The sequence below is a fragment of the Rossellomorea sp. GQ25 genome, from assembly GCF_059758515.1.
In genome coordinates this window covers 288358-346028 of sequence record NZ_JCAXEQ010000003.1, presented here as the reverse complement: position 1 = coordinate 346028, position 57671 = coordinate 288358, and the positions used below count along the sequence as shown (strand labels likewise).

General features: G+C 40.9%; 53 protein-coding genes, 1 other RNA gene, 2 pseudogenes and 1 riboswitch. Of the genes and pseudogenes, 19 read left to right on the top strand and 37 right to left on the bottom strand.

The genetic code is table 11. The features are described from left to right. The first annotated feature begins 440 nt into the window (after positions 1-440). The 3 genes from AC6CIB_RS12500 (at position 441) to ymaG (ending at position 2597) form a co-directional block, all read left to right on the top strand. Positions 441-1529 (top strand): MBL fold metallo-hydrolase, encoded by a 1089-nt coding sequence (locus tag AC6CIB_RS12500; RefSeq protein WP_498281100.1) that lies wholly within the window; start codon positions 441-443, stop codon positions 1527-1529. A 68-nt stretch (positions 1530-1597) separates the two neighbouring features. After that, on the top strand, positions 1598-2140 hold the full coding sequence (locus AC6CIB_RS12495) for a DUF6944 family repetitive protein (protein WP_498281098.1): 543 nt from the start codon (positions 1598-1600) through the stop codon (positions 2138-2140). A gap of 184 nt (positions 2141-2324) precedes the next feature. Then, a complete protein-coding gene (gene ymaG / locus AC6CIB_RS12490; RefSeq protein WP_498281097.1) occupies positions 2325-2597 on the top strand; it encodes an inner spore coat protein YmaG in 273 nt (90 codons plus the stop codon). A gap of 161 nt (positions 2598-2758) precedes the next feature. Here ymaG and AC6CIB_RS12485 read toward each other — a convergent pair whose 3' ends face one another. Together AC6CIB_RS12485 and AC6CIB_RS12480 are read right to left on the bottom strand one after the other, a co-directional pair. Beyond that, positions 2759-3607, bottom strand: coding sequence for a VOC family protein (locus tag AC6CIB_RS12485; protein WP_498281095.1), 849 nt, complete (start codon positions 3605-3607; stop codon positions 2759-2761). A 15-nt stretch (positions 3608-3622) separates the two neighbouring features. Next, positions 3623-4024: a DoxX family protein gene (locus tag AC6CIB_RS12480; RefSeq protein WP_498281093.1), complete on the bottom strand. Its 402-nt coding sequence runs from the start codon at positions 4022-4024 to the stop codon at positions 3623-3625. A gap of 151 nt (positions 4025-4175) precedes the next feature. Here AC6CIB_RS12480 and AC6CIB_RS12475 point away from each other — a divergent pair, with 151 nt between their 5' ends. Together AC6CIB_RS12475 and AC6CIB_RS12470 are read left to right on the top strand one after the other, a co-directional pair. Next, on the top strand, positions 4176-4490 hold the full coding sequence (locus AC6CIB_RS12475; protein WP_498281091.1) for a winged helix-turn-helix transcriptional regulator: 315 nt from the start codon (positions 4176-4178) through the stop codon (positions 4488-4490). Positions 4491-5798: 1308 nt separating this feature from the next. After that, positions 5799-7001, top strand: coding sequence for an MFS transporter (locus AC6CIB_RS12470; RefSeq protein WP_498281089.1), 1203 nt, complete (start codon positions 5799-5801; stop codon positions 6999-7001). Positions 7002-7100: 99 nt separating this feature from the next. Here the strand turns inward: AC6CIB_RS12470 and AC6CIB_RS12465 are convergent, their stop codons facing one another. Then, on the bottom strand, positions 7101-7256 hold the full coding sequence (locus AC6CIB_RS12465) for a DUF1540 domain-containing protein (protein ID WP_498281087.1): 156 nt from the start codon (positions 7254-7256) through the stop codon (positions 7101-7103). 143 nt (positions 7257-7399) lie between these two features. Here AC6CIB_RS12465 and AC6CIB_RS12460 point away from each other — a divergent pair, with 143 nt between their 5' ends. Beyond that, entirely contained in the window at positions 7400-7675 is a 276-nt protein-coding gene (locus tag AC6CIB_RS12460; RefSeq protein WP_498281085.1) for a hypothetical protein, read from the top strand. A 438-nt stretch (positions 7676-8113) separates the two neighbouring features. Here the strand turns inward: AC6CIB_RS12460 and AC6CIB_RS12455 are convergent, their stop codons facing one another. Further along, the gene (locus tag AC6CIB_RS12455; RefSeq protein ID WP_498281083.1) at positions 8114-9319 is read right to left on the bottom strand and encodes an MFS transporter; all 1206 of its coding nucleotides are present in this window, start codon (positions 9317-9319) and stop codon (positions 8114-8116) included. A gap of 171 nt (positions 9320-9490) precedes the next feature. Between AC6CIB_RS12455 and AC6CIB_RS12450 the strand changes: the two genes are divergently transcribed. Together AC6CIB_RS12450 and AC6CIB_RS12445 are read left to right on the top strand one after the other, a co-directional pair. Beyond that, positions 9491-9925 carry a MarR family winged helix-turn-helix transcriptional regulator gene (locus AC6CIB_RS12450; protein WP_498281081.1) on the top strand — a complete coding sequence of 145 codons (435 nt, stop codon included), beginning with the start codon at positions 9491-9493 and terminating at the stop codon, positions 9923-9925. Between the two features lie 12 nt (positions 9926-9937). Then, positions 9938-10693 carry a sugar phosphate isomerase/epimerase family protein gene (locus AC6CIB_RS12445; RefSeq protein WP_498281079.1) on the top strand — a complete coding sequence of 252 codons (756 nt, stop codon included), beginning with the start codon at positions 9938-9940 and terminating at the stop codon, positions 10691-10693. Between the two features lie 39 nt (positions 10694-10732). Here the strand turns inward: AC6CIB_RS12445 and AC6CIB_RS12440 are convergent, their stop codons facing one another. The 9 genes from AC6CIB_RS12440 to AC6CIB_RS12400 all read right to left on the bottom strand — a co-directional run bounded on the left by AC6CIB_RS12440 (position 10733) and on the right by AC6CIB_RS12400 (position 22947). Further along, positions 10733-11623, bottom strand: coding sequence for a TIGR01777 family oxidoreductase (locus AC6CIB_RS12440; RefSeq protein WP_498281077.1), 891 nt, complete (start codon positions 11621-11623; stop codon positions 10733-10735). 278 nt (positions 11624-11901) lie between these two features. Then, positions 11902-13131: an aspartate kinase gene (locus tag AC6CIB_RS12435; RefSeq protein WP_498281075.1), complete on the bottom strand. Its 1230-nt coding sequence runs from the start codon at positions 13129-13131 to the stop codon at positions 11902-11904. Between the two features lie 47 nt (positions 13132-13178). Continuing rightward, positions 13179-14999: an IucA/IucC family protein gene (locus AC6CIB_RS12430; RefSeq protein ID WP_498281073.1), complete on the bottom strand. Its 1821-nt coding sequence runs from the start codon at positions 14997-14999 to the stop codon at positions 13179-13181. A gap of 38 nt (positions 15000-15037) precedes the next feature. After that, on the bottom strand, positions 15038-16387 hold the full coding sequence (locus tag AC6CIB_RS12425; protein WP_498281071.1) for a lysine N(6)-hydroxylase/L-ornithine N(5)-oxygenase family protein: 1350 nt from the start codon (positions 16385-16387) through the stop codon (positions 15038-15040). Beyond that, entirely contained in the window at positions 16359-16913 is a 555-nt protein-coding gene (locus AC6CIB_RS12420) for a GNAT family N-acetyltransferase (RefSeq protein WP_498281410.1), read from the bottom strand. The genes AC6CIB_RS12425 and AC6CIB_RS12420 overlap by 29 nt, the downstream gene beginning before the upstream one ends. Positions 16914-16935: 22 nt before the next feature. Then, positions 16936-18729, bottom strand: coding sequence for an IucA/IucC family protein (locus AC6CIB_RS12415; RefSeq protein WP_498281069.1), 1794 nt, complete (start codon positions 18727-18729; stop codon positions 16936-16938). Then, positions 18726-20255: a pyridoxal phosphate-dependent decarboxylase family protein gene (locus AC6CIB_RS12410; RefSeq protein WP_498281067.1), complete on the bottom strand. Its 1530-nt coding sequence runs from the start codon at positions 20253-20255 to the stop codon at positions 18726-18728. Before AC6CIB_RS12410 ends, AC6CIB_RS12415 begins: the two co-directional genes overlap by 4 nt. A 4-nt stretch (positions 20256-20259) precedes the next feature. Further along, a complete protein-coding gene (locus AC6CIB_RS12405) occupies positions 20260-21609 on the bottom strand; it encodes an aspartate aminotransferase family protein (RefSeq protein ID WP_498281065.1) in 1350 nt (449 codons plus the stop codon). Between the two features lie 393 nt (positions 21610-22002). Next, positions 22003-22947 carry an arginine deiminase family protein gene (locus tag AC6CIB_RS12400; protein WP_498281063.1) on the bottom strand — a complete coding sequence of 315 codons (945 nt, stop codon included), beginning with the start codon at positions 22945-22947 and terminating at the stop codon, positions 22003-22005. Between the two features lie 127 nt (positions 22948-23074). On the opposite strand from AC6CIB_RS12400, the gene AC6CIB_RS12395 reads away from it, so the two are divergent. Then, positions 23075-24394, top strand: a complete 1320-nt coding sequence (locus tag AC6CIB_RS12395) for an amino acid permease (protein ID WP_498281061.1) — start codon at positions 23075-23077, stop codon at positions 24392-24394. Here AC6CIB_RS12395 and AC6CIB_RS12390 read toward each other — a convergent pair. Together AC6CIB_RS12390 and AC6CIB_RS12385 are read right to left on the bottom strand one after the other, a co-directional pair. Continuing rightward, entirely contained in the window at positions 24391-25146 is a 756-nt protein-coding gene (locus AC6CIB_RS12390; RefSeq protein WP_498281408.1) for a YqcI/YcgG family protein, read from the bottom strand. The genes AC6CIB_RS12395 and AC6CIB_RS12390 overlap by 4 nt on opposite strands. 55 nt (positions 25147-25201) lie before the next feature. Next, positions 25202-25831, bottom strand: a complete 630-nt coding sequence (locus tag AC6CIB_RS12385; RefSeq protein ID WP_498281059.1) for a LysE family transporter — start codon at positions 25829-25831, stop codon at positions 25202-25204. 132 nt (positions 25832-25963) lie between these two features. Here AC6CIB_RS12385 and AC6CIB_RS12380 point away from each other — a divergent pair, with 132 nt between their 5' ends. Together AC6CIB_RS12380 and AC6CIB_RS12375 are read left to right on the top strand one after the other, a co-directional pair. Then, positions 25964-26602 (top strand): spore coat protein, encoded by a 639-nt coding sequence (locus AC6CIB_RS12380; RefSeq protein ID WP_498281057.1) that lies wholly within the window; start codon positions 25964-25966, stop codon positions 26600-26602. A 127-nt stretch (positions 26603-26729) separates the two neighbouring features. Next, positions 26730-27224, top strand: a complete 495-nt coding sequence (locus AC6CIB_RS12375) for a L,D-transpeptidase family protein (RefSeq protein ID WP_498281406.1) — start codon at positions 26730-26732, stop codon at positions 27222-27224. Between the two features lie 84 nt (positions 27225-27308). On the opposite strand, the gene AC6CIB_RS12370 is transcribed toward AC6CIB_RS12375, so the two are convergent. Together AC6CIB_RS12370 and AC6CIB_RS12365 are read right to left on the bottom strand one after the other, a co-directional pair. After that, positions 27309-28505 carry an aspartate kinase gene (locus AC6CIB_RS12370; protein ID WP_498281056.1) on the bottom strand — a complete coding sequence of 399 codons (1197 nt, stop codon included), beginning with the start codon at positions 28503-28505 and terminating at the stop codon, positions 27309-27311. 280 nt (positions 28506-28785) lie between these two features. Beyond that, on the bottom strand, positions 28786-30033 hold the full coding sequence (locus AC6CIB_RS12365; protein ID WP_498281054.1) for a homoserine dehydrogenase: 1248 nt from the start codon (positions 30031-30033) through the stop codon (positions 28786-28788). Positions 30034-30183: 150 nt separating this feature from the next. After that, a riboswitch (SAM riboswitch) is annotated at positions 30184-30294 on the bottom strand. Between the two features lie 260 nt (positions 30295-30554). Between AC6CIB_RS12365 and AC6CIB_RS12360 the strand changes: the two genes are divergently transcribed. Beyond that, complete coding sequence (locus tag AC6CIB_RS12360; RefSeq protein ID WP_498281052.1) at positions 30555-31940, top strand: DUF2254 domain-containing protein; 1386 nt, start codon at positions 30555-30557, stop codon at positions 31938-31940. Positions 31941-31985: 45 nt separating this feature from the next. Here the strand turns inward: AC6CIB_RS12360 and AC6CIB_RS12355 are convergent, their stop codons facing one another. The 4 genes from AC6CIB_RS12355 to AC6CIB_RS12340 all read right to left on the bottom strand — a co-directional run bounded on the left by AC6CIB_RS12355 (position 31986) and on the right by AC6CIB_RS12340 (position 35132). Next, entirely contained in the window at positions 31986-32246 is a 261-nt protein-coding gene (locus AC6CIB_RS12355) for a hypothetical protein (protein ID WP_498281050.1), read from the bottom strand. A gap of 45 nt (positions 32247-32291) precedes the next feature. Next, positions 32292-33521 carry a helix-turn-helix domain-containing protein gene (locus tag AC6CIB_RS12350; protein ID WP_498281048.1) on the bottom strand — a complete coding sequence of 410 codons (1230 nt, stop codon included), beginning with the start codon at positions 33519-33521 and terminating at the stop codon, positions 32292-32294. A 437-nt stretch (positions 33522-33958) separates the two neighbouring features. Further along, positions 33959-34459, bottom strand: coding sequence for a protease inhibitor I9 family protein (locus tag AC6CIB_RS12345; protein ID WP_498281046.1), 501 nt, complete (start codon positions 34457-34459; stop codon positions 33959-33961). A gap of 112 nt (positions 34460-34571) precedes the next feature. Continuing rightward, positions 34572-35132, bottom strand: a complete 561-nt coding sequence (locus tag AC6CIB_RS12340; protein ID WP_498281044.1) for a hypothetical protein — start codon at positions 35130-35132, stop codon at positions 34572-34574. A 961-nt stretch (positions 35133-36093) separates the two neighbouring features. Between AC6CIB_RS12340 and AC6CIB_RS12335 the strand changes: the two are divergent. Then, positions 36094-36207 (top strand): annotated as a pseudogene (locus tag AC6CIB_RS12335) (YdeI/OmpD-associated family protein); the annotation flags it as partial. 496 nt (positions 36208-36703) lie between these two features. Further along, positions 36704-37429 (top strand): YwaF family protein, encoded by a 726-nt coding sequence (locus AC6CIB_RS12330; protein ID WP_498281042.1) that lies wholly within the window; start codon positions 36704-36706, stop codon positions 37427-37429. A gap of 163 nt (positions 37430-37592) precedes the next feature. Here the strand turns inward: AC6CIB_RS12330 and AC6CIB_RS12325 are convergent, their stop codons facing one another. Both AC6CIB_RS12325 and aspA read right to left on the bottom strand, forming a co-directional pair. Beyond that, positions 37593-38156, bottom strand: a complete 564-nt coding sequence (locus AC6CIB_RS12325; RefSeq protein WP_498281040.1) for a dockerin type I repeat-containing protein — start codon at positions 38154-38156, stop codon at positions 37593-37595. A 378-nt stretch (positions 38157-38534) separates the two neighbouring features. Next, complete coding sequence (gene aspA / locus AC6CIB_RS12320; RefSeq protein WP_498281038.1) at positions 38535-39965, bottom strand: aspartate ammonia-lyase; 1431 nt, start codon at positions 39963-39965, stop codon at positions 38535-38537. A 335-nt stretch (positions 39966-40300) separates the two neighbouring features. Here aspA and AC6CIB_RS12315 point away from each other — a divergent pair, with 335 nt between their 5' ends. After that, positions 40301-40723: a VOC family protein gene (locus tag AC6CIB_RS12315; RefSeq protein WP_498281036.1), complete on the top strand. Its 423-nt coding sequence runs from the start codon at positions 40301-40303 to the stop codon at positions 40721-40723. Between the two features lie 71 nt (positions 40724-40794). Here AC6CIB_RS12315 and AC6CIB_RS12310 read toward each other — a convergent pair whose 3' ends face one another. From AC6CIB_RS12310 to AC6CIB_RS12280, 7 genes are all read right to left on the bottom strand, one after another. Next, positions 40795-41772: an alpha/beta hydrolase gene (locus AC6CIB_RS12310; protein WP_498281034.1), complete on the bottom strand. Its 978-nt coding sequence runs from the start codon at positions 41770-41772 to the stop codon at positions 40795-40797. Next, complete coding sequence (locus tag AC6CIB_RS12305; RefSeq protein ID WP_498281032.1) at positions 41772-42410, bottom strand: GNAT family N-acetyltransferase; 639 nt, start codon at positions 42408-42410, stop codon at positions 41772-41774. The genes AC6CIB_RS12310 and AC6CIB_RS12305 overlap by 1 nt, the downstream gene beginning before the upstream one ends. Positions 42411-42782: 372 nt before the next feature. Next, entirely contained in the window at positions 42783-43082 is a 300-nt protein-coding gene (gene qoxD / locus AC6CIB_RS12300; RefSeq protein WP_044338256.1) for a cytochrome aa3 quinol oxidase subunit IV, read from the bottom strand. Further along, complete coding sequence (gene qoxC, locus AC6CIB_RS12295; protein WP_148970166.1) at positions 43082-43693, bottom strand: cytochrome aa3 quinol oxidase subunit III; 612 nt, start codon at positions 43691-43693, stop codon at positions 43082-43084. Before qoxC ends, qoxD begins: the two co-directional genes overlap by 1 nt. A gap of 2 nt (positions 43694-43695) precedes the next feature. Beyond that, the gene (qoxB, locus tag AC6CIB_RS12290) at positions 43696-45660 is read right to left on the bottom strand and encodes a cytochrome aa3 quinol oxidase subunit I (RefSeq protein ID WP_498281030.1); all 1965 of its coding nucleotides are present in this window, start codon (positions 45658-45660) and stop codon (positions 43696-43698) included. 16 nt (positions 45661-45676) lie between these two features. Continuing rightward, the gene (qoxA, locus tag AC6CIB_RS12285; protein WP_498281028.1) at positions 45677-46693 is read right to left on the bottom strand and encodes a cytochrome aa3 quinol oxidase subunit II; all 1017 of its coding nucleotides are present in this window, start codon (positions 46691-46693) and stop codon (positions 45677-45679) included. Between the two features lie 415 nt (positions 46694-47108). After that, positions 47109-47936 carry a DUF2935 domain-containing protein gene (locus tag AC6CIB_RS12280; RefSeq protein ID WP_498281026.1) on the bottom strand — a complete coding sequence of 276 codons (828 nt, stop codon included), beginning with the start codon at positions 47934-47936 and terminating at the stop codon, positions 47109-47111. Between the two features lie 160 nt (positions 47937-48096). Here AC6CIB_RS12280 and AC6CIB_RS12275 point away from each other — a divergent pair, with 160 nt between their 5' ends. Continuing rightward, positions 48097-48588: a hypothetical protein gene (locus AC6CIB_RS12275; protein WP_498281024.1), complete on the top strand. Its 492-nt coding sequence runs from the start codon at positions 48097-48099 to the stop codon at positions 48586-48588. Between the two features lie 107 nt (positions 48589-48695). Here the strand turns inward: AC6CIB_RS12275 and AC6CIB_RS12270 are convergent, their stop codons facing one another. Further along, positions 48696-49214 (bottom strand): undecaprenyl-diphosphatase, encoded by a 519-nt coding sequence (locus AC6CIB_RS12270; protein WP_498281022.1) that lies wholly within the window; start codon positions 49212-49214, stop codon positions 48696-48698. Between the two features lie 385 nt (positions 49215-49599). Here AC6CIB_RS12270 and AC6CIB_RS12265 point away from each other — a divergent pair, with 385 nt between their 5' ends. Continuing rightward, positions 49600-49770, top strand: a complete 171-nt coding sequence (locus AC6CIB_RS12265; RefSeq protein ID WP_498281020.1) for a hypothetical protein — start codon at positions 49600-49602, stop codon at positions 49768-49770. Positions 49771-49876: 106 nt separating this feature from the next. On the opposite strand, the gene AC6CIB_RS12260 is transcribed toward AC6CIB_RS12265, so the two are convergent. After that, the gene (locus AC6CIB_RS12260) at positions 49877-50227 is read right to left on the bottom strand and encodes a hypothetical protein (protein WP_498281018.1); all 351 of its coding nucleotides are present in this window, start codon (positions 50225-50227) and stop codon (positions 49877-49879) included. A gap of 632 nt (positions 50228-50859) precedes the next feature. Here AC6CIB_RS12260 and AC6CIB_RS12255 point away from each other — a divergent pair. Together AC6CIB_RS12255 and AC6CIB_RS12250 are read left to right on the top strand one after the other, a co-directional pair. After that, positions 50860-51018 (top strand): hypothetical protein, encoded by a 159-nt coding sequence (locus AC6CIB_RS12255; protein ID WP_498281016.1) that lies wholly within the window; start codon positions 50860-50862, stop codon positions 51016-51018. A gap of 696 nt (positions 51019-51714) precedes the next feature. Next, positions 51715-51951 carry a WGxxGxxG family protein gene (locus tag AC6CIB_RS12250; protein WP_498281014.1) on the top strand — a complete coding sequence of 79 codons (237 nt, stop codon included), beginning with the start codon at positions 51715-51717 and terminating at the stop codon, positions 51949-51951. Between the two features lie 197 nt (positions 51952-52148). On the opposite strand, the pseudogene AC6CIB_RS12245 reads toward AC6CIB_RS12250, so the two are convergent. From AC6CIB_RS12245 to AC6CIB_RS12225, 5 genes and pseudogenes are all read right to left on the bottom strand, one after another. Beyond that, positions 52149-52438, bottom strand: a pseudogene (locus tag AC6CIB_RS12245) (ATPase, T2SS/T4P/T4SS family); the annotation flags it as partial. An 813-nt stretch (positions 52439-53251) separates the two neighbouring features. Next, positions 53252-53615, bottom strand: a transfer-messenger RNA (tmRNA) gene (ssrA, locus tag AC6CIB_RS12240). Between the two features lie 150 nt (positions 53616-53765). Then, positions 53766-54236 carry an SsrA-binding protein SmpB gene (gene smpB, locus AC6CIB_RS12235; protein WP_044338267.1) on the bottom strand — a complete coding sequence of 157 codons (471 nt, stop codon included), beginning with the start codon at positions 54234-54236 and terminating at the stop codon, positions 53766-53768. 119 nt (positions 54237-54355) lie between these two features. Then, the gene (rnr, locus tag AC6CIB_RS12230) at positions 54356-56701 is read right to left on the bottom strand and encodes a ribonuclease R (RefSeq protein WP_498281012.1); all 2346 of its coding nucleotides are present in this window, start codon (positions 56699-56701) and stop codon (positions 54356-54358) included. Positions 56702-56728: 27 nt separating this feature from the next. Next, positions 56729-57475, bottom strand: a complete 747-nt coding sequence (locus tag AC6CIB_RS12225) for an alpha/beta hydrolase (protein WP_498281010.1) — start codon at positions 57473-57475, stop codon at positions 56729-56731. Positions 57476-57671 lie beyond the last annotated feature (196 nt).

The window sequence follows — 57671 nt, the reverse complement described above, 5'->3', positions numbered from 1 at the left end:
CAAATTTCACTATTATCATAATGATGGAATCCTATAAGACAATTAAATATATGTTTTATTCAAGACTGTTAAAGTGAATGGAACATGAACATAATTTAAATATACTTATTGGGGGAACCAAAATGGATCTGCATAATGGCCGCTTATATTGGCCTACTACATTAAAAGAGAAGCTTTGATAAACATTATGATGTAGCCATTATCGGAGGAGGAAGGAAATCAGCCACCATCCCTATCCCCAAGCTCCTACTACAGCTATTCCAATCATCCATCTTTTCAAATGATCATACCCTCGCTATGATTAACGGTAGTATAATAAACAATCCTTATGAATTCATAACGGAAATCTTAATTAATTCTGAAATGTGACACTTATTTCATTGGGACAGTCACAAGCTTATCTGAGATAGTAGAAGATATCGAATAAAAGGAGCTGAACCATGCTAATATCTATATTTTTGCTTACCGCTATGATCGTGATAGCCTTCCTGGTTGTCCGGTTTTATCCTGCATTTGGCGAGAAGCCTTCCCTTGAACGTGTTCAGTCATCTCCTCAGCATTCAAAAGGCTCATTTAAAAACCCCAGCCCAACCACTATGGATACCGGCTTTTCCACGTCTCTTACAATGATTCGGGATCTTATGAAAAGAAATGCCAATCGTAAACCTGATTACGATATTCCAAGGGTCCGATTTCCGTCCTTTGACCATCCTCATTCCGTTACGAATGTAACCTGGTTTGGGCACTCAGCTTCCATCATTGAGATTGAGGGAAAAAGACTATTGCTTGATCCCATGTTTGGTCGTGCTCCATCCCCGTTTCCTTGGATGGGCGGGAAGCGGTGTAGCAAAGATCTTCCTTTTCAAGTGAATGAACTCCCTTCTATTGATGCTGTGATCTTTTCACATGATCATTACGATCATTTGGATTATGGTACGATTCGAAATCTTCGAAGCAAAGTAAATCAGTTCTTTGTTCCCATCGGGGTAGGCAGTCACCTTGAGAGATGGGGAATCCATTCCGATCACATTGTAGAGCTTGATTGGTGGGACGAGGTTGAGTGGAAGGGTCTTACTCTGGCTTGTACCCCGGCACGACATTTTTCCGGCAGAAGCTTACATGACCGAAATGCTACCTTATGGTGTTCATGGTGTATCATCGGGAACTCTTCCAGAATCTTTTTCAGCGGAGATAGTGGATATGGACCTCATTTTAAAGAGGTTGGCAATGTATACGGTCCATTCGATTTGTCCCTGATGGAATGTGGTCAATATGATCCCAGATGGGCACCGATTCATATGCTCCCAGAAGAAACTGTACAAGCGCATATTGATGTGAAGGGAAAGCAGCTTTTGCCCATTCATTGGGGAGCTTTTACTTTATCCTTTCATGAATGGACCGACCCCATTAAACGTGTGACGAAAAGCGGGGCAGAACAAGGGGTTCCTGTTGTTACTCCTAGGATTGGGGAAACCTTTCCCACAGGAAGTGATTCTTACCCTTCATCCAAATGGTGGGAAACACCTTAAATGCATTATGAACAATCGATCGCCTAGTTGTATACAATATCTAAGAACTTTAAAGTAGGCGATTAACTATGAGCAATGAACAAAAACTCACGTTCGGAGCATGGGTTGCCGCAATCGGAACGGTCCTTGCCGCTATTGGCAGTACCCCTATTAAAAGCATTCCAGAAGATACTTTACAGTCGTTCAATCTCGTAGGAAATGAACTGCAAGCAACGGGAAATGCATTAGCGGCAGATGCAATAGATGATTTCACCCTGACAAAAGCAGGAAATGAAATTCAAGCGATCGGTAATGTCACTGTTATAGCCGGCATTTTGATTAAGTTTAATGACACGACAAAGCGAGAGTTGAATATTAAAGGAAATCTCCTCCAGGCGCTTGGTGGAGGGGCTGCCCTGACCGATTCATTTAATGAAGAACATACGTTAGAAGAGCTTTATTCAATATACGGCAATCTCCTCCAGGTTATCGGTAACTCCCTACAGGCCATCTCAGACATCCTTGAGTTAAATGAAAGAGACAGCGGGAATATAAATGTGGCGGGAAGCTGGATCCAGGCAATTGGTTCGGTCATATCTGCATTGGTTCAAACGAAGGAATCTTCCTCCTGAAGTTGTTTTACATACTCGATATGTGAGAATGTAAAGCAGCCAGGTTTGCAGCTGCTTTCCATAGTAAAACTCAAAGAATGGTCATAGGCCTATTTTCAAAAAATCTCTCTAGATGGGTTAAATGCCCAGTCCATTTCGAATCGCGGCGAATATTCATAACCTAGATAGAGAGGAGGTTTATGTTATGAATGATTTTCACACTGTAAGTAATGAAACATTTATCAATAATCATGATGTTCGTCGCCCTATCGGACGTGTGGGATTTGGTAGGCCTGGATTTGGATTTGGCTTTGGTGGATTTGGAAGACGACCGTTTGGGTTTGGATTCAACCCGTTTTTAGGGGGCCTTGCCGGTGGACTGCTTGGAGCTACATTATTGAGTCCATTCGCGTATGGATATGGATACGGATATCCTCCACCTTATTATGGTTATCCTCCTTACCCTTATTATTATTAATAAACTCATACAAAAAAGGAGTCAATCGCCGCATTCAATGCGTGTAGGCTCCTTTTTAATGTATTCCTGAGATTCATCCATCGTTTTGCAAATTCACTCCAACCTAAAGGATAGCCTCAGCAAGAGGGACGGACCTCAATGTGAGGTCCGTCCCTCTTCTCTTACAGGCTTAAATAGATTCGGTTGCCTGATGGGTCTTCGGTCAAGGTTTTTCCGTTTTGTTCCTGGATGGGTGCTCCAATGGATTGAAGCTTTCTGATGATGGTGGTGCGTTTTTCTTCGGTTGGGAAGTGAAGGGTAAACCAGTTTAAGCCAACACTGTTTTCAGCTGGTCTCGGAGCTCCTACCCCGTTCCAGGTGTTCAGTCCAATATGATGGTGATATCCACTTGTTGAAATGAAGAGTGCCTGACTTCCGAATCGACTGACTACATCGAAGCCAAGTCCCTTCCCGTAGAATTCTTCTGTTGATTTCAAGTCAGAAACATGCAAATGGATATGTCCCATGACCGTACCGGCTGGAAGTCCATTCCACGATTGTCCAATTGCCTCAGCCAATATTCCTTTTGCATCGATGGGATCAACGGCCATCTTTACCTGATTGCCATTCCATGTCCACTCGGATGAAGGACGGTCCCTGTAAATCTCGATTCCATTTCCATCTGGATCAGATAGATACAGAGCTTCACTGACCAGGTGATCAGAAGATCCCAGTTGAATATTCAGCTTTATTAGATGTTCTAATATTTTTCCCAGGTCTGTTCTATTCGGCAACAACAGGGCAAAGTGGTACAATCCTGTTGTTCTGGGCTGCTTAGGTGAAACATTTTCCGGTTGTTCCAGAGATAATAATGGGTGGATTCCATCTGCCGTCAAAGTCACTCTATTCTCTGTTTGTTCCAGTACTTTAAATCCGATTACTTCTTGGTAAAAGGAAAGAGATCGCTCTAAGTTTTCAACTTTTATATTTACTTTCCCAACGAATGTATGTGGTTCTTTATGAAAATTCATCTTTATTCCTCCCATTCATTCTGACTGTGAAAACTTCTGATCCAATGAAAACAATGAATCCTTAGCCACGACAAAATATAAAGAGATCGCAAGAAGTGCTAAATCAAATTCATATCCAGCCATCTGTCCATTCCCTAAGAAACCGGCAGCAAATTTTACTTTTACGATTGCTCCCAACATGATTAACGCAAATAATCCAGCCACGACACGAGTACCAATCCCCAGGATCATTGCCAATCCACCGACCAACTCAATGATGGCGACTACATAAGCCGCAAACCCTGGCAGTCCTAAGCTTTGAAAGAAACCGACCGTATTTTCGATTCCCCCCTGGAACTTAGTCAAACCGTGAATGAAGAAGGTGATCCCTAAAAATATTCTTAAAATGAGTGCTCCTATTAAGTGATTCTGTAGCATTGTATATTCTTCCTTTCTTAATATTATTTTATTAAAGTTAGTTACTTTATGTAACCTATACTATTTTAATAACTATGTATTGTCAAGTAATTAAATTACTAAAATAGTGACGGTGTGGTATACTAGTTATAAAGAAGGAGGCGTTGACAGAATGCATCAGTCAGAAATTTGTCCAAGATTTGAGAAAGCAATCGGCATCTTAAGTCAACGATGGACAGCACTCATCATTTATCAATTGCTTACCGGTCCACAACGAAACTGCACCATCAAAGACGCAATAGGCATCAGCGGCAGACTTCTTTCAGAGCGTTTGAAGGACCTTGAAGAAGAAGGCATCGTACAGCGAGACGTCTACCCGGAAACACCCGTGCGTATTGAATATTCACTAACTAAAAAAGGGTATTCTTTAGAACCTTTAATGAAAGATATAGAGAAGTGGTCCCAGGAGTGGATTGAGAAGGAATGAAAGACCGTCAGATTGTTGGCGGTTTTTTTGTTTCGTCTTTTGAGGTTGATCTTCATTGAATGATAGGATGTAGTGTGTTCCTTTTTTGGTACCTGTTATGGGGAGATTTAGGGATTGGAGGAGTCTTTTGACAACATAGGGTGAGTCTACTACTAAATACTTTCTTAGTTCTGTATTATTTATCTTTAAACCGATTAACAGCTCATAATCTTTAAGGGCTTGGATATGAGCATCATTATTTCTGCTTTCACATTTCAAACAGAACCAGGTACCATGTTTTCTTACTAAAGGACGATGATTGCAAACTTCACAAAAGACCCCCTTTAATAGATCTCCTTCTATTAATGTTAAATCTCTCTAGAATGGAGGGTTCCGGTTCTTCATGTTGTCTTTTTAATGTGCGAATTAATTTTTTTATGTCTTTTGGCGTAGCCGTCTCTTTTCTCGCAGAATCCTCAATATATTTCACCTTGTCTAATAGAGAATGGCGATGGATGACGATTTTATTAAGGGTTTTGTTATCTGGAGAGGTTTTTATGAATTGTACGATCGTTGCTCATGACTACACATGAGTGAATGGGAATGGAGGGAAATCCGTTCTTCTTTAACCATTTCAATAGCTGGCTCTCCTGTCTTTTGATTTGGATCGTAGGGTCTGGTAAAGGCTGATTCAATACCACCTATTGTTTGAATAAGTTGATTGAAGATAGGGTCGAAATAAGCAGTGCCGGAAAGGATTTGACTTCATATTGAGGATGAATTTGGTTGTGATGAGTAGGGTGCCTATTTGAAAAAAGCTGTCTTTGTAGGGGATTCTGAGATCGTGGAGAATGTAGTATTTTTTAGGATCTAAAAAGCTTAAAAGAGTAATCTAGAGCTTTCTCCCCTTTGAATCCAGCCATTCTCTTCCCAAGTTCATCGGATATCATGTGCAGTTTTGGATGGTTGAGGGGAAGTCGGCGGAGTAAAGCTTGCAAAATCAGGATAATTCGAGGGATGATTCGTTCTTTTTCGATCATTTAATTACTCCAATCGGGTTTTATACTTCATGTATTCTCCTTGAACTATAAATTCCTCCTATGAGGTTATAGATTTAAATTATATCTGCAAACGGCGAAAACCTGGATATAACGGCGAAATTTTCATTATAACGGCGAATTCTCAATTTTAACGGCGAACTGCCTTTTCCAGGCTCTATCACAAGATCACCACACCAACCATTCCCCACCAAAAAAATCATTCCCTTCTACCTCCCACCATAGTATATTTAGAGAAGCGAAATAAATCGACTGCGAGGGACGGACCTATATGTGGAAAAATAAAAATGTATGGATATTATTGATAGGTGAATTTATAGCAGGTCTCGGATTGTGGTTAGGGATCATTGGTAATCTGGAGTTTATGCAGGAAAAGGTGCCTTCCGATTTTCTAAAATCGGTGATTCTCGCTTCCGGGCTGCTCGCCGGGCTTGCTGTTGGACCTTTAGCCGGCAGAATAACGGATCAGGTAAATAAAAAGACTGTGATGCTCATCTCAGGCTTCACCAGGGCATTAAGTGTTATTTTCATGTTGATTGCGATTAATACCGGCTCGGTGCTATGGATGGTTGTCTTCTTAGTGAGCATCCAAATCTCTGCCGCTTTCTATTTCCCTGCTCTGCAAGCTGCCATTCCGATGGTGGTGAAAGAGAAGGATTTACTGCAAATGAATGGGGTTCATATGAATGTTGCCACGCTCTCAAGGATCCTTGGAACTGCGTTAGCAGGTATCCTATTGGTGGTCATATCCTTAACGATGGTATACGTTCTCTCATTAGTGGCGTATCTGGCACTATTTGTGATGACCTTATTCTTATCAATTGAAGAAACAGCGGCTGCCTCTCAACAAGGTGAAAAACCAAAAGGGGCAAGCTTTAAAGAAGTATTTCCTGTCATTAAAGGGCTTCCGATCGTATTTATGACCCTTGTGATGACATTAATTCCACTTCTATTTATCGGCGGTTTCAACTTAATGGTCATCAACATCAGCGAGCTACAGGATAGTTCAGCAATTAAGGGTTGGATCTATACCGCCGAAGGAATTGCCTTTATGACAGGTGCTTTTGCCGTCAAGAAAATGGGTGAAAAAATGTCACCTTATAAAATATTATTCTTTTTTAGCTTCATCATCGGGATTGCGCAAATGATTCTTTATTTTGCAACCAGTCCGATTATGTCAGTGCTTGCTTTTACAGTGTTTGGATTTGCCGTGGGATGCTTCTTCCCGACTGCTGCTACGATTTTTCAAACACGAATACCGAAAGAATTTCACGGCCGTTTCTTCTCGTTCCGTAATATGCTCGACAGACTGATTTTCCAAGTAGTGCTCCTTCTCACAGGATTGCTGCTGGATCTCGTTGGACTCCAAATAATGACGGTTTTATTCGGATTCCTGTCCCTTATCATGACGGGACTGTTCTACACAAGATACCGACAACTCAAAACGACCACTTTATCGGAACAGGCCAGTTGACCAGCTCACTTTTGTGGGCTTTTTTTGTATAAGAATGAGAATTATTATCAATACTATATAAAAAGAAGACAACCACGCCTATGGTTGCCTTCTCTTCCATTACATACCAGGATCGAATGTTTTACAATCTGTTTCTTCACTGTTGTGGGCTTTGTCTCCTTTATGACTGACAACGAAAATCTGGTCTGCAGAGCACTTTTTGCCTTCACGGTTATATTTGCAGTTGCTTACTTCACATAATACGTCTTGTGCCATTTTCAAACACCTCCCTTATTATCTTTAGAGTGTACTTTTTCACCCTGTTTCATACCTGATGCATGGAGAGTACTCAACATATATCTGAAGCTTTCACCATATAATCAAAGAGATATGTTTGATAAGAAGGGAGAATCTTCAGTATGGAGCAAAGACGTCTGTATCATGTTCAAAACCTTGCATTTGAAATCATGGATCAAATGAATTCGGATAACGAAATGAAGAGGACAGATCATTTAAAGCATGTGATCGATCATTTATCCCGTGCAATTGGGAGTCTTACAGATCCAACAGGGACTTTCTCTATTGATTATGTTGAAGAAAAAATTGCCACCGCCCATTATATTTTGTTTAAAAACGAGAAAAAAGTTGCCCGAATAAATTTTGATAAACAATCAGCATCCGCTTTAATTGAATGAGAAAGAGGACTTACCGAAATACGGTAAGTCCTCATCTTCTGTTTAATGCTTTTTTTGAAAAAGAAACTCTATCTCATTATTGGCACAAACCTCCACAAAAGAACAACTCAAACATACTTCCCTATTTGGTTTGCTGCTTGAAGATAAAGGTGCAAAAAGCATACCTTTTAACTTCTCTATGTAATGCAAACCTTTCTTCATTTCTGTCGGTGATGGGGAATGGACGAATTCTTCTCCATTCAACAGGGAAACGATTCTTATTGAGGAAGGAAGTCTTCCAAAGGATCTTTCACAGAGTTGATAATAATTATCATTATCACTAAAAGTAAACCTTACAAACTTTCCTTCTATTTGTCAATAATTAATTGAAAATTATTCTCAATTAGGTCATAAATAAAAAGCATCCCTCTCATGAGAGATGCTTTCTTACCCATTCATCTACAATTCCAATACGCTCGCTTTCTGATTTTCATCTTGATTTCCACGTTTGGTTACTACATTATAAACCAGGATCGTGACGAAGGTCATTCCACTGCAAATGATATACAAAGCCGAAAATCCAAACTGGGATGAAACGACTCCCAATACAAACGATCCAACGGCAATCCCAAGGTCATAAAAAATAAAGAACGTAGCGGTCGCATGCCCTGTTCTCCTCTTAGGGGCATCCTGTAAGGACATGGTTTGAAAACTCGGAAGCAAAGCACCGTAACCAAGTCCGATAAGCGTTCCTGCAACCAACAATAGAAGGACGGAATGAGTAACACTCAATAAGATCAAACCGATGGCAAAAATAATAAGTGACGGATAGATGACCGCATTCGGCCCTGACCTGTCATATAAGCGGCCTGTATAAGGTCGCGATAGTAGCATAGCAGCTGCAAAGACGACAAAAAATAGGCTGACGGACTCAAATAAGTGAATGGATTTAGCATAAACCGATATAAACGACATGATCCCGGAGTAGGCAAATGATGTTAAGAATCCTACAAGGGAAATCGGAATCGCTTTAACTTCTATCAAATCCTTAAAGGTTAATCGTCCCGAAACTTTTGCTTCCACCCCATCGTCCTCCGAAACTTGAATGCCGAATGAACAAAGGAATCCAATGACGATAACAAAGGCAAGACCCATGAACAATGCTGAATAAGGGATCCATTGAATAAGTGCTAACGAAATGAACGGTCCGACTACCACGGCTAAGTTCATTGACATAGCAAAATAACCAAGCCCTTCCCCTTTCCGATGGGGAGGGATCATATCTGCGGCAATCGCAACTAAAACCGTTGTGCCAATACTAAACCAAATGCCATGAAAAAAACGAAGCCCCATTAAAAGATAAAAATCATTAACCCAGAAGTATATGATTGTGGAAATCCCGAAAAGCATGACACTTATGATCAGGGTCTTTTTCTTTCCCAATAGCTCAATGATTTTTCCCGAAAAAGGTCGAACAATGATGGCCGAAAGTAAAAAAATCGTTGTAGCGAGACCTGCCTCCCCTTCCGTTCCGTGAAGTTCATCGATCACGTACAGTGGCAGGACGGTTAACAACGAATAGAAAACTAAAAAGATAAAAAAATTATTCACTAATGCCATAAAAAATGGCCGTGTCCATATAGTTGTTTGATTGGAATGACTCATAAAATTCTCCTTCATTCAATTAATTGCTATACTAATTATATCTACAACATGTATATTTGTAAATATAGTTGTTGTGGCAATTATATTGAATTACTTTTATCGAACCTCTCAAATCACCCTGAGTTTCATGTATGATAAAGAGAAGAAATTGAATGTAGTAGGTGAAAAATAATGACGATGTCCCGTGATGAATCCATTGGCTTATATACGAACCATACTGTAAAGAATATTATTCGATTCCTTACAGTTCATCTGAAAGAATTTGATGTGACACCCGAGCAGTGGACGGTGTTGAAGCGATTAGCTGAACAGGATGGAATAAGTCAAAAACAACTGGCCTTGAAATCAGAAAAAGATCAGCCGACCCTGACCAGGATATTAGACATATTGGAACGGAAAGAACTGATCTACAAACAGAAAAACACAGAGGATAGAAGATCTTTCCTTATTTTTATCACTGAGAAAGGGATGACAGCGAAGGATGAACTGTCTCCATTTATAGAAGGATTATATGAAGAGACCCTTCTTAAAGGAATTTCTGAGGAGGACTTAGAAGTTTATAAAAGTGTTCTTGCTAAAATCAATGAGAACATGACAAGAGGATAGGAGTGTGTGAAGATGAAACAAATTCCGATTGCCCTGCAAATGTATACATTACGAAATGAGTTGGAAAAAGACTTTACAGGAACACTTCAAAAAGTGGCCGAACTGGGCTATGAGGGGGTTGAACTGGCAGGCGATGGAGGGCTATCAGCAAAAGAGCTTAAGAAAACACTCGATCAGCTGGAACTGCGGGTCGCTTCCAGTCATGTACCGCTAACCGACTTAAGAAGTGATGTGAGCAAAGTGATTCACGATCAGCTGGAGCTTGGCAGCAGCTACATTGTGTGTCCGTATCTGCTGCCTGAAGAAAGAACCGAGGAACATTATGTTCAATTAGTCGATGACCTGAACTCATTTGGTGAAAGGTGTTCACACGAAGGGATTACCCTGTGCTATCACAATCACGAATTCGAATTATCCACACTATCTAACGGGAAAACAGCACTTGATACAATTCTTTCTGAAACCAATCCCCATTGGGTCAAAGCAGAGTTTGATATTTATTGGCTGACCTATGCTGGTGAAAATCCGGTGGAATGGCTGAATCGTTACCATGGTAGGACCCCTCTGGTTCATTTAAAAGATATGACGACTGACGGGAAACAATTTTTTGCTGAATTGGGTACGGGTGGTGTGGACATTGCTTCTGTCTTAGACTATGGCGTACATAATGATGTGAACTGGTGGATTGTCGAACAGGACGAGTCCAGGATTCCTCCCTTTGATAGCGTGCGGATGAACCTTGAATACCTACGACGTAACAAAATCTGATATCAAAAGGACTTGTTAGCGATCAAGTCCTTTTTTCCATTAGTTAGACAAAATGTGTCCGAGTGCCTTTTCCATCGTGTCATATTTAAATTCGTATCCGGCAGTCTTTAATCGTTCCGGAATGACCCACCTACTTTTCAGGACCAATTCTGTTTCGGTTTTGATAAGCATGGCGCCTGCTTCGAGCATCCACTTCGGGCTTGGCAGCCCTATCTTTTTGTTCATCATCGTACGTAAATGTGCCATGAATTCTCGATTCGTGACAGGATCTGGGGAAGAGCAGTTGAACACTCCGCGTAGCTTCTTTTGTTCCATAAGAAATAGCATAATGTGAAACACATCTTCTATATGAATCCAGCTAAATCTCTGATTTCCCGGCCCCTGTACACCTCCGAGACCAAATCTGACTAAGTTCATATATGGTGTCATGACTCCGCCACCAGGTCCTAATACAATGGCAATCCGTAAGGCTGCTTGTCTGGTTGCTGGTAAGCGGTATGAGAAGAACGCTTTCTCCCACTCCTTCGCTACCTCAACGGAGAAACCTGTACCGATGTCACCATCATACTCTGTCATTGGCCGGTCTTCTGCATGGCGATAAATCGTTGCCGTACTCGAATTGATCCATAGGGACGGAGGATTTTTGCACTGTAAAAGGGCATCCCCCAGTGCCTTGGTCGTTTCCGTTCTGGATTGAAATATTTCTGCTTTATTTTTCTCATTATAACGGCAGTCGACAGATTTCCCTGCGAGGTTTATGAGCAGATTTGCTCCTTCTAATGATTGAACCATCCCCTCTTGATCTTCCCAGGAAACATGGGGAGACTGCCTAGAAATGATCGTCACTACATAACCCATTTCAAGAAATTTCTTCTGAAGATACTGACCGATAAAGCCTGTTCCCCCAGCTACCACAACTTTCTTTCCCACTTGATCAACTCTTTTCTCTTATAGAATAATGGAGTTTCCATTTTTGTGAAACACTTCACATAAATTATACCAAATGTTGTAACTTCTATAAACCATATTTTCTCTTTCAGCAAGGTTCAACATCTTTTCCCAGGAAATGATGTTGAATCTTATCGTAGCTACGTGAAAAAAGGAGAAAAAATCGGTTTTGATGAACTCGATTCTTTCTCCTTTTCACTTAAGATAATATAAAGAAGGATTTCAGATTACACCCATGAGTGATTGTATGTGCCTTTGATTTACACAGACGCCTTCATCATGGCTTCATAATCCAATCCAAACCCGGTATGCAAACGTTCTGCCGCCAGCTGGACCTGCCTTTTCTCAACGACTGCCGTTACGCTAATAGAAGATTCACCCACAAGTTTCACTCTCACGGCATTTTCCAATAAAATTTTGCACATGTCCATTTTTATGGCCGGCTGTGATTTAATATTTTGCCCGATTACCGAAACCTTTGATAGACCTCCTTTTCGTTCAATTCGTGAGTACATCCATTTCTCTTTCTCTTTATCCAAGATCGATAATGCCTCTTGAAGGTCTTGTTCCTTGATCAATAAGGATAATGAGTCTCTACAGCTTTGTTTATAAACATCTGCCTGAATATGATGTGCTGCCAGTTCACACATTAATACTTCTTGGAAACCCTCAATATCTTTACAATCAAAGATCTCTAATCTATTGATATCTGCTTCAAATGTGACACCAATCACAGGGGTCGACCCATTATGTTTTGCCTTCCCATGAATCATGGTACCCCTGCCCTTTTCAAAGCTGGATTTTATATAGAGAGGAATTCGGTATTTTTTCGCGTGTTTAACCGCCCTTGGATGTAGTACACCTGCTCCCATGGAGGCTAAATTCTCCATATCTTCATAGGAAATAGAAGTGATTTTCGATGCTTTGGGAACAAACCTGGGATCTGAGGTGTATACTCCGTCTACATCAGTATAGATGTCACACCGATCTGCCTTTAACGCGGACGCAAGAGCAGCTGCCGTGATATCGGATCCTCCTCTTCCCAAAGTGGAAATGTCCCCATCCTCCGTTACTCCTTGGAAACCTGCGACCACCACCACTTGTCCATTATCCAATTCGTTCCTGATACGACCTGTATCAATGGATTGAATATGAGCATTTCCAAGGATGCAATCCGTTTGAATGCCAGCCTGCCACCCTGTCAAAGAAATAGCCTCCACCCCTTGTTGTTGAAGAGCCATTGTTAGTAGAGAAATCGTTACTTGTTCACCCGTTGACAAAAGCATATCCATCTCTCTTTTACTTGGTTCACTAGTGATGTCATTAACCAACTTTACAAGTGCATCGGTGGTTTTCCCCATAGCAGAAACGACTACAACGACGTCATGACCTTTTTCCTTCTCCTGTATGACTCTGTCTGCCATTCGTTTTATTCTCTCGGTAGAACTAACAGAGGTTCCACCGAATTTCTGCACAACAATTGTACTCAAAGATGATCCTCCTTTCTATTTGAGAATTAAAGCTGTTGATTGGATGATCAGATTGACCCAACAGTCCGGTTTATTTTAAATAAAGCCAAAGCGTTTGTTACTTTCCCGAATTCGGAAGCGTGTGGGCGGTCATCGTCATCAGAGTATCCGTAGTCCACCATACGGTTCCTGTTCAGGCATAATTTCGTAAGCTCTGGTTTAAAGAAGTCAAACAGCTTGAAACGTTCTTGTAATTGCGGGAATCGTTCCTGATAGTTGATTATTGAGTCAGCAAGGAGACCCCAGAATGTTTCTTCTTCCATCACTTGATTGTTCTTTAACAGGTTGCACAAGTATCTCAAGTGACAAATAAAGAGACCTGTGAAGATGAACTGTGTAAGCCCTTCAGGCGGCTCTGTTCGAAGGACCGCTTTAAATTCAGATGACAGCCCTTGTAGTTCAGGAAAATCCTGATCTGAAATGTTGACGTCATCAACAAAATCTTTAATCGCTAAACGGTGAGGTTTCGCATCCTTCAACACGACAATCGTATTTTGTCCATGAGGAGAGAATACCGTTCCGTATTGGTAAAGGTAATGAAGGAGAGGATCCATTACGACTTTGAAAAATTGCTTCATCCATTCTTCTGCGTCCAGGCCTGATTGTTCAATTAAACTGACAACATACGGTTTATTGTTATGATCTTCATACAATAAGGCAGCCAGTGTAATCGCTTGTTCTCCGTCTTCTAAATACGTATAGATACTTTCTCTCCATATGGTTCCAAGCATCTCCAAGTATTGATAAGGTGCCTGCTTTAATTGTGTATAGTAGTGGTGATTTACATTCATACTGGCATTCTCCCCTGGCAGGATGACCCGGCATTCGTCTTTTAAAAATGGATCCTTTTCAGCCATTCCCTTAATAAACTCTGTCACCTTGGGAGCGATCAGCGTTCGTTCTGCCGGCAGTCCCCGATAAACAAGGGTGTTCAAAATACTCATCGGAAGTTTCACATGATGCTTATCTTTGTTTGTTCGATTCACAAATGTGCGGATCGACTGCTGAGGAAGGTAGCGGTCTTCTCCCTCTCCTAAAGGAATGATTCGACCCATGGCCAGTTCCTCGGGGAAATTATGAATCAGCGTGTTTTTCCATTGCCATTCGTGCACCGGCAAGTAATAGTATTCCGATGGTTCGCTTCCATTTTGTTTAACGATCTCATCAAAACGGATTCGATCTTTCTCACTTAGTTCATCTGCGATCAACGTTTGATAATCCAATCCTTCCACAGATTGAAATGATGCGATGTCGTTATGAACGGCTATCCAGGATAGCCGGACCTCTTTCTGCTGTTCAGGAGCAAAGGCAAGGTAGTCATCATATCCGAACCCGATTCTCCCTTTGTTATATGTAATCCATGGGTGGCCAGTCATATAGCCTTCAAGGGTGGCGTAGTCTTCATGAATCAGTTCGTCCGATGTTTTCGTTTCTTTTTCAAGAAGATGGGCATCTGCTATTAACGTACTGTTCATTTCCTTGATTAAATGCCCCGCCGTCTCAGATGACATCCCGATGACCTCCTGGAGATCGACCAATAGCTCTATTGCACTATCAGCTTCCTTTCTTCCTCCATTTTCAACGATATATACCGTTGTCCATTTCACATCGAAACTATCAAACCATCGTTTTTGTGCGATATAGTGATAGTGCTTTGAATCAGAGACCTGCAGGGAGTATTCGATATCCTCTCCTTCTTCTGAGAGGATTTCAGGCCGGATCATATCTTCATACATATACTCAGACAGCATTTTACCTATCAATTTCTTATTCACTTTCGTCCAGCTATCGCTCTTAAATACACGTTGAATTTCTTCACTGAATAACATATTATCCCTTCTTTCACTTAGTCTATGCCCTCTTTGCATCAGAGAGGAACCGGAATGTGCGCTGTTTTCGTTCCAAAGGTTTGAAACACATTTTTGGTCTGAACCGGATATACTTCTCTTCCTGTTATGGTATTGATGATGATCGCATTACGGTGTGCCCCGAGTCCAAGATCAGGTGCCCCGACTCCATGAGTATGCATCTCACCGTTCTGTACAAAGATTTCACTCGTACCTTCTACATAGGTTTCTAATCGATAATCTTCCTTGATTATGTATCTATCATACTCATCCCAGGCAATCCATTCTTTCATTTTTGAAAGGAATCCCGGGAATGCAGGCTTGTAGCCAGTGCCAAGAATGATAATATCTGCCTTATCTACGAAATGTTCGTCCTTGATCCGATGATAGCCATGCAGCTCAAAGGACGTTTCAGTCTTTTCTATCCCGACGATTTCTGTCATGGCCTGTAAGGCGATTTCCGGATCCACGCAGCCTACGGATCGCTCATATATATAATTGTATATATCGGCGATCGTTTCTGAACTGATCCCTTTATAAAGAAGACCTTGTTCCTGTAGGAGCTGATCCTTCTTTTCCTGTGGAAGCTGATAAAAGAACCGGGTATAATCAGGTGAAAAATACTCAAGGCCCAGTTTTGAATATTCCATCGGGAAGAATCCCTTTGAACGTGTATACCATTGCAGAGAAAATCCATGATTCTCCTGCTCTTTGGCTACATCAAGAAACACTTCGGCTGCACTTTGGCCTGATCCGATCACAGCAACCGATTCAGCTTGTGTACATATCTCCTTTTTGGATAAATAGTCGGCACTGTGAAATACGGTTTTGCCCAGCATTTCCTGAAATGCTTCAGGTACAGAAGGAACAGAACCAATTCCGAGTACGAGATGTTTCGTGAACAATGTCTCTGTTTGTTGAAGGGCCTCATTCCATACGGTGACTTCATATACACTTTCCCCACTTCCCAATTGGACTGGGACAACCCTTTGGACATCCATTCCAAATTGGCAAGTATCCAACTGCTCACTCACCCATTGGCAATAATGGTTATATTCTTTTCGGAGGATGTGGAATTTTTCCAGAAAATAAAAGTGATATAAGCGGTTATGAGCCTCCAGGTAGCGGAGAAAGCTGTAATCACTTCTTACGTCTGCCATACTGACTAAATCCGCAAAGAAAGGCACTTGTAAGGTCGTACCGTCAATCAACATTCCCGGATGCCAATCGAAGGCTTTCTTTTTCTCCAAAAATAAGCTTTTCACTTCGGGTACCGAATCCAATAAGGCGGCTAACCCTAGATTAAACGGACCTAATCCGATTCCAATGATGTCATACAAATCATTTGATGTTTTCGTAGACTCCTTCATTCAGCCACCTCTTTTCAAATTCGCTTCTCTCACAAAACATAAGCATTCCGGTTTTGTCAGGGAGAGTAATTGGTTTAACGGGTTTAAAACCGCATTTTTCAAAAACATGGATCATTTTGTCATTTCGAATATCCGGCTCCGCTACGACTTTAGTAGTCTTCGATTCTTGAAACTGAAACGAAACCATGGCTCGTAATAATGGCAGGGAAAGTCCTTTACCAAGATACTCCCTCTCACCAATTAACAGATGCACACCTTGATCGAAAGAAGCGGAAGGATACGTTTCCTCCACCACGTCGCCTTTTACCCAATAGGCCTCCCAGTAACTCATTGCCACACCGTCAAGATACCCTGCGTAGAGGGTTTGATGTGAATCAGACAAAGCTTTTTTCAAATGGTCTTGAAACTTTTCAAATGGAATATTTAAATTCCAAAATGGATGGACATGCTCCTCCATCATCCATTTATGGACAAGCTCTACATCCCGGTCGAAATCGATTTTCTTAAATTGAATCGTCTTTTGGATTTCTTGATCATACACTTCGAAGTCATAGGACATGATGAATTTCCACCTCTTTGGCAAGGGGATTTTTCACCATCGTATAGACCGATTGAGCTTCCATTGGACCGACCAGTTCATCCATGTCATAGAATCGGGTCAAGAGATTTGCTTTACACGGAAGGACCAGTTGATATAATAAACTGCTCAGTAGATTGGAATCTTCCCCCCACTGCTGTTCATGGTACTCCAGACGTTCCTTTACAAGATTCATAAGTCTTTCTTCTTCAATAAGACCACTTGCCCCGAAACCATTGATCAATCCGAATAAATGGTTAAAGAAGAAGTAATAGCGCAAACGCTCCTCTGCCACTTCATCAGCACAAATGGTGTCGCTTTCTTGATTTAAGTCAGGTAGCAGCTCTTTGAGTTTACCGACTTTCGATTCGCTATAATAGTATCCCTGATTATCTCTATAATAGAAGGTTTCAGGATAACCATTCCTTAGTTGGATCACCGAGTTCTGCTGATGGGCTTCCAGGGCGATACCGTACGTGTGGAATAACCAGATCATTGGATCCAGGGTCAGGGACAAGTATCGATCGAACCAATCCAGGCTCACTTCTTCCATACTTCTATTCTCTCTTTGGGATATCCCTTTAATGATGGAATGTATTCTGGCTTTTCCTCCATAAGCATGGTCCTGGCATAAAGCTGCGATCAAACTGGTTTGATGACTGTTTTCATAGAAAGGATTTTCCCTGATGACTAGCTCAAACCCTGAAACTTCCTCTTTCAGGTCCAAGTTTAAATAAGCAGGATCCTGGATGACCTTAAAGTGTGGGAACTCTCTGTTAAGGCTATTTCCCACTTCTGTTTCTAGTAATCTGGAAACCTCTACTCCTCTCACCAGCTCCTTCTTCTGGTTAATTCGAAGAGAGTTTGTGATTTTGACAGGAACAGAGAATTTATACATGTACCGGGATTCTCTGCTATAGACCGTTCTAAATGACGACGTAGCCGTGAAGTGCTTCCCTAACGGACCGATATATTCCATTCGTCCTTCATCCATCAGGTCTTGTACGTTCACCTTTTCCAATAATGTCTTCACTTGAAGAGGGTGTACAGGAAGCAAGACGCGTTCACCCTCTTTCAGCAGCTTCTGTAACCAATTCTGATCAACATCAGAATCATCTTTTAACTCTTCAAAAATGATGGAAGCTGCAGATTGTGCAGCACTCGAATCCTGAAGCACCAATGATTTTTCCGCACTAAAATAGTGAAGCTGAAATTCCCCCTTATACTCAGGAGAATACGAATGATCTTCTTGCTCCGTCAGTCCTTGTTTACTTTTCGGGGTTGGATGCAGCATATGTCCGAATAGGAGAGACTGCTCTGCATCAATATAGTCAAATTCTTCATCCGAGAGTGCCTCATTGTCTTTCACCCGACTTTCAACATAGCTTTTTATACTCCGACAGCTTAAGATCACTCTTAATAGCAGTTCATCCTCTGCGCCTCGGTGGCGCTTATCAAGTAGGAACTCTTTCACCACTAGTGTTGTGAGGGTAACGTAGTCGAGTGGTTTTAATTCGCTTTCTCCGACTCGATAATAGAGGGGAAAGCCGAATAGATGACGATCTGTAAGTGACCAGTATGTTACTGGTATAATCAATTCAATCTGCTGCAGAACCAAATGAGAGACGATGACTTTCTCAAACTGCCCAAGTGACGGATCATTTTCGTAGCGGCTCTCTTCAGTGTAGTTCCCCGTTTCCCTTAAATAGCAATTTAGAAAGCTTTGCATCGTTGCATGTTCAGCCATTTCCTTAGAGTTTCTCAATGTATAACCCCTCCATTTACTAATTCAGTGCCGATTTCTTCAATCTCGTGTAGAAGGGAATGAATATCTTCCGGCTTTGTTCTTGGATTTAATAACGTCAATTTCAAGAAGGTATGACCCTTTATTACTGTTTTCGCGATAACCCCTTTCCCCTTATAAAGCAGGGTTTGTTGGATGGTTCGGTTCAAATGATTGAGATCCAGATCCTTTCCTTCCATCCTTTTTGGCTGATAGCGAAAGATGACTGTATTGATTTCCGGCTCAGGGTTTTGAATCACAATGTCTTGTATCTCTTCCATATAAGAAGTTGTGTATCTGGCGAGCTTTATCGTTTCATCAATCATGCCCCCAAAAAGGTCGGTCCCAACTGTCTTTAGTGACAGAAACATTTTTAACGCATCGAATCTTCTCGTCGTTTGAACTGACTTATTCACCAGGTTTAAAATGCCCTCTTCATCGTCCTTGACGGGATTCAAGTAATCAGCATGGTAAGATAGATAACGGAAATTGATCTCATCCTTAACGAGAAACGCTCCACAACTGATCGGCTGGTAAAATAATTTATGGAAATCCACTGTAATGGAGTCGGCGTTCTCCAACCCTTTCAGTTTGTCAGCATGAGAATGACTCAGCATCAGCCCACCGCCGTATGCGGCATCGATATGGAACCATAGCCCCTGCCCACGGGCGATTTCTGCCAGTTGCTCCATTGGGTCGATACTTCCAAAATCGGTGGTCCCACACGTAGCAACAAGGGCAAAGGGAAATAGGTTCTCCTTCTCAAGCTTCTGTAGTGTTTCATTCACTTCCCGGACGCTCATTCGATGATTTTCATCGGTCTCAACCGTCACAACCGTATTTTCTCCTAACCCCAGTTGGGATGCCGCTTTCTTCACAGTGAAATGGGCTTCTTCTGAACAAAGAATTCTTAATCGGTTAAAGCCTTCGGGTAAACCATCCCGTTGTACGTTATGTTTCCATTTTGAATGACAGAATGCATCACGTGCTAACAGGAGTCCCATATAATTGGATTGTGTTCCACCACTTGTAAAGACTCCGCCGGATGTCGACGGAAGATTTATTTTTTCTGTCAACCACTTGACCATTTCCGCTTCCACATAGGTGGCAGCCGTACTCTGATCCCAGGAGTCCATTGATTGATTTAGCGCTGCGATGATCAATTCCGCCGCCACCCCTGGAAGAAGGGGCGGGCAATGTAAATGGGCCATACTCTTTGGATGGGAAATATGAAGACTGTTTTTTAAAATCGGTTCATCGATTTCATCAAGGACGTCTTCAAAGGATTTCCCTTCAGGAGTAAACGTCATGATCGGTTTGATTTCTTCTTTTATTGCACCGGGCATTTTCCCGATAAAAGGATTCCCGGTACCTTCATATAGATTTTGCAGTTTCCTGCTTACTCCCTCTATCAGTTCATTAAATGCACGGATTCCTTCTTCCCCTTGATGTAGAAAGAAAGAGTCCATATTCTGGTTGGTTTCTCTTTCGATTGTTTTCATTTTCATGATTTCACTCCGTAAGAGAGGCGATTAAAGCTTCTCTGAATATCGACACTACTTCATCGACTTGTTCTCTTGTGATGATCAATGGCGGAAGGAAACGGACAACTGCCCCATGTCTTCCCCCTACCTCAAGTATTAATCCCCGTTTGAAGCATTCACGTTGGATTCCGCTTGCGACGTCAGGATTAGCCGGCTGACTTCCGCTCGCTGAATGGGGTTTAGTGGGATCAATGATCTCCACTCCTACCATCAGTCCTCTGCCTCTTACATCACCTATCTCAGGAAATTCTTGTTGAAGCTCTTGCAGGGATTCAAGAAGCCTTCTTCCCATTTCCCCGGCATGGGCAACCAAGTGATTCTCCTTAATGAACTTCAATGTTGCAGTCCCTGCTGCCATGGCCATTTGATTTCCTCTGAAAGTGCCGATATGTGCTCCCGGTTCCCAAGCATCCAGGTCACGGTCGTATATCACAACGGATAGTGGCAGACTCCCTCCGATTGCTTTTGAAAGAACAAACACATCCGGTACGATTCCTGCATGTTCAAAAGAAAACAGTTCTCCAGTACGTCCGATTCCCGTCTGTACTTCATCGATGATGAGTGGGATACCTCGTTCTTTCGTGATTCTTCTCATTTCCTTTATCCATTCGATTGGTGCTGGAATGGAACCCCCTTCTCCTTGAACTGTTTCAAAAATCATGGCAGCCGGTGGTAATATTCCACTCTCGGGATCATCAAGGAGATTCTCGATGTATTGACTGCTGATGCGATGACTTTCCTCTCCTCCTATCCCAAATGGGCATCGGTATGTATATGGGTAAGGTAAAAAGTGAGTATCTGGCATCAATCCTTGAACGTTCTTTTTGGGACTAAGGTTGCCACTGATTGACATCGTCCCGTGTGTGGCACCATGGTATCCCCCTTGAAATGTGAGGATGCTTTGTCTACCTGTTGCCGTCTTCACTAATTTCAACGCAGCCTCAATCGCATCGCCGCCTGTCGGTCCACAAAATTGTATCTTCGCACGATCACGAAATCCTTCCGGCAAAGAGGAGAATAATTCATTCACAAACTCCTCTTTCACAGGCGTCGTAATATCTAACGTATGTAATGGTCGTTTATCACGGATCACTTGCTCCATGGCATCAATGACCGCTGGGTGATTGTGTCCTAACGCTAATGTTCCTGCTCCCGCTAAGCAATCCAAGTATTTATTCCCTTCCATGTCCGTTACATAGATTCCCTCCGCTTCACTGATTGCCAGTGGAATTCTTCTCGGATAGGATCTCGCATTCGACTCGCGTCTCTCTTGTTGGTCTAGTAATTCTCTATTTGAAATGGCATTTTGTATCATCATCAAATCTTCCTTTCGTGATTGATTGGCTTTTGCTTCCAACGTCATCTTAATTGATAATGATTATCAATGTCAATAGTAGTTGATAACTATTCTCAATTAATTTCATCTTCTACTAGTCATTTCGTATGAGAAAGGTACTTTTCTATCAAGGGTCTCGAATTCCTGTCATACATAGATTTTAAGTAAAAGGATTAACAGATTTATGTATTTACAATTTTACGTAAAGCGAAATACAGGTCTATTATCCCGGTCCCATAACAGGGATAATAGTAGTGTAAATTTATTTCAAATGAGAACGTTTTTCATCCAATACTTTAATGAGAATGCTCAATTTCAATAAAAAAACCGGAGAAAAAATCTCCAGTCTACTTGTTCCAGTCAGCTCTTAATAATTTATTTCCTTTCTAAAGGTAGCGTCATACACCTTATCCCGCCTCCACCTTTCTCAAGTTCATTCACATCGACTTCTATCCATTTCTTCCCTTTTAATTTCGGATGACCTTTCAATATCTTCTTATTGGCTTTGGTGCTGATTAACAGGGTCTCCGGATCCAAGTTTAGAAAGTTGATATCCGCGACCGTATGTTTTACATCATCCGTCCATAAAACGTCGAAGCCCTGACGTCGGATGAATTCCTCCATCATCACGTACCGGCCACCCTTTTCTGTGATGATTTGTACTGGGAAGAGCCTCATATAGCTTTTGGCTATGAGAAGGTCGGATCCAGCAACATTGCAGTTCATATCCAAATGCATGGTTTCCCCGGTTCGCGGCAAATCGATGATTCCGATCTCCGAGAAGCCGGCCCGGAAGATCTCCTGTTGGACTTCTTCAATACTTTCAATACTTGTCCGCATTCCTGTATTAATAAAGACAGCATCTTTATTCAGAACGAATACATCCCCATTTTCCAATGCCTTCAATCGGTTATTGTCCGTGCTCGAAAACGTCTTTTCGTCAAACCATGTTTGAAACAGCTCATGACTATGTACGTATTCAGGCGCCCTCATTGTCATCCCTGTATCACCTGGGATGACAGTATTTCCATATACACATGCCAGGTCCCTTACAAATACCCTATTGATGAGCTGATGATTAAGTTCAGCATTTTCTCCCTTTAAATACCGGGAGTAATCAATGACCATTATTCCTGCATCTTCCATTGCCTTCCTCATACCTTCATGATTTTCTTTCGCTATTTCCTGGTTAACAGGTTTTTCCCAACCAACGTAATCCGCCGTTCTTTGATCAGGTATATCCAATGAAGAAGGCGAGCAAACCATCACCGTTTTTAATTCTCCATGTTCACTCCAGCAATTCGGATGAATCTTTACCATGAGCCAGCCTCCTTCGTATCAGTCTCCCTTACTTTTCTCCTTTCTGAGGGGAATCATTCTGTTCCCTTCACATAATTCACGAACCCAAACGTCAAACTATGAAGGGTAAAGGTCAGGTGAAAAACAGATGAGTAAATGTACGAATCAAACAAATCTTACATGGTGGCAGCTTTCTTTTATCGGGGTAGGCTGTATCATTGGAACAGGTTACTTTCTAGGATCAGCCATCCCTATTCAAAGGGCGGGTTCCTCTGTTTTGATTGCTTATTTAGTGGCCGGAATAGGAACATGGTTAGTGTTTCAAGCCCTTGCAAAGTTAACGGCCCATCATCCGGAAAAGGGGTCCTTCCGTACATATGCAAAACAGGCTTACGGATCATGGGCAGGATTCAGTAACGGATGGGTCTATTGGTCGGCAGAAATGCTCATTATGGGGAGTCAACTAACTGCTCTTGCTCTCTTTTCTCAATTCTGGTTTCCTGCCATTCCTCTGTGGATGTTTACTGCCGGATTTGCAGGTATTGGATTATTGATCATTTTGATGGGCGTGCAGAAAGTGGAACAGATGGAGAATCTGTTTGGAATCATGAAAGTAGGAGCCATCGTGATGTTTGTCATCATCGCTACTGCCGCCATGTTCGGGTGGTTAGGGACAGACGTTTCAGGTCAACACCATCAATCTCCATTAAAAGAGATACTACCACACGATGGAAAGGGGTTATGGCTCGCACTTCTTTTTGCCTTTTATGGATTCGGGGGAATTGAAGTGATGGGTTTGATGGCTCAGGAGCTTAAAGACCCGAAGGATGCGGCAAAGTCAGGGAATATCATGCTTTTCATCTTGACAATCCTTTACCTAATATCCTTTTATCTCGTATTAAAGCTCGTACCGGCAGGCAGGATCAATCCGAATGAAAGTCCATTTCTAACGGCTCTTAAACAATATGAACTTCCCTGGGTCCCCCATGTATTCAACGCCATTTTGATTATTGCGGGGTTCTCCACCATGGTCGCTTCCTTATATGCAGTCACGACGATGTTGGTGGCATTGGCAGAAGAAGGGGATGCTCCCAAAATTTTTGCCAAAAAGGGTAAAATGAATGTTCCCCTCCCTGCTTTCGGACTCACCACCCTTGTTGTCGCTGCTTCGATTGCGATCGCCATGCTCCTGCCGGACAAACTATTTGAGTATATCACTACTGCAGCGGGACTTATGCTTCTTTACACATGGATCTTTATACTTGCTTCCTTTTACAAGCTGATGAGCAACGGTTGTTGGGACCGTTTCCAAGCAACCTTTGCACTCTTCCTCATTTTATTGGCGATCAGCGGCACCCTTCTTGATCATGTAAGTCGCATAGGATTTTTTGTAAGTATAGGCTTCATCGTGCTGATTGCGATTGCGACAATTATAAAAGAAAAAAGAGTTAAAGCCCGAACTCTTTAACTCTTGATTTTCTTTTGCATATTTAAAAATGGACAATTCGATAGAGACGAATCATCATCACTCAGATAATACTGTTTCCACTCATAGTTGTCTTCCTGCCCATACCATTTAAGGCTGGGATGGGGTCCTGCCTCATCATACTCAATGAGCCGCTTCCGTATCACTTTCTTTAATTTCTGGCCAAATGCAGTGGAAGAGTTGATTTCATCGAACACCCATCGGGGCTGGAAGGCTACAAGAAAGTAAGGAAAATGACGGCTTTTCCGCATGGTATGGGCAGGTGTTGCACAGAAGGCAAAGTAAGGCTCCCCGTCAAAACAAAATTCCCATGTATGATGATGTGGATCCTTCGCGATATCTTCCGGCCATGGTGAATCATCCAATTCATGAATCCGATTCAATAAAGTCCAGAATATATCCTGATAAGAATCAATCGATTGATTATCAGCCACTATCTCTTCTGAATTAAAAAAGACAACAAGAGATGCATACTTCCCTGTATCCCTTGAGATTTCACCATATTGTTTGAGTAAGCAGGCAAGCTTTTCAGAAGCTGCTGGATTTCTTGGATCTTCTGCAAAACCGAAGCGTAATGTATCTGTCTGAAAGCCTTGTTTTCCAGGTATACATGGGTAAAGGTGTTCTTCATCGCACATGACAGCTGAGAAATGCCCGTAGGCTGCTTTCTGCCATGTGGAAAGTTCCACCCCTTGTTGATCGATCAAACTTTTAGACCATAACATATAGCCGATCCCTCCTAAATAATACACATTTATCCTATTAGGAGGGAACTTAGCGGGTGTCTGTCTAGCCGAATAATAAACGACAGGCCTGGACACCGAAGTAGATCCCAAACCCCATCAAAATGAGACCGGAAATAATGGATATGAGCCGCAAAATCCCAGGACTGACCAGTTTCCTTGCCCCTGTCGCTACACCGGCCATCGTGAGATCCCACAGGGTGATTCCAAGAAAGATCCCCATGCTATTCAGGAAGAGCTGTCCTGCTTCAAAGGAGCCGGAAGTCTGAGCTAATATAGAACCATAGATACCAAGCCAAAATAGAATGCTAAATGGATTGGAAATGGCCATAAAGAATCCTGTGCGAAAAGCTTTTCCTTTCGTTTCATGCGGATTTTGATGAGAGGGCTTTGTAATGGATGCCGATTTCTGGATGCTTTCAATCCCTGTATACGTCAATACAAAGAACCCAAAGACCCACAAGAACAATTTAATGACCGGTGTATCGATAAATTGAGAGACTCCGAAATAAATGAGAAGCATAAAGATCCCGTCCGCTGCCATTCCCCCTACCCCCACAAGCCAGGCATGAAAAAAGCCGAAGCGGATCCCCTTGTCCAATTGAGCGGCATTTATCGGTCCCATAGGTGCAGAAAGCGATAACCCCAAAATGATATAGCTTATGAATATACTCATCTTCGACCACCTTCAAATGACTTCTTCCTATTGTATTCGGACAGGATGCCAAGTATTAAATAAAGAAATACATAATTGTGCTTAATAAGGATATTCTAATCATCGATGCTATTTTCAAGGAGGGAAAAACAGATGCAAAACCAAGGACAACCATCGAATATGACACCATCAGGAACACAGATGCCACCGAATATGATGAACACTCAAAGTAAAAACCATGGGGGCCATGAGCTCTTTGATGCTCATGAGATCATAGCAGGGATCATCAGCATGCTCGATCAGTATCAAATGTATGATCAGCACATTCAGGATCCTGAACTTAAGGGTATACTTAATCGTCAGTCAACCTTCGTCACGACTATGTATAATACGATTGTCGGCAGCTTTTCGACAGGGCATGACCCTATCGTTCCAACCCAGCAATACAAAATGACTCAAACCAATACCACCACATACGGTATCAAGCCCGGAGCACCTAAAAAACCGAATCAATCGGTCAGCGACCTTTCCGATAAAGGCTTGTCTGCTTATATGCTGGGACAAACTAAGTCATTGGCCATGCTTCTTGCCATGACGGCCCTTGAGATGACAAACCCTGTATTACGGCGTGTTGTAGCTGACAGCGTCCCGAATTTCATTGAAATGAGCTATGAGATTTTCCTCTATCAAAATAAGCACGGCTATTATCAGGTTCCTCAATTAAACGACCAGGATATGACCCTTATGCTCCAAAGCTATACAACCGTTCCACAACAAAACATGCCTCAATAACGTTGGATGTATGCCTGTCTCCTCTTTCATTTTAAGAGGCGCAGGCTTTTTCACTTACTCATCTTCTTGAACGACTTTCTCTCACGCACATAGGATAGAGGGAGAGTGAAATTGGGAGGTGTTTGAGCTGATTCACACAGTCAAGGTGGGAGAAACACTCAGTCAAATATCAAGGGATTACAGGACCCCGTTACCTGCCATACTTAATGCCAATCCCGGTATAGATCCGAATGTGATCTATCCAGGTCAAACGATTACGATACCAGGGATTCCGGATACAACCAATAATCCTTACCGCATTCAGGTTTCTGTTAACAACCGGTGGCTGCGTTTGTTCAAGGATGGGGTTCAAATCAAGCAGTATCCCATTGCAGTGGGGAGAGTACTCTTTGAGACTCCCATTGGGGAATTTATCATCATTAACAAAGCACCAAATCCCGGCGGACCTTTTGGAACGATGTGGATGAGTTTATCGAAAGAAAGTTATGGGATTCATGGAACCAATGACCCAAACTCGATTGGAAATGCCGTTTCCAGGGGATGTATACGAATGTATAACAAAGACGTCGAGGAGTTAGCGGGACTCGTTCCAATCGGTACGCCTGTTTTGATCAGCCCATAGGTAAAAAAAGTGTATAGGAGTGCCTATACACTTTTTTTCATTTGAAACGTGATGAGAGACAGAATGTATCACCTCCCTATCCGTTTACAAAACAGCTCTCCTTGATTCTACATAATCCAAACCAAAGTGCATATGAAGGACTCTAGCCGCTTTTTCTACATCACATCTATCAACCAGCGCACTTAATCCTACCGAGGATTCCCATATGAACGCCTTCGCAATATGGTAGTCATGAAAAACGTTGGTAACCTTCTCTTTTACCTCATGTGTTGAGTTGATGCGTCCAATCACGGAAACCTTAGATAGATCTTCTCTCTCTTCTATATAAGAGTAGGCCTGATTATATTGTCCAACGATTCTCTTTACTTCATGAAAATCCTGATCTTTTACGATGAGGACAAGGTTTTCCTTATATTTAATGATATCTGTCTCAATATGATGAGAATCGAGATCATAAAGAATCAGTGACTCTCCACCCTGACAGTCACAGATTGTCAGAACAGAGATGTCTTTCTGGTAGGCTACCCCGACAATAGGGGCATTTCTCTGTGTTCTTTCACTAATGACGGTCCCCCGCCCCTCATTCAAACTGGAACAAACAACAAGAGGCACATGGTGTTCCTTCGCATGTTTAATCGCTCTCGGATGCAGGACACCAGCCCCCATGGTGGCTAAACTCAACATCTCATCATAGGAGAGGGTGTCAATCTTTGCTGCCCGGGGAACGATTCGTGGATCCGACGTATACACCCCATCTACATCCGTATAAATATCACACCTATCCGCTTTTAAAGCGGCAGCAAGAGCAGCTGCGGTCGTATCCGAACCGCCCCTGCCTAATGTAGTCACTTCTCCTTTATCCGTGATCCCTTGAAAACCGGCTACCACGACGATTCGTCCTTTTGATAACTCCGATTTTATCCGCTCGATATCGATCGAGGTAATCTTGGCATTCCCAAATACTCCATCGGTTTGGATTCCCGCCTGTCTGCCTGTCAGAGATACGGCTTCTAGTCCCTTATGCTGCAGGGCCATTGTCAAAAGGGAGATCGTCACCTGCTCACCGGTACTTAAGAGCATATCCATTTCTCTCTTACTTGGCTTTGCAGAGAGTTCCCCTGCCAATCTTACGAGTGTATCCGTCGTTTTATTCATTGCTGATACCACTACGACAACATCATGGCCTTTTTCTCTTTCCTTCATGACATGAAAGACCATACGCTTGATTCGATCTGTAGAACCAACAGAGGTTCCACCAAACTTTTGAACGATCATACTCAATGATACCCCTACTTTCTATCAGATCTTTTTGTTAAGGCTGTTTTTCGTAAACATTGTTGGCTTAGCCAGTAGTGGTTGATTTCCGCTCCAGGCGCTCGCTTTCCGCGGGGCGGGCGGTGAGCCTCCTCGTCGCTCTGCTCCTGTGGGGTCTTACCTGTCCCGCTATTCCCGCAGGAGTCGAGCACCTTCCGCTCCAATCAACATCATGGTAAACATTTTCTAATACAAATTCTCTTCCAATAACGATCTATCATATAGGATCCTTTGTTAAATACTCTTTTTAGGAAACTGCAGCTCCAGTCTTCACTTCATTTTCCAACGGAATTTCATCCAGAATAGACACAGCTTGAATATGATCATGCGTCCGAAGAAGCGATTCCAGTGCCTCTTTCCTTCCTTCAACAAATACGTACAAGTAATCGCCCAGCTGAATACGATCCTTTAAAGTGAACGATGGGATCCAGTTTTGATAATCATCATCTTCACGGATTCTCAGAACCCATTGGTGACTGCTCTCAACAAGAACCTCCCCGGTACTCGCTATGCTTTCGGCAGAGGTGGTATACTTCCTCTCTATCAACGAAAGAAAATCCTCTACCATGGCGCTGCCTGTAGGCAATTTTCCTGCTCCTGGACCAAGCAGGGTAATCCTTCCTACAAGACTACCCTTTAGAGATATTGCATTTTCCACATCCTCCACACCGTAAAAAGGATGGGTGTCATGAACTAGGATGGGCTCTACTTCACCTTTGATATGGTCGACTGAATCCCGCTGGAGAGAACCTACGTGCTTAAACCGTAATCGAAAGGATTCCGCTGCCCGGAGCCACTCTGCAGTCAGGTGGGAGATCCCCTTACGTCGAATATTCTTCCAATCGGGCTGTCTGCCAAAGGCTGTTTGACTTAAAATTAGCAATTTATAGAACGCATCATGGCCTTCGATGTCATTTGTCGGATCGGCTTCAGCGTATCCCTTCTCCTGAGAAATCTTTAAGGCTGTATCAAAGGCAAGACCTCTTTTTCTCATTTGAGATAAGATGAAGTTGGACGTCCCATTCAAAATCCCTTGAATTTGTCTGATTTCATTCACCTTCAGAAGCTGCCTGATACTGCCGATCACCGGGATTCCTCCGGCTGTCGTCGCTTCAAATCCGACCGATACCCCGTTCCTTTTCGCTTTTTCCAATAGCTCAGGACCATATTTGGCAAACATCGCTTTATTGGCCGTGACGATATGAACTCCCTTCTCAATGGCTTCGGTTAAATACGTATAGCTCGGCTCCTCCCCCACGATCGCTTCAAAGATCACGTGTAGGTCCGGGATATCCAGGATGTCTTGGAAATCCGTTGTGACGTTGATGGATGGTTCAATGTTCCGCTCTTTTGTGGGATCTTTAATAAGGATCGCCCTTACTTTCACCTCATTACCTAGTACTTCCTTCAATCTGTCCTGATGAGTATCGATTGCTTCACAGACTCCTTGCCCTACCGTTCCGAACCCCAGAAGTGCCACATTAATCGTTGACATCGTTCATCCTCCTTTTATCGACTTTTCACTTATTACGTAAGAATGATTCATCCTAGTTGAAGATCCACTTGAGAGATATGAGCGGAAAAGAAAGAGGTATACAGAAAAGCCCTCTTCTTTTAAGAAGAGGGCTAAATGATCATGCTCCTCCCCTTATCTTCCAGATCCGTATGGAATCTGTAGGAATTGGCACCTTTACAGTCTGATCCTGTAGGTTGCCGGGCTTCATCGGGCCTATCCCTCCGCCGCTCTTGATAAGAGATATAATGTTTCGTTTTGGTATCACTTGCTATTTGAGTATGAATTGGATTATAAAGGGGATTCATTCCCTCGTCAATACTATTTTTAGTATTTTTAAAAAATTCTTTCTAATGTTACAGATAGCATCTTTCCCTATCGGTTTACTTTAGTTTGAACCCTGTCTAGGAGTTTATCAATCTAATTTGCAAAGAGACGTTTTAACATGTTCTGGCGGGGAAAACTATTCCATATCCCTTTATTTGAAAGGAACCGGATCAATTATGCTAAAAAAAATGCTTCCCTTATCCATCAGAAAATATATGGTGATGTCCAAACGGCAGAGAATGCGTGAGATTCGGCTGAACATATGGTATATGCCTTTCTTTTATATTTGTTTTTCCATACTGCTTGTAGTACTCACCCTCTATTTAGATCTGTATGCTGACATCTCTCAGTATACATTCGATTTCTTAAGTATGGATGCATCTGTTACACGCATGCTTGTCAGTACACTCATCGGGGCAATCCTGACGCTCAGTGCTTTCACCTTGAATTCACTGCTTGTTGTACTCACGATGTTCAGTGGTCAGTTTTCACCCAGGATGCTCCTGGATTTCATTTCGGACAAACAAACACAGCATGCCCTTGGAATTTTTAATGGTAGTTTTGTATATGTACTGTTCCTCTTTCTTTTTATCGGAAATTCAAAGGAAGAACTGTTTGTTGCTGCCCCGACCATGACGATTGGACTTGCATTCCTTACTGCTCTCACTTTTATCTTCTTCATTAACCATGCCTCTACTTGGATGCAGGTACACAATATTACGTACAATATGAAGCAGGTTTCTGAAGTGATGATCAATCAAACGCTGAAACATGACTTAGAAACCCATCGAACTAGAAATACCGGCGATATGATGGAGCATCATAAGAAGAATATCATTCATGTGAAGTCAAGAGAGTCGGGATATATACAGTTGATCGATTTTCATGGAATGATTGAAGCGGCAAAAAATGATCAGCTTGTCATCCAGCTCCACTATAAAGTCGGGGATTATGTTTTGACCGGGAATGAATTGGTGAGCATATGGGGACCGAAAACTGAGGATATTTCTACTGATCACTATCTCGACTTTATCGAAATGGGCCATAAGGAGACGGAAATTCAAGACCTGCAGATGGGGATTCATAAGCTTGCAGAGGTTGCGATCAAATCCCTTGGGAATGATGATCCTAAAACAGCCTCCAATACGATTGATCAAATGGCCGATCTGATGGTAACAGTTGAAGATCACCTATCCTTCACCCCGTATTTGATCGACCAAGAAGGAAGAATTCGAATCATCCTCCAGACAGAAGCATTTGATTATTATCTCTATCGTGGATTTGGCTATATCAGGCATTATGCAAAAGACAATCATCTTATCATTACTGATATCGTTCGGGCACTCGCTCTTATTGCAGAGTCCATTGACCCCTCTAAGCATAAAACCATTTGGGAATTTGCCTGTAATACCATTGATCATATTGAAAAAGAAGTGATTTACGAATTAGACAAAACCTTTCTTATGCAGGAGGTTCACAAACTGGCACGGCTGACCCGGGAGCTTGACGAATATAAAAAAATCGAAAGGAAATTCTATCCTTTGGCTAATGAAAATGTATAAAAAAAGCTTCATTCCTTTCAGAAGGAATGAAGCTTTTTTTATACACTAAATCCACGTTTCAACTATGCTAGAATCTTCGCCCTGGGCTTTTGGAACCAACGAGAATCGGTTGGGAATTTCCATTCTAACCGCTTCTAATGTAGGTCTCATCAAGATATAATGAGTCGGTTGATTCACGTCGAATAGTCTTGCTACAAACATCCCTTGATAATCTTTGGGACTTGCATATATACAGATAATTGGCATTTTATAATCCCTAAGGGTGATTTCATCAAACGATGAGATTAAACGATCCGGGTTTTCCATCAAATCTCTCCTAACTGGGTAATTTCTAATCTTATAATTGTTAGCTTAGAACGCAACGCATTCTTTTTCTTTTGCCTCTTTCCCATCCATTTGATTATGAGTGTACAGCTTTTGGATATAATAGTTGCACTGAGAATATTGCCCTTCTTCCTTCAATAAAGGAATGATGACATTCTCCATATATTGATAATAGGCTTGTTCCCCTTCATGTACTCTGATCTCAAGCATGGCAAAAAGAGTTTCCATGTAGGAATGTTTCATATCTCTAACGCAGGCCTGTCCTTCTTCTATTAAACTTGCAAATTTTTCATTATTTGCTGAACCATCTTCGTTCAATGAACTATCAATATAGCCAAAAAGACTGATGACATACTCTTCTGTAAGGGCCTCATGCTTTAATAAACCATTTGCTACTTGGAATGCATCTCTAGCCTTTCTATCATCCATTACGTCTCGATAAAGATTCCCTAAATTCAGGTAAAGAACGGCTTTTCTTCTATGGTCATGCAGATTATCGCAGTGCTGAATCAACTCACCATATTTCTCTACCATCGATACAAGACTCGACTCTTCATTTTTACCTTCTGCTATCAACTGAATCGTAGCAGCGTCTACACATCTTGTAAAATTAAAGGTCTCTTTAAAATAGTTGAGTGCCAGCTGACTATATCGGAGGGACTTGTCATGCTGCCCAAGATCATGATAGCCAACTGACATATGATAGTAGGATTCAGGATTGGAATAAATATCTCGATCTATTTTCTCCAAATACTTTATTGCTGTTTGTGGATTTCCTTTTGCAAGCTCATACATGCCTTTTATATGATAGTATAACTGAAAATCATAATCGAACATATGGAAGGACAGACGCTTATTGGAAAACTGACTTAAATAGAAGGCAGCTTCTTTTACCTCCCCTTTCAGAATAAAGTACCTTGCTTTCAGTAGCTTAAAGGTGCCATTAAGGGTTTCAATTTTGATTAATGGATTTTGTTCGATGGTCTCTTTCAATAATTCGATCTTTCCATTTACCTGCTTGATCATGACATCATGCCACAATTCTAAATCTAATCGTAATTTTTTATACGCCTTTAACTCTTTCTCAACGTTAATATTTAACCTTTGATTGAACAATTCGATTTTATCTTTCGTAATCTGTAAGTGTCCGCTTTCAATCTTACTGATATGTCCAGGGGTACAGATCCCATCGCCCACCTGCTTTTGGGTCATCCCCTTAAAGATTCTATAATACTTTATAAATGTCCCAATATGCATGATTTAACCTCCAGGGTGACGTAGTATAAGTTGGTTCATTTAATCCAATTAACAGTTCCAACGTTTTAGATTTTTATTTAATACAAGTTCTACTTCTATTATACTAGTAAGTGATCATGAAAAAATTGGGGTTTTAAGTGGTTTTTCATCCGTCTCCACCAAAACGATTTACCTAGTTCTTCTTTCTTACACCACTAATATTTTCACTTCACGAAGTACATTTCAATGAAATATTCACACTAAATCTTAGATATTTGAAAAATTTTCAATTATTTAGCATTATGAAGAAAACAGATATGATTCTTAATACCTAATCTATTTTCCCGATTTCTCTCACATCTTTATACTATTTTCCGAAAATGATTGTAACTTTGTAAAATTAGCAAAAAAAAGATAACCGCCACACCTTTTTGATACATGAAGGTGTGGCGGTTAAATTACATTTGATTTGATGGCTGGATAGGAGGATCCAGTTGGATCTCCTCATTTGGATAAATCCTGGAAATCACGGAGGATCCCATTAATCTCTTAATTTCGGTTGCAGGCAATTCCATTGACACGCCATTAAAGGCTGTCTTATACCTATGTTTGATACGATATTCCACTTCATTATCATCCAGAAAAGCATGAAGTTCTTGCTCGAAAGCCTGATGACTCTGTTCAACGTGTTCCTTGGCTTTGTCCAGCGTCATATCCACGCCTTGAGCTTCTGCTTCCAAAACGGCTATTTTTGCAGGTTTTATCTTAAATTCAATGATAATGGAAACCATTTTCTCACTTGAAAGGTTAATCGATGGATCAACCTTGACTGACGCATTCATTGTCTCTTTCACCGCCTCTTCCTCTTTTTGATAGGTATTCTCCCCTATGTTCGCCTGACATCCTCCCGTGAACAACATAAAGACCAAGAAAAGGATTCTCCAGTAGCACTTCTTCATTAACTTTTGATCTCCTTTATTTAAGAGTAAAAAAAGACAATCTATCAGGATTGTCTCCTATGGATTGTCTTTTCAAACATTATTCTCGAAGTTATTCTATTTTAGGGATACCTTAGTTTTTACTTCCATCATCCATTTGCTTGGCTGTTACATTCAAATTCGATGTATAAGTAACTCCTTGATATTCATTACCGGCTTTTTCGTCCAGTTTAATCGCGAAAGAAAGATCAATATATTGGTCTTCATTTAATTGCCAGAATTCATGCTTCTCGCCTTCTTTAGAACCATCCCCAAGTACCATCTTGGCTTTTCCATTCATGCCTTTTGCAGCAGGTTGAACGTCTTCTTCCTCTACAAATCCGACAACCATCTCAACTCCGGGAGCTATCGACTTAGAAACTGATCTTACTTCATTGGTTGTGCCATTGAATAATTGATCTAAATAAATTCTTGAATCTTCAAGAATGTCATCCGTCATTTCTTGACCTTCTGAAAGCTTATACGCAATATAACCTACTTTATATGCGTCTAAAGGAACATCTGCACTTAAAGACTGGTTATATGTGGCTTTTAGATAAGTATCCATATCACCTGTATTATCAATTGTTAACCATTCACCGTACTTTAATTGGGAAGGTGCAAACCCAGTAGCTTCGATGATCTTTGTTTCCATGTCTTGTGAGTTGTTGATTTCTAATGTACCGTTTGTAATCTCTCCTGTGGCATTTGTCTCGGATGTAAACCAAGAATATGAAAAGCAGTACTATTAGTTTATTGAAGAAAAAATCATTCCTAGTAAAAGGTAAACATCTTTTTTCGCAAAGATTGTTGTTTTTTAACATAAGATCTAATTGGGCTCTGTCTATTAGTTTGTGTTGGATGGTGAGGGGAACTGCCCCGCTTGCAGCTAGCGTTCGGCCAATCCTCACAGCTTCGCTTCCGGGGTCTCGACACGACCAAAATCCGCCGGAGTCTACGCATTTCCCCTCACCATCTTCAAGAGATTTTCGTGACAGATCTAAAAGGTGTCAAAAAAACTCTTTAAAAAATATTGTTTGTTAAAAGTTTTTGTTTTTATTTATTTCTTTTAAAGAAACAAGCTCAGAAAGTTGATTCTCGCTGCAGGTGCTCGACTCCTGCGGTAATAGTTGGACAGTACGAAAAGCGGAGGGGCTTTGCCCAGGGGCGACAAGCATAAGACGCGTCTGCCGGAAAGGCGCTCTTTGCCTTTTTGGCAGACTTGGCTTATGACCTCGAGCCCCTTAGCCCCGTAGCTGGACAGGTGAGACCCCGGAGGCTCACCGCCAGCCCCGCGGAAAGCGAGCATCCTGTAGCGGAAATCAACTACTACTTTCTTCCTTAAGATAGCAACAAACTTCGCGAAAAGAGCCATTGAAAAAAGTTTATTGGATCGATGAAAAACTCGGCGCATTTCTATACAATAAGCATCTGTATTCTATAATAAGAAATAGGTAAAAGGGTAAGAAGGGTCCTTGTAGTATCCGGCTGTTTTCGTAAACATTGTTGCTTTTCAGCCAGTAGAGCAGTGGTTGATTTCCACTTGTAAATCGTTGAATCGATCCACAAAATTAGAATTCCATTCGTTCATTCAAACTGAATTTATTTCAAAATTAACTTTCACTCCTGGCTATCAAAAAGACTGGGCGAGGCAAATCTTTTCGGCTAAACAGCAATCCACACGTGACAAAAGAACCCTGCAGATGATTGAAATCTTGTCTGAAGGATAAAAGACGCTGGATTTATATCGTAGAAAAAAGAAACAGGAAAAAAGAATCGAGTGAGTCGACTTTGTCATTCACTCGATTTTTCCTATCCTCTTCAAATCTTTTCTAAATAAAAAATGCCGATCACTAGGATGGCAAAATGAATCAATCAATTATTTAATGGACAAATTCACTGAATTCGAATCGGAAATGAAGATGGGATACTCCCCATTTCCAATCTTTCATGTCGCGGATTTATCTTTCATATCACCTTCATTACTACCCGCACTTGCTATTTCAGCATACACTCACTTTTTTTCTAATGCTTCGAAATATTCTTGTTTAGTTTTTTTATCTTTTTTTCCTTCTACTTTACCTTCAGGAAACTCCAAAAAGTTTAAATTTGCTTTTACCTTGATCTCAACTTCAATATTTTAGTTAAAAAAGCATAAGCCGTATAAAAACCTTCCAAAAAGCACACCATATGTTTGCTCTATACTTAAACTAGGGGTGGGAAATCATGGATTGGTTTGGCCACAGTCATCAATCTTTCCATTTTAGCTTGTTTTCTGTAAGTCACGTTGTTACGTTAGCCATCTTTATTTTTGTTGCAGTCATCATTTTTCTATACCGTAAAAATTTGAATGATAGTAAATGGAAAAGAATTGAAAAAGGAACAGCTTATTCCTTGATTTTAATGGAGATCATGAATCATGTATGGATGTATGTACATGGAGTATGGAAATTCGGCCGTTCCATGCCTTTGGAGTTGTGTAATATCGCTGTCATTTTATGTATCTGTTTACTATTGACCAGAAAAAAAATATTCTTTGAATTATTATTTTTTATTGCTGTTTTAGGTGCAACACAAGCAATCATTACTCCCGCCTTGACATATGATTTCCCTCACTTTCGATTTCTTCACTTTTTCTATGGGCATTTGCTTGCCGTATGGGTAACGTTGTATTTTACGTTGGCAAAAGGGTATCATCCAACATTCTGGTCGTTTACGAAACAAATTGTCTTTATTAACCTCCTAATGCCGATCATCTTGTTCGTGAATAAGCAGGCAGACGGAAATTATTGGTTTTTACGCCACAAACCAAAAAGCCCAAGTCTATTTGATGTACTGGGGCCGTATCCGTGGTATATCTTAACGCTTGAATGTGTCTTAATTGTAATTAGCGTAATTACATGGCTCATCCTACGAAAATGCGGAGCACGTTCTCAGCAGAGAAATGTCTGAAAAAGGATATCCGTAACTTAAGCCCCAGGAGAAGCCGTTCGCCTTGTATTGTGAAGATGTCGATATAGTTTAAAGGACCCTTTGCATAAAAAAAGAGTGTTTAAGGAATTTACCCCTAAACACTCCAACAGATCCGAATGATGATCATCACTTGTTTATAAACTTATTGAATTCCAAGCTCTTCCTGAATTCTCTCCAATGATTTGCCTTTGTAGTTCTCTTTTACCTTCGGGGCATTTGCTGCTGATGGATTTTGCAAGAGGTAATTCTTCTGCACAAATCCATCAGCAGCATCAACGCTGCCGTCGAAGTTAATATCAGCATCGCGGTCACTTGTCTCCCACTTCTCTTGAATGTAAACAGCATCCATCACATCGATGACATCATCTTTATTCACATCACCAGCTTCAAGTGTTTTGAACAAGATTTCTTTTTTACCATGAGCGCCAATATTAAAAGTTTTATGAAGTGTAAAATGTCCTAGAACATTCACTTCCATATTATATTGTTCATCTGAAAATGGTAAAACGATTTTAAATGATGGTCCATATCCTAAAGTTCCTTTATAAACTTTCCCATCCTCACCAGTCAATTTTGCTTCTGCACCGGCTTGTGCATAGCCCATGTTAAATAAAGGCTCAGTCAGGGAATCGTTCATGAATGCCTCTGCTCTAATGGCCCCCTTGCAATCGCTTTGTTTGGAGTCATATAGCATTAGGTGTACCATTAAACATTGCGCCTTATTTTGTTATCTTTCGATGGTAATAAATAATCCTCCCAATAGACATCCTGACCCTTCCCCCTTTGTACATACTCTTGTTATACATAGGTTCCCTTTATCTTTTAAAACTCCCTCTATAATACTTGCAACAATGGATTATAATTTCCCCTTTCGACCTCATTCAAATAAGTAACTCGCTGACAAAGTCATTAAAGATGAATGAACTAGCCAACACACTATTAATCTAGAATAATTCATTCACAAATGTAATTGGAAAATTGGTTAAGAGAATATCTATTACCAACAAATAAAAAGGCTTGCAGAGAAAAATGATTTTCCCTGCAAACCTGAACCTCTTTTTTATACAGACTAGTCATTGATACTTTATGCCCGGTCAAATAACACTCTTCCCGCAATCCCGGGATTCGTCATTTCATAAGGATTCAAGATCAAATCCAGCTCTTCCTCTGTCAGAACATCATATTCCAGGCAAAGCTCTCTTACGGACTTTCCTTTAAGAATGGCTTCCCTGGCAATACGAGATACAACTTCATATCCTAAGTGGGGATTGACCGCTGTAATGATGCCCACACTGTTTTCTACATATTCCTTCATCCGTGTTTCATTTGCTTCAATGCCGGCTAAACAATTGTCCGTAAAGCTTCTGAATGCATTGTTCATGATGCTGATGGATTGAAGGAGATTGAATACGAGTACAGGCTCCATCACGTTCAGTTCAAGCTGGCCGGCTTCCGATGCCAAGGAGATCGTGTGATCATTTCCTATTACCTGAAAGGCAACTTGATTGATCAGCTCCAGCATGACTGGATTCACTTTACCAGGCATGATGGAAGAACCAGGTTGTCTCGATGGCAGTGAAATTTCACCTAGTCCTGCCCGTGGTCCTGAAGCCATCATGCGCAGGTCGTTGGCAATCTTCGACATATTGATCATACATACCTTCAAGGCCGCAGAAACTTCTGTATAAGCGTCGGTATTTTGCGTGGCATCGACAAGGTGCTCAGCTCCTGTTAAAGGCAATCCGCTTATATCTGCCAGATGCTTCACTACATTCTCAATATAAACAGGATCAGCATTTAATCCAGTTCCTACTGCGGTCGCTCCCATATTCACTTCATATAGATGCTCCCTGGTTCGTGCGATCCGTTTAATATCGCGCTCCACTACCCTGCTATACGCCTCAAATTCCTGACCAAGACGAATCGGTACAGCATCCTGCAGGTGGGTACGGCCCATTTTAATGACAGGATCAAATTCCAGGGCTTTCTTTTTAAAGACATACAGCATATCTTCCATCGTGACAAGGAGCTTTTCCAATAATTTCAGAGTGGAAATATGGATGACCGTCGGGAATACATCATTGGTTGATTGAGACATATTCACATGACTGTTGGGGCTTACTTTTCCATATTCCCCTTTATGATGGGACATGAGCTCCAGGGCACGATTGGCAATAACTTCATTGGCATTCATGTTGATGGAAGTGCCTGCTCCTCCCTGTATGGGATCCACAATGAAAAATTCATGAAACTTCCCTTCCAGAATTTCATCAGAGGCTTGCACGATGGCTCGGCCGATCCCCTCATAAAGACGAGTGGTCTCCATATTGGCAAGGGCTGCCGCTTTCTTCACAGTAGCCAGTGCATCGATCATCTCTTTATGAATTTTATATCCCGTAATCGGAAAGTTTTCCACTGCCCGTAACGTTTGTATTCCATAGTACACATCTTCGGGTACTTCTTTTTCCCCTAGAAAGTCTTTTTCTATTCTAAATCCACTAGTGACATTTATCATTTTTCTACTCCCCATTTTCAATTTACAGTTTCTCTAATTGATGATTCTATCAATTCCTGACACAGTAGGCAATGATTAATGGCAAACCCCCAATAATTTCATTACTCTTCATATAAAAAAGCGCACTTCTTATGAAATACGCTTGAATGAAAGATATGATTTTATCAGAATGCTGCAACAACATTTTTATGCACGATAGGGATCCCCTCCTCAAAAGCGATATCTCGCTCTATTATTGCAATTATTTTTTGATTATTCATTTTTTTATAACTAGTAATCACAAGATGATGATACAATAAAAAATGTAGTGATTATAATCAATAGGAGTGATAGACATGTCAGTCAATGTTTACCTTAATTTTAATGGAAATTGTCGAGAAGCTGTAGAGTATTATGCAGAAGTATTCGGTACTGAGCCACCACAGATCATGACGTTTGCAGAGGCACCTCCCCACCCTGATTATCCCCTTCCTGAAGAAGCTAAAAACCTGGTGTTACATACAAGACTGACAATCGATGGCAGCAACGTCATGTTTTCCGACGTGTTTCCTGATATGCCATTTGTAGAAGGAAACAACATCACCCTGGCCCTGGTAAGCAAGGATACTGAAGAGTTGACAACCCGTTTCCACAAATTGAAAGAAGGCGGTAAGGTGGATATGGAGCTTCAGGAGACATTCTGGAGTAAGTTGTATGGTCAGGTTACCGATAAATTTGGTATTCAGTGGCAATTTAACTATGAGAATGAAGACGTGTAATTCGTTTTATTTTTAGTACAAACGATTAAGGTCATAGAAACTTTATTTCACAAAAGTTTCTATGACCTTTTTTAAAATTCGTTCACCTTAACAGTGTACAGCATGCCTTTAAGCTTTATAGTCATCTCATCCAGGGCATGTTTGGCTTCATCCACCGATCCTATCATGTTAATGAAACTATGGACCATATCTTCATAATGCAACAGTTCGACGCTTATACCAGCATTCTGCAGACGTTCACCGAAAGCAAACCCTTCTTCCCTCAGAGGATCAAATTCAGCTGTAACAAGTAGTGTATCAGGCATTTTTTCCATGGAGTGTACTTTTAGAGGTGAAACATATACCTCCGAGCCTTCAGAAGGATCATGCAAATAATGTCCCCAAAACCATTTAATTTTTTCATTTGTGAGATTATATGTATAATTTTCTCTGTAGGAAAGTGTGTCAAAGTTATAATCCAAAACGGGGGTAATGAGGACTTGAAGGAACAACTCGTATTCTTCAATATCCCTAAAATAAATGGCAGCAGCGGCCGCCAAGTTTCCTCCCGAGCTTTCACCACCAACGGCGATTCTTGTTATGTCCCCTTTCAATCTTTCTCCATTCCTAAATGTCCATTTAATGGATTCAATTACATCCAGAAGCGCTGAAGGATATTTATGTTCAGGGGCGAGGCGATAACCGATGGAAACGACAACGATGCCCGCATGCTTAGAAAAATACCTGCATATGTTATCTGCACTGTCCAAATCTCCAAATACCCAACCTCCCCCATGGGAATAAATGAGGACAGGGTAAGGACCTTCTCCACTTGGTGTATAGATTCGAACCGGGATGTTATGTCCCTCTGCTGAAGGGATGAAGGTATCTTCAACCACTAACCCATCGACGGAAATTGTTGTGAAAAATTCTCTGGCACTTTTATAGTATTCTCTGGATTGCTCTGGAGTCAGAATATCCAATGAGGGATGTTTAAGTTCCTTCATTTTCTCACTAATCGTATGTAATAGTTCGCTTACTTGAGGGTTAAGAGGCGTCTTCACTTTCATCAGACTAATTCATTCCTTTGCGAATTCATAGATTTCAGCCACTCTACCTGCATATCCTCATCTTTCATTTTCTCAATGACCGACTCTCTCTCTCCCACAATCAACGAAGCTTTTTTATTCTGTAGATTAATTTTACTTATTACTTCCCCTCCCAATTTCTTCAATATTGGTATCACAATTCGATTGCGAATATCAGGTTCTCCTATAATTCTTCTTGCCCCCTTATAGTGATCAAATAAAAAAATGATCATCGATCTAATAATTGAAAGTCCGTCTTCTCTATTTAAATATGCTCTGGGACCAATCAATAAGTGCATGCCTAAATCGCCAGCCTGATACTCATAATATTCCTTGATTGGATCTTTTTCAATGGAGTATGCAATCAAGTAACACACTGGTTCGCCGTTAAATGTTCCTATGTAAATATCTTTATGATCAGCTTCGATAGACTGCTTTAACCATTGTTCAAACTCTGACAGTGGCAGGTTCAACTTCCAAAATGGGGCAATATGAGGTTGGTGCATCCATTCATGAAGAGTGGACAAATCCCGCTCGAAATCCACCGGACGGAACAAAAAATTGTCTGCCTTGTCTCCTTTTATGATAAAGAATTCTGTTTCATTAACTGTTTTAATCATGGTTTATCCCCCTGTTCATTCACCTATAATGATAATGATTATCATTATCACATACATTGATATTATAAGAATTTAGGATTACACTTGTCAACCAACCTTTTGACCTATGTCTACTCTCTGACTAGATCACCAGACTTTGCGAAAGGCTCTCTTCTCAAAGATTGTTTTTTTAAACATATGGTCTGCCTGGGCTCTGTCAATCAGCGTGTGCTGGATGGTGAGGGGAACTGCTCCGCTTTCCGCGGAAAGCGAGCATCCTGTAGCGGAAATCAACTACTACTTTCTTCTGTAAAATAGCCACAATGTTTACGAAAAGAGCCAATAAAAAAGAGGCTGCTGAAATAATATTCAACAGCCTCTTTCTATCAATCTTTAATGCATATTGCTCAATACCCAAATCGATCCAATGACGATCACAAGGGCGATAAATGCAGCTGACATCATTTTTCCTACCTGCCATCTGCCTTCTCCTTCTGTTACGTGCATGAACATAAACAGTTGGATGGCAGCCTGGATAAAGGCAAGAACAAATACAAGAGCAACCATCACATTGTACGCCAGTCCTGCGTAAAGTCCGAACCAAACGGCCAAAAATGTTAATGCAATGGATAAGACAAAACCAATGATCTGCGTCCAAGGAATACGACTATGATTCGCTGTATTGTGTTCCATTATCCCACCATCCCTAGTAAGTAAACGCTTGTAAACACGAAGATCCATACAAAGTCCAGGAAGTGCCAATACAAGCTGGATACGAATAGTTTTTTAGCGGTATCTGGATTTAACCCTTGTCTTTTCACCTGGAACATCACCAGTATAATCCATAAAATACCTAATGATACGTGGAGACCATGCGTTCCGGTCAACAGATAGAAAGAAGACCAGTATGCATTGGTTCCCATGGCGGCTCCCTCATGAATCAGGTGAAGGAATTCCGTGATTTCCATGTAAAGGAATCCTGCGCCAAAGAGCAGGGTGATGATCAGCCAGACCATCATCCCCTTGACGTTTCTTCTTCTTAATTCATTTATTGATAACCCTGACGTGAAACTACTGATCAATAATAGTAACGTCATGATGATTGTATTCTTCAGATCAAACACTTCAGATGGAAGCGGACCTCCAACCGTGCCGCTTTCAAGGGCAAAGAATGTCGCGAAAATAGTGGCAAATAGAGCTACTTCCGCACCAAGGAAAACCCAGAATCCGAATATATTCAGTTTGCCGATCTCCGATTGATACTCTAATGGCGTGTTTGGATCTACATTCGTACTATGTGCCATATTCACGCCTCCCTCTTATACGGGTTTTCAGTTTTTTCTATTTCTTCCACACTTACATAGTAACCAGCATCCTGTTTGTGTGAAAATAGTGAGCGGTATGCCATGCATCCGAAGATACCAGTGAGGGCAAGAATCGCCATCCACCACAGTTCAAATACTAAACCGAATCCTGCAACAAAGAAGAATCCGGACATGATAAATGGTGTCCCTGCATTACTTGGCATATGAATCGGTTTATACTCAACCTTTTCCGGTTTACCTGACTCTTTTCTTTCTTGCTTCATATAATAGAATGCATCCGCACTCTTCACTTCAGGAACATGAGCGAAGTTATAATGAGGAGGAATCGCAGAGCTAGTCGCCCATTCAAGTGTACGTCCATCCCAAGCGTCTCCGGATAGTTCCCGTTTCGCAAAACGATAGCTGTAGTAAACGTTATAGACGATGATCATGAATCCTACACCCATTCCGAATGCCCCAACAGAAGAGATGACGTTCAATGCTGTCCAGCCATCTTCCGGTCCGTATGTGTACACACGTCTTGGCATACCGGAAAATCCTAAGACGAATTGTGGTAAGAAACAAACATTGAAACCGATAGAGAAGAACCAGAAAGCCCATTTCCCTATGCGTTCATTCATCTTATGTCCGAACATTTTTGGATACCAGTATACCAGTCCTGCAAAGCAGGCAAATACCACACCGGCAATCAGCGTGTAGTGGAAGTGAGCAACCAGGAAGTAGTTGTTATGATACTGGAAGTCTGCTGCAGCCATTCCAAGCATGACCCCTGTCACTCCACCGATCAGGAAAGTCGGGATAAACGCAACCGACCACATCATGGCGACGGTAAATTCAATCCGTCCCTTATAAAGGGTACCCAACCAGTTAAATATTTTGATCCCGGTCGGTATGGCAATCGCCATAGTCGAAATCGAGAATACACTGTTAACCGCAGCGCTTCCGCCCATTGTGAAGAAATGGTGAACCCATACAACGAAGCTTAACCCTGAGATCGCAACAAGTGAAATGATCATCGATTTATAACCAAATAATGTTTTTCTTGCAAATGTAGCAATGATTTCTGAGAAAATACCGAAAGCAGGCAAAATAACGATATATACTTCCGGGTGTCCCCATAGCCAGAATAAATTCGACCAAAGCATCGGATTCCCGCCGTCTGTCAGCGTGAAGAAATGCGTACCGAATAATCGGTCAAACGTCATCAACGCCAATGTCACCGTTAGAATCGGGAAAGCAAATACGATGATGAATGCTGTGATCAATGTCGTCCACGTGAACATCGGCATACGAAGAAGCGTCATGCCTGGTGCACGCATCTTAATAATCGTAACAACAAAGTTGATTCCCGTTAATAATGTACCAATTCCAGAAATCTGCAGGCCAAGGAGGTAATAGTTAATTCCCGGTCCCGGACTTCCTTCAATTGCCAGTGGTGCATAGTTCGTCCAACCTGCATCCGGTGATCCACCGAATACGAAAGACATATTGAAAAGGATCGCCCCAAACATAAATGACCAAAAGCTTAAGTTATTCAGGAATGGGAATGCGACGTCCCTTGCACCGATTTGGAGAGGGACTACGACGTTCATTAGTCCAAGTAAAAATGGCATCGCCATGAATAAAATCATGATCGTACCATGAGTCGTAAAGATTTCATTGTAATGCTGTGATGATAAAAATTCATTATTAGGCACCGTTAATTGCGCCCTCATTAAAAGTGCATCGACTCCTCCGCGGAAGAGCATGATCAATGCAGCAATGATATACATGATCCCGATTTTTTTATGATCAACACTCGTGATCCAGTCATTCCACAGCCATTTCCATTTTTTAAAGTACGTAAGGGTCGCGACGATCCCAATTACGGTGAAAACGATGGAAATGTTGGCTCCAAGAATCAACGGATCATTGAGGATTAAATTATCTTTAATAAAATCAAACATCTAGAGTCCTCCTTTCTTAGTGCTCATGTCCTTCGTTATTTTCGTGATCTTTATGTTCTTCATTGTCATGTCCTTCATCATGTTCCATGTCTCCATGATCACCGTGATTTCCATGACTTGACTTTGCCTCTTTATCTGCACCATGTGAAGATGCCTCGACACCATATTTCTCACGGATCGCCATGGCATATTCAGAGTTCTTTCCATGGTCGACAAAGGCTAAATGAGTGGATGAAAAGGTCATTTCTTCAACCGTGTCAGGCAGCATGAGCTTTTCATATGTCTCTTCCGTTAATTTCGGCTCATTTTCCTGAGCATCTCTTACCCACTCTTCATACTCATCTTCTTCCAACGCAACAAAATCAAACTTTTGGTGGGTCATTCCTTCACCAGTGAAGTTTGAGTTTCTTCCATCATAAGTACCTGGCTCATCAGCCTGTAAGTATAAATCATTTACCATTCCTGGCATCCCATAAATCTGTCCGCCGATTTGCGGCACCCAGAAAGAAGCCATGGAATCTGCAGCCGTCACCTTGAATAAAATGGGATGGTCTTCAGGTACATTGACATAGTTGACCGTCTCAATACCTTCCTCGGGATAACTGAAGATCCACTTCCAGTCCGCAGCAGTGGCATGGATCACAATCGGATCTTTATGAGCCGTTGCTTTTGGAGCTTCCCTTAATTCATATAATGCCTTTGTATTTGGGATAGACAAGGCAATTACAATCAATACAGGAATAAGCGTCCATATAATTTCTAATTTCGTACTCCCGTGCATTTCGGGCTTATAGTCACTATCCTTTTTACTGCTTCGATATTTTAGGAGAATAACAGTAAAGAAGGAAAGAACGACAACCATAATGCCAAGCATATAGTAGATTGACAGCATGATCAGATCTTTCTGCAAGGCCCCTACCGGCCCTTTCGGATCGAGAATGATCATTTCACTTCCCGAACTGAATATAATGATGAAAAATAATGAAACCAGACTGATCAACACAATCAAGTATGGCTTGAATTTATTAAACATAGGGAAATCACCTTCCTTTATGTCGGATTTATCACTGTAGACCTATACTATCAAATTCTATTAAAAGGTACCCTTGTTTCACTTAACTTTAAACAGATTTTCGAAATTTCGTCGAAGTTTATTCACAGAACGGTAACAATGTTGGAAAGAATTGCTCAAAGGACAAAAAAATAACTCTCAAAATTATTTGAGAATAATTTTGAGAGCGTTTTACGAATTGATCATTCTGAATAATGAGCTTTTGTATAATCCTTACTACTTTAATTCACCTTCTGTGAATCCCATTCATATCCATGGACCTTCCCTCCTGATTATTAAAACAAAGTTGCAAGTGGGGCTGCCGAATATGAATGACTCCACACCGTGATAGGATCCTTATACCATTACTATTTTTTCTAGTACCCTCTAACAACTATTATAAATAGGTAGCTCTTTTTAAGGAGCAATTCCCGGCTGCCTCCTTAAGCTTTGGAGAATAATAGCTGAGCTTTTTAATGAAATAACAGGTTTCTGGAAAATGATGCTCTAAAAAACGGAGAGTGGTTTTATTCAGCAGTTTTTTCTTATTATATTTCATAACCATTCCAGATATATACTGACTCATTTCCAAAGTCGTTTGACCAACTTCATAGGCAAATTCCCTCTGCCGGGCGAAGCCAGGCTGCTTAAATCTGAGATATCCTTTCAGATGCCGATTTTGAACGATATACACTTGATATTGGTTAATATAAGCCTCTGCCTGCCTGCTCGCGTTAATTTCAATGGGATCGATTACGTTTTGAAATAATACCGCGTGCCCCAGCTGATCTTCAAGCCATAAATCCATCAAATCCACCAACGGAAGCGGCTCTGGCTCTTCCCCCTTCTGCAGATACCCTAAAAACCGCAAGTATTCCTGATTTTCTGCAAGCGTGCCGTTTAGGTAGGTAGGGGATAAATTAAGATTAACTTTATTATCGATCCTTAACGATTGCAGCATTCCTTCAAATTCGAAATAGCCTTTGGCCACTGGCCACACTTTATTTGAAAACTGAACCATGGTTTCATTCTGATGGTCTGCCGTACGCGGAACGCGGTTTAATTGGTCGATAAGCTCCCCAAATAGTTGAATGTACTGCTGTGAAACACCCACATACTCTGCTTCAGCTGCAGATAAGTGGTCTCTGATGAAATAAGCATGATCCTGTAATACTTCAAGCCAGAATAAGTGCTCCTCCCATGTCGTGATCATTTGATTAGCCACCTCTTTACCTCCTTTTTATATTATATATTTTATTAGGAGTTAAAAAAGAAGGACTTCCTTTAAACTTCCTTTAGATTAAAGAATCGTGCACGAAGATACATAAATTTTTCATAAAAAAGGAAGAATATATTTACCACTATGATGAAAAGGGTGTCCTTCTATGAAGAATAGAAAACAACTGATTACGTTAATGACCTTACTCCCCTGGTTGTCCCTTCCACTTCTGCGCAAAAAAACGTTAAAAAGATTTTTACCCGGCACACTATTTATGTGCGTATATTTAGTAGCAGAGGGCATATTAGCTACCCGGAGGAAATGGTGGTGGTTCCCTTTTTCCATAAAACCGAATGTATTGGCTGAACTGCCCTTGATTCTAGGTCCCTTTTTTGTTGGATCATTTTGGATTTTTAAATACACTTACGGGAAGTTCTCGATCTATTTTCTAGTTAATTTGATTGTTGATTCTTTTTTTACCATCTTCATGTTGAATTGGTTCAAGAAAATCGGATATGTCACCCTGATCAGGTTTACAAGGATACAGCTGTCATTACTCTTTTTATTAAAATCGCTATTTATGTATGGATTTCAGTATTATTATGAGAAAGTTTTTTCCGACAGGGTTAAAAAGGATGAGGAAGTGGAAAGTTTATAGGTCATTGCAAGAAATAAACCTCTCATCGCAGTTGAACGATGAGAGGTTTTTTATGCCGTTGCTATTTTCGTATATTATATTTCCACGCCAATGAAACGAATCTTCACTCAGTGCTGTGTTCCTTTATCGGTAAATTCACCAGCAGTTTTACCCACTACCATGCTGGTCATGGAGGCAATAATGGCACTTCCGATAATATCAGATGGATAATGATGTCCCAGCCAAATACGAGAAAAACCTGTCAACACAGATAATCCCCACATGATTGAACCAAGAACACGATCATAAAGAACGATGGAAGTAGAAACGGCAAATGCCAGTAAAGTATGCTTACTTGGAAATGAAGAATCTATTTTTGAGGGAATGAGTATGCCGACCCGCCGTTTGGCAAACGGACGCGGCTTAAAGTAAAATAACTTAATCAAAGCGTGAAGAAACAAAGTAATTCCAGAAGACATCACTGCATTCCAAGACACTCTTCTATAATGATCATTTCGAAACCACATGATTATCAAAACAAGTATAAACACATAACGAATCTTTTTTGAAATTAGTATCATCAGGAAATCAATTGGAGAACAGCGTCCAGAAAGCAGATTGATTGCCTTGAATACTTTGTAGTCCATAAGAAGCTCTCCTTTTTTCAGGGATACAAATAAATTTCCCTAATAAGCGGGAAGTATGTGTAATCGATAAAAGAATTCTTCGGAATAAAAGCATTAAATATTAAATTTTCTTAACAATTATGTATGAGCAAATTGTTGATAGGATAAAATTCAGGGAGCTCCCGTTTAGGATGCTCCCTATTGTTTTACTATTAAAGCGACCAATTGCAGAAGATGAAGTTAAATAAAAATGGAACTGCCTATAGCCGTTCTTTTTAAAAGTTATCGCACCTGATTGTTTTAGTTCATTCATGCTCTCTTTAGTAAGTTAGGCAAACTTTTTACATAGAAAGAAATAAAATGGGGAAATTTAAAATGAAAAGCTAATAATAATGAGGTGATGAGCATGTCAATCCAACGAGATCATAAGGAAAAGAACCAATTTCACAACCAAGATGAGATTAAGCATTCCGAACAACATCCCCCATACTTTGACCCTTCCTTACCGAAGGATACCATCATTCTTGATGAAGATATGTCAAAAAATGCAACAAATGTTGATGATATTGAATTATAGCTCTTCGTAATATACAACCTTTTATATTGAATAAAGAAAAAGCTGAAGATTCACTTTCTGACAAAAAAATGCCTACATTGAAATAGGCATTTTTTAGAACTGAATTTTATTTATTTGTTAAAGGATTTTTGTCAGGTACTAATTCCTTTGAAAATTCTGTAAGAGTAGCAGGATTTGGTATTTGGCTATTTGATTGCGTTCGTATATTATTTATTACATTTTTAACAGGTTGTAGCATATTTCTGTTTCGATTCCTCCCTAACCCAAATACCGCTGCACTAACTCCTAGACCTAATAAAGATATCCACATCATACCTCTATTGTTTCTTTTCATTCCAAACATCTTTAAAATGTTTTGTCTTTGTCTTCCCCCTGTATTTAAAAACGATGTTATCCAGTTATTCATTTCAACCACTTCCTCTTCTTTAATTTGGATAGCAAAACTCCATTTCATCATTTAATATTTACATTCAGGTATTTAAAAATGCTGGCAATGTTTAGATATAGACTTGGACTGACTTCATTATCGATAAAAGCTGATACACCCTTTATATTTTATGAAGAAGAGCAAGACTTAGATGAAGATTCATCTGAAGAACGAAGGGGTTTTTAACCTATTCACCTATAGCTTTGAAATATAGTTTGATAAAAGAACCGTAACGAACCTTATTTAATATCACATGAAAACAATCGCGCCATTTAATCTAATAAGAGAGTGCATAAATTAATACTTTTAGTATCAGACTTCTTCGGAAGCTGAAGTTATCCGGATAGAGTTTACAGACTTTGGTATCAGCGATTAAATTTATAATTAGAATTCATTCAATACCAAATGAACAAACTAATTAACGAGCGATTGTTCATGCTTCTTTCTACGATGGGTACCTTCAAATTTTTATTTGGGGGTATCTTTACTTTTGCTTTTCTTAATTCACCAAACCTATTTTTCGTATAATTGATAGCTATTTCCAGGAAAGATTTTTTTTGAGTAGACTCCTTTTTGAAAAGAGCACTCATAATTTCATACATCGGGGAAACAATAAATCAAGATCTGAAAGATCTAATATAAATAAAGAAAGGAGAATGAACATGAATAAAAAGTGGCTACTCATGCTAACAGGTATATCCATTTCTGCTATGTTAGTTGGGTGTAACTTTGATGGGGATCAGGAACCACCACCTCCTGAAGCTGAACAAAATGGAGATCAGGATCAACAACAAGAAAATAATTCGACACCCGAAGAATAGTAACATCCAGACCCAGGAGAAACTCCTGCAGAAGAGCTTGAAGAAGACATAGAAGAGCCGTTTGAAGATCCAGACGGTGATGGAATAGACGAAAACGATCAAAACCCAGAAGATAACTAAAGTAATATTGATATTAAAACTAAAAAAGTAAAAGAGCCAATTTTTTTATAAGATAAGGGGTTGGCTCTTTTTTCTACTTGCGAACTTATGCAAAATAGGTAGACAAAAGAAATATAGTCTTATTCCAAATCCGGTGCATTAGTAGAATAAGAATTAAGTGCTTTTATGAACAATTGGAGACTTTAGTTCTTCTTTAGAGTTTTCCTCTTCAAATTCGAAGAGAAAAATCTTCATCCTTAATCATTTCGTCTACCCGAGCAACACAGAGGATCTTTCAGATATTCACCTAGACATTAAATCAAACTGGTACCAGCTTGAGCATTGGAGAAAAAATGTTGCTTCAAATGTTCACTAATAAGGTAGTTGTTGATCGAGTAAGTGATCAGTTGAGACCTGATTGTTTGGAGATTAAAGAGGTTGAGTTTTATTAATATATTTGAAATGAGGGGCGTACAGAGTCTAGAATCTGTGCCCCTTTATATATCTTATATTTAATGCCACTCTCTTAAAAAGATAATGAATAATTTTCTCCACTTAAAGAAAAGCTAAACCCAAACATTGAAAGGAGGGATTTAAATGACTAAAAAAATCACAATGCTAACTTGCTCTTTATTATTGTTAACAATGATGCTTACAACTTCTATATTTGCCTATAACGGTAATGACCAAGTTAATAATGACAATCTTGATAATGGCATCAGAAACGTAGCTACTGAAAATACAAATGATGATGATGACACGGATTGGGGATGGCTAGGTCTAATTGGGTTAGCCGGTTTATTAGGTTTGCGGCGGAATCGTGATGAAAAATAGACATTTTCTTATGACCAAATTTTCAACTAATTAAATAACTCCTTTCACAACTCAAAATAATGTAATAGTTGAAACATGTTCATGTGAAAATTCAATTTACTTTGAACATGTTTCTCTATTTTTCTTTGCGTTTAACAAGGAGTTGAGCCGAACCCCCTCTAAAACTATTTCTTCTTATATTTAACTAAAATCTTTAATATGACTGGGTGACCTGTTAAACAGCCCTCACCGCAATTACTGCTATTTCCCGGTCCAGTATCTCTCCTACCATAATCATATCGTGATCAGGCCTCAATATCGCTTTTAATCCAGTGGAATACGTAATCCCCGCTTTTTCATTCACTTGAATTTGCACCATTTCTTCATGCTGTTTCTCTACAGGGTCATCAAGAGTAATCGCATTACGGTTCAGGGCAACGGAGCAATGGTGGACGAGGGAATACAAAGTTGTCGTTTTTCCACTGCCAGTGGAACGAGTTATGTAAATACAACAAAAACTAATCATGCTTTTATATGATATGAGGCACGAATATCAACGTGTCTCTTGCATTTTATACATTGAAATAAGTTAGGTTCAATTTCTTTATGTCTTTTCAATTTCCTGCATGTCTGGCAAGACTAAATTACATATCTTCCTTAATTTACAGAAGAGTGGGTAGAAGTAGAGGAGAGGGCACAGAATTTAGGTGAAGTTGAAGTTAATAATTATCCCTTATTAATGCAATAGCATCGTTGAACATATTATCCCAGCAATAAGTGAAACAATGTCGTTATCCCCTCTCACTTAGAACATATTCTATATCGCCACTATTGAAGTCCTTAATAGGAACAACTATATAGGCAGAATATACGCTATGCTTCTGCTGTAACCTAAACACCAATTCAGGATCGTTTAAACATGTTTCTACTAGGAGACATGCGAGAGTGGTCGGCTTCATATTACAAGCTGTGGACAACCTATTCAGTATTCATCTTGTTCGTAAGTGAAATGTTTATCCTGTTTATTTTCTTATTTCCTACAACCCTTTCCTTCTACATCAAGGCACCCCCTTTCAAAAGTAATGACAATTGACAGTGTCAATTGTGTAACAATGTAACAAAAGAGAGGAGAGCGGAATGGGCTATATGCCCTTTAACGTTAAAAAAACCTACAGATTTACACCTGTAGGTCTGGAATAATATAAACTCTAAGTAGAGTTTAAAGCATAAAATGGTAACTCAGCTTTTAAAGCAAAAGCGTGTAATCATTATATTTTTATGGTTTAGGTCACAGAAAATAAAAAACCACCAAATATGTATTTGGTGGAGACGGTGGGAATCGAACCCACGTCCAGAAACATCGCCACTTAAGCGTCTACGAGCGTAGTCGATATATTCGCAAGTTCACTGCAGCTTCTGCCTATCGACGGGCGTCCGTGCAGCTAGTCTGATTGGTCTCTTCCTTTGTCCTCAGACGGTGGACTCCGGCGTAGCCTACTAAGAGTGAGTCCCTTACCCTACCACATAGGCGATGGAGGGAGGAACAGCTAAAGCGCTATTATGCAGCTAAAGCTAAGTTATTGTTAGTTTTGCCAGTTATTATTGGCTTTGACGTTTTATCGTGGACGATCCCCACGGCTCGCAACCCAAGCTCGAACTATCCCTGTCGAATCCGTAACGTCCCCATGATAGAAAGGGAAGAACGGGAAAGAATAAGTTCAGCGTGTAAGTCACTTATTCAATTGTTCTTGCAGCCACTAGATTACCTCGCGACATCTATTAGTATAACAAATCCTGAGATAATTGCAAATACCAGATTCCGGAAATCTGTACATTCACATACCTTTTTGACGCTGGGCCAGCTCTCTTTGGATCGAACGGTTCGCTTCTTTTCGCTTTAAATCTTCCCGTTTATCATACTTCTTCTTACCACGGGCAAGACCGATCAGAAGCTTGGCTACACCATTTTTGATGTATAGCTTTAATGGAACGATACTATATCCTGCTTCCTTCGAATCACCGATCAATTTATTGATTTGTTTTTTGTGAAGCAGCAGCTTACGTGTTCTGAGAGGTTCGTGATTAAATCGATTTCCCTGTTCATATGGACTGATGTGCATATTATGAACAAAAATTTCTCCGTTTTGAACACGGGCAAATGAATCCTTCAAGTTCACACGGCCGCCACGGATCGCTTTAATTTCGGTTCCTTGCAGCACAAGACCCGCCTCATATGTTTCTTCTACGGCATAGTCATGACGCGCTTTTTTATTTTGGGCAATAAGCTTGCCTTCTCCCTTTGGCATTGGAATCCCCCTAGTCATTTCCGTTGGTTTATCATTATTATCTCATATTTCCGAGAAAAATTGTATTGTTACACTTAGAAAAGAAAAGGAGCAAAGGTTACCCCATTGCTCCTTACCTCTTATTTCTTCTTTTTACGTTTGCTTCGAGGCGCATTTTCAAAGTGTTTCTTATTCGTCTTTTTCTTCTTGTTGTTTTTCGGTGGACGTGTTGACCATTCTCCGTCCTTTTTTCGGTCTGAAGATCGATTCGATTTAGAGCGGTCTGAAGATTTCCCTTTGTCGGTTCGAATCGAGCGAACGCGGTCTTCGCGCTCCTTGCGATTATTCTTCATTCCTACGATCTCAAAGTCGATGGCACGCTCATCTTTATTGACGCTCACGACACGAACGGTGATCTCGTCTCCGATTCGAAATACGTTTGCTGTTCTTTCACCAATCATGGCAAGATGACGCTCATCAAACCGGTAGTAGTCGTCCGTCATATAACTCACATGGACAAGACCTTCAATGGTGTTAGGCAGTTCGACAAACATTCCGAAGTTCGTAACGGAACTGATGATACCGTCGTACTCTTCTCCCACTTTGTCTTCCATGTATTCTGCTTTTTTCAGCTCATCGGTCTCACGCTCTGCATCTACCGCTCGTCGCTCACGGCTTGACGTGTGCTCAGCGATATGACCCATTTGGGCCCCCCATTTTTCCCGTGTTGCTTGATCAATCTTGCCTTCAATCAAGTAAGTCCTGATTAAGCGATGAACAATCAAGTCAGGGTAACGACGGATCGGTGATGTGAAATGAGTATAAAACTCTGTCGCCAGTCCGAAGTGACCTAGGCTTTCAGGATCGTATTTCGCTTGCTGCATGGAACGTAGCATCATTGTCGATACAACCATTTCTTCCGGCTGACCCTGAACATCTTCGACAATTTCCTGAAGAGCCCTTGGATGAATCGAATTCGCTGTTCCTTTTACAATCAAGCCGAAATTTGTAATAAATTCGAAGAAACGCTGTAGTTTATCTTCTTTCGGGTCTTCATGGATACGATAGATGAACGGTACTTCCATCCAGTGGAAATGCTCAGCAACCGTCTCATTTGCCACTAACATGAACTCTTCGATCAGCTTTTCGGCTACTGAACGTTCACGCAAGACCACATCAGTCGGTTCTCCCTCTTCATCAACAAGCACTTTCGCTTCTTTGAAATCAAAGTCAATGGCTCCACGTTTCATGCGTTTTGTGCGGAGAACCTGTGCTAAATCTTCCATTTCCTCAAACATCGGTACCAATGGCTCGTATTCTTTCCGAAGTTCTTCGTCTTGATCGACAAGAATCTTATTTACATCTGAATACGTCATTCGTTCGGTTGTCTTAATGACGCTTTGGAAGATTTCGTGTTTCACGACATCCCCCTCAGGTGAAATTTCCATATCACACGATAGAGTTAAACGGTCCACCTTGGGATTAAGAGAACAAATACCATTCGATAATCGGTGCGGAATCATTGGGATGACCCGGTCTACCAAGTATACGGATGTACCTCTATCAAAAGCTTCCTGGTCAATCGGAGAGCTTTCTTTTACATAGTACGTTACGTCAGCAATATGTACCCCAAGCTTATAGTTCCCATTGTCCAGCTTCGTTACCGTCACAGCATCGTCCAAGTCCTTGGCGTCAGCACCATCAATCGTCACAATCGTCTGGTCACGCAGGTCTTTTCGATTTGGGATTTCTGATTCGTCGATTTCACTTGGCACATTATTTGCCTGATCCATGACCTCTTCAGGAAACTCAATAGTAATCCCATGCTTATGGATGATAGAGAGAATATCGACTCCAGGATCATTTTTATGACCGAGGATTTCAATGACCTCACCCTCTGCACTCTTGCGCCCTTCAGGATAGGAAGTTAATTTCACGACGACCTTATGTCCTTCCGTTGCACCCATTTGAGCAGATTTAGGGATAAAGATATCACTCGCAAACTTCTTATCATCCGGAATGACGAATCCGAAATGTTTACTCTCCGTGAACGTACCGACCATTTGGTCGACACCCCGCTCTACGATTCTCACGACAGTCCCTTCTCTTCTGGAACCCGAAGAAGAAGTAGACACTCTTACTAATACAATATCGCCATGCATGGCGTTATTCGTTTCATTAGGAGGGATGAAGATATCGTCCATTCCTGATTCTTCCGGTATCACAAACGCAAAACCTTTTGCATGAGCGGATACTTTCCCTCTTACCAGATTCATTTTCTCAGGTAAGCCGTAGCGATTGCTCCTTGTGCGTACGACCAACCCTTTCTCTTCCATTACGACAAGAGCCTTTACGAATTCCTTGAAGTTCGTGGACCCTTCAATTCCGAATGCTTCTTCAAGCTCCTGTACCGTCAATGGCTTGTATGCTTCTTCCTTCATGTAGGAAAGGAGCCTATCCACATGCTCTTTAATATTTTCGTCCATGACAATCCCTCCTGATCATCGAATTCATCAAACCGTCCAATCTAATTTCTCTAAGAAACCGTAGACGTCTTCATGAAGCTGTTCTTTTTCTTTATCTAATGTAATCACATGACCAGACTCTTCGTACCACTTAATGCCTTTCTCATCGGATTCAACGTTATCATAGATGATATTCGCAGAATCCGTATTGATCATATGGTCATGCCTTGCCTGTACCACGAACGTCGGTGAATAGATCATATCCACATTTTCACGCACGTCTGCAATCAATTCCTGCAGGGCCTTCAATGTATCCATCGGCGTTTTCTTAAACTCTTCTATTTCTTTTTCAATTTGTTCTTCGGGTTTTCCTTCAAATTTCTTAAATTCACGGGCGTAATCCACGACCCCTTTATACATTACTTCTTCACTTTTTATATACATCGGTGCACACATAGGGACAATACCCTTTACAGGTACAGTGTAACCTAATTTAAGAGAAAATACCCCTCCAAGAGAAAGGCCGGCAACCGCAATCTCTTCATACCCATTACTCTTTAAATGCTCATAGCCGTCCATGACATCCTGCCACCAATCTTCCGGGCCGGTATGAACCAATTCTTCCGGCGGCACACCGTGCCCTTTATAGTGAGGGGCGTGGGATGAATAGCCCTTCTTTTCCAAGTAACGGCCAAGCATTCGGACGTCGGCGGAATTCCCGGTGAATCCGTGAAGCAATAAGACGGCCCGGGGACCTGCCTCAAAGGTGAATGGTTTTGGTAATACGGTTTTCATAGCTAGTGACTCCTTTTAGCTGATTTTAAACAAACGTTTGATTAGTTCATAGGAACCTTGTTTTGTAGGGCCTCAACGTGTTAAACAGTTGTTTAAATATTTTTATTATGTAATGGGATTTTCACTTGTTTTTTGTTAAACAAACGTTTGATTAGTTGTTAAAAAGCTTGATACTGCAAGCTTCTCTCTGTTAAAC

Excerpts from the sequence above, each read along its gene's own strand:
- AC6CIB_RS12310 (WP_498281034.1), bottom strand. The coding sequence starts at position 41,772 with ATGAAAGTGAAGACGCCTCTTAACCCTCAAGTAAGCGAACTATTACAT.
- AC6CIB_RS12325 (WP_498281040.1), bottom strand. The coding sequence starts at position 38,156 with ATGGTACACCTAATGCTATATGACTCCAAACAAAGCGATTGCAAGGGG.
- AC6CIB_RS12360 (WP_498281052.1), top strand. The coding sequence starts at position 30,555 with ATGCTAAAAAAAATGCTTCCCTTATCCATCAGAAAATATATGGTGATG.
- AC6CIB_RS12410 (WP_498281067.1), bottom strand. The coding sequence starts at position 20,255 with ATGAAAATGAAAACAATCGAAAGAGAAACCAACCAGAATATGGACTCT.
- AC6CIB_RS12500 (WP_498281100.1), top strand. The coding sequence starts at position 441 with ATGCTAATATCTATATTTTTGCTTACCGCTATGATCGTGATAGCCTTC.
- ymaG (WP_498281097.1), top strand. The coding sequence starts at position 2,325 with ATGAATGATTTTCACACTGTAAGTAATGAAACATTTATCAATAATCAT.
- AC6CIB_RS12480 (WP_498281093.1), bottom strand. The coding sequence starts at position 4,024 with ATGCTACAGAATCACTTAATAGGAGCACTCATTTTAAGAATATTTTTA.
- AC6CIB_RS12355 (WP_498281050.1), bottom strand. The coding sequence starts at position 32,246 with ATGGAAAACCCGGATCGTTTAATCTCATCGTTTGATGAAATCACCCTT.
- AC6CIB_RS12405 (WP_498281065.1), bottom strand. The coding sequence starts at position 21,609 with ATGATGATACAAAATGCCATTTCAAATAGAGAATTACTAGACCAACAA.
- AC6CIB_RS12430 (WP_498281073.1), bottom strand. The coding sequence starts at position 14,999 with ATGTTATTCAGTGAAGAAATTCAACGTGTATTTAAGAGCGATAGCTGG.
- rnr (WP_498281012.1), bottom strand. The coding sequence starts at position 56,701 with ATGGACGAAAATATTAAAGAGCATGTGGATAGGCTCCTTTCCTACATG.
- AC6CIB_RS12365 (WP_498281054.1), bottom strand. The coding sequence starts at position 30,033 with ATGTCAACGATTAATGTGGCACTTCTGGGGTTCGGAACGGTAGGGCAA.
- AC6CIB_RS12250 (WP_498281014.1), top strand. The coding sequence starts at position 51,715 with ATGACTAAAAAAATCACAATGCTAACTTGCTCTTTATTATTGTTAACA.
- AC6CIB_RS12450 (WP_498281081.1), top strand. The coding sequence starts at position 9,491 with ATGACGATGTCCCGTGATGAATCCATTGGCTTATATACGAACCATACT.
- qoxB (WP_498281030.1), bottom strand. The coding sequence starts at position 45,660 with ATGTTTGATTTTATTAAAGATAATTTAATCCTCAATGATCCGTTGATT.
- qoxC (WP_148970166.1), bottom strand. The coding sequence starts at position 43,693 with ATGGCACATAGTACGAATGTAGATCCAAACACGCCATTAGAGTATCAA.
- AC6CIB_RS12260 (WP_498281018.1), bottom strand. The coding sequence starts at position 50,227 with ATGATGAAATGGAGTTTTGCTATCCAAATTAAAGAAGAGGAAGTGGTT.
- AC6CIB_RS12340 (WP_498281044.1), bottom strand. The coding sequence starts at position 35,132 with ATGGAAACAAAGATCATCGAAGCTACTGGGTTTGCACCTTCCCAATTA.
- AC6CIB_RS12470 (WP_498281089.1), top strand. The coding sequence starts at position 5,799 with ATGTGGAAAAATAAAAATGTATGGATATTATTGATAGGTGAATTTATA.
- AC6CIB_RS12330 (WP_498281042.1), top strand. The coding sequence starts at position 36,704 with ATGGATTGGTTTGGCCACAGTCATCAATCTTTCCATTTTAGCTTGTTT.
- AC6CIB_RS12350 (WP_498281048.1), bottom strand. The coding sequence starts at position 33,521 with ATGCATATTGGGACATTTATAAAGTATTATAGAATCTTTAAGGGGATG.
- AC6CIB_RS12255 (WP_498281016.1), top strand. The coding sequence starts at position 50,860 with ATGAATAAAAAGTGGCTACTCATGCTAACAGGTATATCCATTTCTGCT.
- AC6CIB_RS12395 (WP_498281061.1), top strand. The coding sequence starts at position 23,075 with ATGAGTAAATGTACGAATCAAACAAATCTTACATGGTGGCAGCTTTCT.
- AC6CIB_RS12225 (WP_498281010.1), bottom strand. The coding sequence starts at position 57,475 with ATGAAAACCGTATTACCAAAACCATTCACCTTTGAGGCAGGTCCCCGG.
- qoxA (WP_498281028.1), bottom strand. The coding sequence starts at position 46,693 with ATGTTTAATAAATTCAAGCCATACTTGATTGTGTTGATCAGTCTGGTT.
- AC6CIB_RS12385 (WP_498281059.1), bottom strand. The coding sequence starts at position 25,831 with ATGAGTATATTCATAAGCTATATCATTTTGGGGTTATCGCTTTCTGCA.
- AC6CIB_RS12495 (WP_498281098.1), top strand. The coding sequence starts at position 1,598 with ATGAGCAATGAACAAAAACTCACGTTCGGAGCATGGGTTGCCGCAATC.
- AC6CIB_RS12380 (WP_498281057.1), top strand. The coding sequence starts at position 25,964 with ATGCAAAACCAAGGACAACCATCGAATATGACACCATCAGGAACACAG.
- AC6CIB_RS12265 (WP_498281020.1), top strand. The coding sequence starts at position 49,600 with ATGTCAATCCAACGAGATCATAAGGAAAAGAACCAATTTCACAACCAA.
- AC6CIB_RS12445 (WP_498281079.1), top strand. The coding sequence starts at position 9,938 with ATGAAACAAATTCCGATTGCCCTGCAAATGTATACATTACGAAATGAG.
- AC6CIB_RS12345 (WP_498281046.1), bottom strand. The coding sequence starts at position 34,459 with ATGAAGAAGTGCTACTGGAGAATCCTTTTCTTGGTCTTTATGTTGTTC.
- aspA (WP_498281038.1), bottom strand. The coding sequence starts at position 39,965 with ATGATAAATGTCACTAGTGGATTTAGAATAGAAAAAGACTTTCTAGGG.
- AC6CIB_RS12305 (WP_498281032.1), bottom strand. The coding sequence starts at position 42,410 with ATGATTAAAACAGTTAATGAAACAGAATTCTTTATCATAAAAGGAGAC.
- AC6CIB_RS12460 (WP_498281085.1), top strand. The coding sequence starts at position 7,400 with ATGGAGCAAAGACGTCTGTATCATGTTCAAAACCTTGCATTTGAAATC.
- AC6CIB_RS12270 (WP_498281022.1), bottom strand. The coding sequence starts at position 49,214 with ATGGACTACAAAGTATTCAAGGCAATCAATCTGCTTTCTGGACGCTGT.
- AC6CIB_RS12315 (WP_498281036.1), top strand. The coding sequence starts at position 40,301 with ATGTCAGTCAATGTTTACCTTAATTTTAATGGAAATTGTCGAGAAGCT.
- AC6CIB_RS12475 (WP_498281091.1), top strand. The coding sequence starts at position 4,176 with ATGCATCAGTCAGAAATTTGTCCAAGATTTGAGAAAGCAATCGGCATC.
- qoxD (WP_044338256.1), bottom strand. The coding sequence starts at position 43,082 with ATGGAACACAATACAGCGAATCATAGTCGTATTCCTTGGACGCAGATC.
- AC6CIB_RS12455 (WP_498281083.1), bottom strand. The coding sequence starts at position 9,319 with ATGAGTCATTCCAATCAAACAACTATATGGACACGGCCATTTTTTATG.
- AC6CIB_RS12465 (WP_498281087.1), bottom strand. The coding sequence starts at position 7,256 with ATGGCACAAGACGTATTATGTGAAGTAAGCAACTGCAAATATAACCGT.
- AC6CIB_RS12425 (WP_498281071.1), bottom strand. The coding sequence starts at position 16,387 with ATGAAGGAGTCTACGAAAACATCAAATGATTTGTATGACATCATTGGA.
- AC6CIB_RS12485 (WP_498281095.1), bottom strand. The coding sequence starts at position 3,607 with ATGAATTTTCATAAAGAACCACATACATTCGTTGGGAAAGTAAATATA.
- AC6CIB_RS12275 (WP_498281024.1), top strand. The coding sequence starts at position 48,097 with ATGAAGAATAGAAAACAACTGATTACGTTAATGACCTTACTCCCCTGG.
- AC6CIB_RS12400 (WP_498281063.1), bottom strand. The coding sequence starts at position 22,947 with ATGGTAAAGATTCATCCGAATTGCTGGAGTGAACATGGAGAATTAAAA.
- smpB (WP_044338267.1), bottom strand. The coding sequence starts at position 54,236 with ATGCCAAAGGGAGAAGGCAAGCTTATTGCCCAAAATAAAAAAGCGCGT.